At 68.3% G+C, this 57,671-nt stretch carries 51 protein-coding genes (1 of these 51 running past the window's edge); 26 read left to right on the top strand and 25 right to left on the bottom strand.

All coding sequences use genetic code 11. From position 1 onward, the window contains the following. The 3 genes in view from AB0I34_RS37120 to AB0I34_RS37110 are tightly spaced (at most 8 nt apart) and all read right to left on the bottom strand, a layout consistent with a single transcriptional unit that may run on beyond the window. Positions 1 to 592 carry the 5' portion of a sugar ABC transporter permease gene (locus AB0I34_RS37120; protein WP_360454813.1) on the bottom strand. 455 nt of this gene lie to the left of the window's left edge, so only the first 592 of its 1,047 coding nucleotides appear in the window; the start codon lies at positions 590 to 592; its stop codon lies off the left edge, out of view. A gap of 8 nt (positions 593 to 600) precedes the next feature. Further along, the gene (locus tag AB0I34_RS37115; RefSeq protein WP_360454810.1) at positions 601 to 1,860 is read right to left on the bottom strand and encodes a hypothetical protein; all 1,260 of its coding nucleotides are present in this window, start codon (positions 1,858 to 1,860) and stop codon (positions 601 to 603) included. Beyond that, the gene (locus AB0I34_RS37110; protein ID WP_360454807.1) at positions 1,857 to 3,095 is read right to left on the bottom strand and encodes a hypothetical protein; all 1,239 of its coding nucleotides are present in this window, start codon (positions 3,093 to 3,095) and stop codon (positions 1,857 to 1,859) included. The genes AB0I34_RS37115 and AB0I34_RS37110 overlap by 4 nt, the downstream gene beginning before the upstream one ends. Before the next feature lie 102 nt (positions 3,096 to 3,197). Between AB0I34_RS37110 and AB0I34_RS37105 the strand changes: the two genes are divergently transcribed. Both AB0I34_RS37105 and AB0I34_RS37100 read left to right on the top strand, forming a co-directional pair. Next, a complete protein-coding gene (locus tag AB0I34_RS37105; RefSeq protein WP_360454804.1) occupies positions 3,198 to 4,916 on the top strand; it encodes a glycoside hydrolase family 36 protein in 1,719 nt (572 codons plus the stop codon). A gap of 14 nt (positions 4,917 to 4,930) precedes the next feature. Continuing rightward, positions 4,931 to 5,935, top strand: coding sequence for a LacI family DNA-binding transcriptional regulator (locus AB0I34_RS37100; protein WP_360454801.1), 1,005 nt, complete (start codon positions 4,931 to 4,933; stop codon positions 5,933 to 5,935). Here the strand turns inward: AB0I34_RS37100 and AB0I34_RS37095 are convergent. After that, positions 5,884 to 7,110 (bottom strand): MFS transporter, encoded by a 1,227-nt coding sequence (locus AB0I34_RS37095; RefSeq protein WP_360454798.1) that lies wholly within the window; start codon positions 7,108 to 7,110, stop codon positions 5,884 to 5,886. The two genes, AB0I34_RS37100 and AB0I34_RS37095, sit on opposite strands and share 52 nt — an antisense overlap. A 67-nt stretch (positions 7,111 to 7,177) precedes the next feature. On the opposite strand from AB0I34_RS37095, the gene AB0I34_RS37090 reads away from it, so the two are divergent. The 3 genes from AB0I34_RS37090 (at position 7,178) to AB0I34_RS37080 (ending at position 9,904) form a co-directional block, all read left to right on the top strand. After that, entirely contained in the window at positions 7,178 to 8,155 is a 978-nt protein-coding gene (locus AB0I34_RS37090; RefSeq protein ID WP_360454795.1) for a DUF5937 family protein, read from the top strand. 26 nt (positions 8,156 to 8,181) lie between these two features. After that, positions 8,182 to 8,853: a hypothetical protein gene (locus AB0I34_RS37085; RefSeq protein ID WP_360454792.1), complete on the top strand. Its 672-nt coding sequence runs from the start codon at positions 8,182 to 8,184 to the stop codon at positions 8,851 to 8,853. A gap of 70 nt (positions 8,854 to 8,923) precedes the next feature. Then, positions 8,924 to 9,904 carry an EamA family transporter gene (locus AB0I34_RS37080; protein ID WP_360454789.1) on the top strand — a complete coding sequence of 327 codons (981 nt, stop codon included), beginning with the start codon at positions 8,924 to 8,926 and terminating at the stop codon, positions 9,902 to 9,904. A 108-nt stretch (positions 9,905 to 10,012) separates the two neighbouring features. On the opposite strand, the gene AB0I34_RS37075 is transcribed toward AB0I34_RS37080, so the two are convergent. The 8 genes from AB0I34_RS37075 to AB0I34_RS37040 all read right to left on the bottom strand — a co-directional run bounded on the left by AB0I34_RS37075 (position 10,013) and on the right by AB0I34_RS37040 (position 18,344). Beyond that, positions 10,013 to 11,164: an alanine--tRNA ligase-related protein gene (locus tag AB0I34_RS37075; RefSeq protein WP_360454786.1), complete on the bottom strand. Its 1,152-nt coding sequence runs from the start codon at positions 11,162 to 11,164 to the stop codon at positions 10,013 to 10,015. Between the two features lie 232 nt (positions 11,165 to 11,396). Continuing rightward, positions 11,397 to 12,515: a glycosyltransferase family 4 protein gene (locus tag AB0I34_RS37070; RefSeq protein WP_360454783.1), complete on the bottom strand. Its 1,119-nt coding sequence runs from the start codon at positions 12,513 to 12,515 to the stop codon at positions 11,397 to 11,399. Then, complete coding sequence (locus AB0I34_RS37065) at positions 12,512 to 13,756, bottom strand: M48 family metallopeptidase (protein ID WP_360454781.1); 1,245 nt, start codon at positions 13,754 to 13,756, stop codon at positions 12,512 to 12,514. The genes AB0I34_RS37070 and AB0I34_RS37065 overlap by 4 nt, the downstream gene beginning before the upstream one ends. Beyond that, on the bottom strand, positions 13,749 to 15,206 hold the full coding sequence (locus AB0I34_RS37060) for a hypothetical protein (protein WP_360454778.1): 1,458 nt from the start codon (positions 15,204 to 15,206) through the stop codon (positions 13,749 to 13,751). The genes AB0I34_RS37065 and AB0I34_RS37060 overlap by 8 nt, the downstream gene beginning before the upstream one ends. 98 nt (positions 15,207 to 15,304) lie before the next feature. Continuing rightward, positions 15,305 to 16,357, bottom strand: a complete 1,053-nt coding sequence (locus AB0I34_RS37055) for an NlpC/P60 family protein (RefSeq protein ID WP_360454775.1) — start codon at positions 16,355 to 16,357, stop codon at positions 15,305 to 15,307. A 216-nt stretch (positions 16,358 to 16,573) separates the two neighbouring features. Then, positions 16,574 to 16,813: a hypothetical protein gene (locus AB0I34_RS37050; protein WP_360454772.1), complete on the bottom strand. Its 240-nt coding sequence runs from the start codon at positions 16,811 to 16,813 to the stop codon at positions 16,574 to 16,576. Between the two features lie 108 nt (positions 16,814 to 16,921). Next, positions 16,922 to 18,229, bottom strand: coding sequence for an NYN domain-containing protein (locus AB0I34_RS37045; RefSeq protein WP_360454770.1), 1,308 nt, complete (start codon positions 18,227 to 18,229; stop codon positions 16,922 to 16,924). Further along, entirely contained in the window at positions 18,222 to 18,344 is a 123-nt protein-coding gene (locus tag AB0I34_RS37040; protein ID WP_360454767.1) for a hypothetical protein, read from the bottom strand. The genes AB0I34_RS37045 and AB0I34_RS37040 overlap by 8 nt, the downstream gene beginning before the upstream one ends. 71 nt (positions 18,345 to 18,415) lie before the next feature. On the opposite strand from AB0I34_RS37040, the gene AB0I34_RS37035 reads away from it, so the two are divergent. Then, positions 18,416 to 20,212 (top strand): DEDD exonuclease domain-containing protein, encoded by a 1,797-nt coding sequence (locus AB0I34_RS37035; RefSeq protein ID WP_360454764.1) that lies wholly within the window; start codon positions 18,416 to 18,418, stop codon positions 20,210 to 20,212. Here AB0I34_RS37035 and AB0I34_RS37030 read toward each other — a convergent pair. Beyond that, complete coding sequence (locus tag AB0I34_RS37030; RefSeq protein WP_360454872.1) at positions 20,199 to 20,615, bottom strand: hypothetical protein; 417 nt, start codon at positions 20,613 to 20,615, stop codon at positions 20,199 to 20,201. The genes AB0I34_RS37035 and AB0I34_RS37030 overlap by 14 nt on opposite strands. A gap of 138 nt (positions 20,616 to 20,753) precedes the next feature. On the opposite strand from AB0I34_RS37030, the gene AB0I34_RS37025 reads away from it, so the two are divergent. Further along, on the top strand, positions 20,754 to 21,545 hold the full coding sequence (locus tag AB0I34_RS37025) for a helix-turn-helix transcriptional regulator (protein ID WP_360454761.1): 792 nt from the start codon (positions 20,754 to 20,756) through the stop codon (positions 21,543 to 21,545). An 89-nt stretch (positions 21,546 to 21,634) separates the two neighbouring features. Next, complete coding sequence (locus AB0I34_RS37020; protein WP_360454758.1) at positions 21,635 to 21,922, top strand: Lrp/AsnC ligand binding domain-containing protein; 288 nt, start codon at positions 21,635 to 21,637, stop codon at positions 21,920 to 21,922. A 962-nt stretch (positions 21,923 to 22,884) separates the two neighbouring features. Here the strand turns inward: AB0I34_RS37020 and AB0I34_RS37015 are convergent. Beyond that, positions 22,885 to 24,057: a hypothetical protein gene (locus AB0I34_RS37015; RefSeq protein WP_360454755.1), complete on the bottom strand. Its 1,173-nt coding sequence runs from the start codon at positions 24,055 to 24,057 to the stop codon at positions 22,885 to 22,887. Positions 24,058 to 24,681: 624 nt separating this feature from the next. Between AB0I34_RS37015 and AB0I34_RS37010 the strand changes: the two genes are divergently transcribed. Next, complete coding sequence (locus AB0I34_RS37010; RefSeq protein WP_360454753.1) at positions 24,682 to 25,386, top strand: PT domain-containing protein; 705 nt, start codon at positions 24,682 to 24,684, stop codon at positions 25,384 to 25,386. On the opposite strand, the gene AB0I34_RS37005 is transcribed toward AB0I34_RS37010, so the two are convergent. After that, entirely contained in the window at positions 25,362 to 25,703 is a 342-nt protein-coding gene (locus AB0I34_RS37005; RefSeq protein WP_360454751.1) for a DUF4573 domain-containing protein, read from the bottom strand. The two genes, AB0I34_RS37010 and AB0I34_RS37005, sit on opposite strands and share 25 nt — an antisense overlap. A gap of 122 nt (positions 25,704 to 25,825) precedes the next feature. Here AB0I34_RS37005 and AB0I34_RS37000 point away from each other — a divergent pair, with 122 nt between their 5' ends. Next, positions 25,826 to 27,688, top strand: coding sequence for a hypothetical protein (locus AB0I34_RS37000; RefSeq protein WP_360454748.1), 1,863 nt, complete (start codon positions 25,826 to 25,828; stop codon positions 27,686 to 27,688). A 61-nt stretch (positions 27,689 to 27,749) separates the two neighbouring features. Here the strand turns inward: AB0I34_RS37000 and trpD are convergent, their stop codons facing one another. Genes trpD through AB0I34_RS36985 form a run of 3 tightly spaced genes read right to left on the bottom strand, consistent with a single transcriptional unit; the run spans position 27,750 to position 30,180 of the window. Beyond that, the gene (gene trpD, locus AB0I34_RS36995; protein WP_360454745.1) at positions 27,750 to 28,790 is read right to left on the bottom strand and encodes an anthranilate phosphoribosyltransferase; all 1,041 of its coding nucleotides are present in this window, start codon (positions 28,788 to 28,790) and stop codon (positions 27,750 to 27,752) included. A 6-nt stretch (positions 28,791 to 28,796) separates the two neighbouring features. After that, positions 28,797 to 29,216, bottom strand: coding sequence for a hypothetical protein (locus AB0I34_RS36990; protein ID WP_360454742.1), 420 nt, complete (start codon positions 29,214 to 29,216; stop codon positions 28,797 to 28,799). A 46-nt stretch (positions 29,217 to 29,262) separates the two neighbouring features. Further along, positions 29,263 to 30,180: a cytochrome c oxidase assembly protein gene (locus AB0I34_RS36985; RefSeq protein ID WP_360454740.1), complete on the bottom strand. Its 918-nt coding sequence runs from the start codon at positions 30,178 to 30,180 to the stop codon at positions 29,263 to 29,265. Positions 30,181 to 30,262: 82 nt separating this feature from the next. Here AB0I34_RS36985 and AB0I34_RS36980 point away from each other — a divergent pair, with 82 nt between their 5' ends. Genes AB0I34_RS36980 through AB0I34_RS36965 form a run of 4 tightly spaced genes read left to right on the top strand, consistent with a single transcriptional unit; the run spans position 30,263 to position 34,501 of the window. Then, positions 30,263 to 30,925, top strand: coding sequence for a heme-copper oxidase subunit III (locus AB0I34_RS36980; RefSeq protein ID WP_360454737.1), 663 nt, complete (start codon positions 30,263 to 30,265; stop codon positions 30,923 to 30,925). Then, positions 30,922 to 31,788: a cytochrome c gene (locus AB0I34_RS36975; protein WP_360454735.1), complete on the top strand. Its 867-nt coding sequence runs from the start codon at positions 30,922 to 30,924 to the stop codon at positions 31,786 to 31,788. The genes AB0I34_RS36980 and AB0I34_RS36975 overlap by 4 nt, the downstream gene beginning before the upstream one ends. Then, on the top strand, positions 31,785 to 32,837 hold the full coding sequence (locus AB0I34_RS36970; protein WP_360454732.1) for a Rieske 2Fe-2S domain-containing protein: 1,053 nt from the start codon (positions 31,785 to 31,787) through the stop codon (positions 32,835 to 32,837). The genes AB0I34_RS36975 and AB0I34_RS36970 overlap by 4 nt, the downstream gene beginning before the upstream one ends. A 5-nt stretch (positions 32,838 to 32,842) precedes the next feature. Further along, entirely contained in the window at positions 32,843 to 34,501 is a 1,659-nt protein-coding gene (locus AB0I34_RS36965; RefSeq protein WP_360454729.1) for a cytochrome bc complex cytochrome b subunit, read from the top strand. A 47-nt stretch (positions 34,502 to 34,548) separates the two neighbouring features. Here AB0I34_RS36965 and AB0I34_RS36960 read toward each other — a convergent pair whose 3' ends face one another. Then, positions 34,549 to 35,013: a MarR family transcriptional regulator gene (locus AB0I34_RS36960; RefSeq protein WP_360454726.1), complete on the bottom strand. Its 465-nt coding sequence runs from the start codon at positions 35,011 to 35,013 to the stop codon at positions 34,549 to 34,551. A 40-nt stretch (positions 35,014 to 35,053) separates the two neighbouring features. Here AB0I34_RS36960 and AB0I34_RS36955 point away from each other — a divergent pair, with 40 nt between their 5' ends. After that, positions 35,054 to 35,857, top strand: coding sequence for an alpha/beta fold hydrolase (locus AB0I34_RS36955; protein WP_360454723.1), 804 nt, complete (start codon positions 35,054 to 35,056; stop codon positions 35,855 to 35,857). A 207-nt stretch (positions 35,858 to 36,064) separates the two neighbouring features. After that, on the top strand, positions 36,065 to 36,772 hold the full coding sequence (locus tag AB0I34_RS36950) for a hypothetical protein (protein ID WP_360454720.1): 708 nt from the start codon (positions 36,065 to 36,067) through the stop codon (positions 36,770 to 36,772). Here AB0I34_RS36950 and AB0I34_RS36945 read toward each other — a convergent pair. From AB0I34_RS36945 to coxB, 4 genes are all read right to left on the bottom strand, one after another. Next, positions 36,745 to 37,974, bottom strand: a complete 1,230-nt coding sequence (locus AB0I34_RS36945) for an Ig-like domain-containing protein (RefSeq protein WP_360454718.1) — start codon at positions 37,972 to 37,974, stop codon at positions 36,745 to 36,747. The genes AB0I34_RS36950 and AB0I34_RS36945 overlap by 28 nt on opposite strands. Before the next feature lie 199 nt (positions 37,975 to 38,173). Then, a complete protein-coding gene (locus AB0I34_RS36940) occupies positions 38,174 to 38,569 on the bottom strand; it encodes a cytochrome c oxidase subunit 4 (RefSeq protein ID WP_360454715.1) in 396 nt (131 codons plus the stop codon). Then, the gene (gene ctaD / locus AB0I34_RS36935; protein ID WP_360454712.1) at positions 38,566 to 40,347 is read right to left on the bottom strand and encodes a cytochrome c oxidase subunit I; all 1,782 of its coding nucleotides are present in this window, start codon (positions 40,345 to 40,347) and stop codon (positions 38,566 to 38,568) included. The genes AB0I34_RS36940 and ctaD overlap by 4 nt, the downstream gene beginning before the upstream one ends. After that, complete coding sequence (gene coxB, locus AB0I34_RS36930) at positions 40,344 to 41,237, bottom strand: cytochrome c oxidase subunit II (protein ID WP_360454709.1); 894 nt, start codon at positions 41,235 to 41,237, stop codon at positions 40,344 to 40,346. Before coxB ends, ctaD begins: the two co-directional genes overlap by 4 nt. Positions 41,238 to 41,495: 258 nt before the next feature. Between coxB and AB0I34_RS36925 the strand changes: the two genes are divergently transcribed. The 6 genes from AB0I34_RS36925 to pulA all read left to right on the top strand — a co-directional run bounded on the left by AB0I34_RS36925 (position 41,496) and on the right by pulA (position 50,441). After that, positions 41,496 to 42,611, top strand: coding sequence for an aminotransferase class V-fold PLP-dependent enzyme (locus AB0I34_RS36925; RefSeq protein WP_360454706.1), 1,116 nt, complete (start codon positions 41,496 to 41,498; stop codon positions 42,609 to 42,611). Beyond that, positions 42,608 to 42,820, top strand: a complete 213-nt coding sequence (locus tag AB0I34_RS36920; protein ID WP_360454701.1) for a sulfurtransferase TusA family protein — start codon at positions 42,608 to 42,610, stop codon at positions 42,818 to 42,820. Before AB0I34_RS36925 ends, AB0I34_RS36920 begins: the two co-directional genes overlap by 4 nt. 13 nt (positions 42,821 to 42,833) lie before the next feature. Then, the gene (locus AB0I34_RS36915) at positions 42,834 to 43,403 is read left to right on the top strand and encodes a GNAT family protein (protein WP_360454699.1); all 570 of its coding nucleotides are present in this window, start codon (positions 42,834 to 42,836) and stop codon (positions 43,401 to 43,403) included. Further along, positions 43,400 to 43,960: a GNAT family protein gene (locus AB0I34_RS36910; RefSeq protein ID WP_360454696.1), complete on the top strand. Its 561-nt coding sequence runs from the start codon at positions 43,400 to 43,402 to the stop codon at positions 43,958 to 43,960. The genes AB0I34_RS36915 and AB0I34_RS36910 overlap by 4 nt, the downstream gene beginning before the upstream one ends. Further along, on the top strand, positions 43,957 to 44,679 hold the full coding sequence (locus AB0I34_RS36905; protein WP_360454693.1) for a Sir2 family NAD-dependent protein deacetylase: 723 nt from the start codon (positions 43,957 to 43,959) through the stop codon (positions 44,677 to 44,679). The genes AB0I34_RS36910 and AB0I34_RS36905 overlap by 4 nt, the downstream gene beginning before the upstream one ends. A gap of 74 nt (positions 44,680 to 44,753) precedes the next feature. Further along, complete coding sequence (gene pulA / locus AB0I34_RS36900) at positions 44,754 to 50,441, top strand: pullulanase-type alpha-1,6-glucosidase (RefSeq protein ID WP_360454690.1); 5,688 nt, start codon at positions 44,754 to 44,756, stop codon at positions 50,439 to 50,441. 8 nt (positions 50,442 to 50,449) lie between these two features. Here the strand turns inward: pulA and AB0I34_RS36895 are convergent, their stop codons facing one another. Next, complete coding sequence (locus AB0I34_RS36895; protein ID WP_360454687.1) at positions 50,450 to 50,821, bottom strand: DoxX family protein; 372 nt, start codon at positions 50,819 to 50,821, stop codon at positions 50,450 to 50,452. Between the two features lie 77 nt (positions 50,822 to 50,898). Between AB0I34_RS36895 and AB0I34_RS36890 the strand changes: the two genes are divergently transcribed. Continuing rightward, positions 50,899 to 51,753: an RNA polymerase sigma-70 factor gene (locus AB0I34_RS36890; RefSeq protein ID WP_360454684.1), complete on the top strand. Its 855-nt coding sequence runs from the start codon at positions 50,899 to 50,901 to the stop codon at positions 51,751 to 51,753. Positions 51,754 to 51,847: 94 nt separating this feature from the next. Next, positions 51,848 to 53,248: a serine hydrolase gene (locus tag AB0I34_RS36885; RefSeq protein WP_360454681.1), complete on the top strand. Its 1,401-nt coding sequence runs from the start codon at positions 51,848 to 51,850 to the stop codon at positions 53,246 to 53,248. A 6-nt stretch (positions 53,249 to 53,254) separates the two neighbouring features. Here the strand turns inward: AB0I34_RS36885 and AB0I34_RS36880 are convergent, their stop codons facing one another. Next, entirely contained in the window at positions 53,255 to 54,256 is a 1,002-nt protein-coding gene (locus AB0I34_RS36880; protein WP_360454678.1) for a LacI family DNA-binding transcriptional regulator, read from the bottom strand. Positions 54,257 to 54,433: 177 nt separating this feature from the next. Here AB0I34_RS36880 and AB0I34_RS36875 point away from each other — a divergent pair, with 177 nt between their 5' ends. Both AB0I34_RS36875 and AB0I34_RS36870 read left to right on the top strand, forming a co-directional pair. After that, positions 54,434 to 55,954 (top strand): hypothetical protein, encoded by a 1,521-nt coding sequence (locus AB0I34_RS36875; protein WP_360454675.1) that lies wholly within the window; start codon positions 54,434 to 54,436, stop codon positions 55,952 to 55,954. Between the two features lie 13 nt (positions 55,955 to 55,967). After that, positions 55,968 to 57,542 (top strand): hypothetical protein, encoded by a 1,575-nt coding sequence (locus AB0I34_RS36870; RefSeq protein WP_360454672.1) that lies wholly within the window; start codon positions 55,968 to 55,970, stop codon positions 57,540 to 57,542. The last annotated feature ends 129 nt before the right edge of the window (positions 57,543 to 57,671 follow it).

Here is a 57,671-nt window from a genome sequence, read left to right as displayed (position 1 = left end):
CATCGCTGAACCATCCAGGCCCGGTGATCCCGAACTTCCCCAGTACGTCGTTCGCCAGGCCGTACTGCGGGTTGAACACCCACAGGAACAGCACCATCTGCGCCACTCCGGACACCAGACTGGGCAGGTACCAGACGGTCCGGAAGAACCGCATCCCGGGCAACTCGGCGTTCAGCAGCATCGCCACCAGGAACGCCAGAGCGGTCTGCAGCGGCACGCTGATCAATCCGTACAGCAGCGTCACCTTCAGCGCCTGTCCGACCCGCGGATCCTGGAGCGCCTCGCTGTAGTTGGCCAGGCCAACGAACTTCGGCGGCGTGATCAGGTCCCACGAGGTCAGGCTGACGTAGATCGAGGACGCCATCGGGCCGACCGTGAAGATGGCGAAGCCGATCAGCCACGGCGAGACGAACAGCCAGAACGCGATCGTCTTGTCGGCCCGCGGCCACTTCCGCTTCGCCCCGTACGCCGCCAGTCCGATGACGGCGTACAGGACGATCAGCAGGAGCAGGAACGGGACCAGCGGCACGAGTACGGCGGGGACGCCCAGGGACGCCGCGAGTTCGCGGATCCAGCCGATGGTCGGGTTCATGGACTACCTCACTGCTGCTTCAGCGCGTCGGTGCACTTGGCGGCGAGCTGCGGCAGCACCTTGGCGACGTCGTCCTTGCCGCTGCCGAGCGGGGTGTAGCTGGTCATCCCCTTGTCCGCGTCGCCGGAGATCTGCGCCTCGCGAGCGACCGAGACACCGACCTGGCCGTTCTTCAGCGCGGTGGTGAACGCGGCCAGGTTGCGGTCGGCCGGCAGCACCTTCTCCAGCGTCGGCGTCGAGGCGGCGATGATCGGTACGCCGAGGGCCGTGTTGCCCTGGATCAGCTGGTCCTGGGCAACCTGCTGGGTGCTGGCGAACTCGACGAACTTCTTCGCCGTCTCGAGTTGCTTGCCGGTCGCCTTCTTGCTGATCGCGAGCCCGTCGACCTCCATCGGGAATCCCTTGCCGGGAACCGGGACCAGCGTCCACGCGGGCTTGCTGATCTTGGCGAAGTCCGCGACCGTCCACGGCCCGAAGTCGCTGAAGGTGGCCAGCCGGCCGGCCGCGAACCACTGCGCCTGGTCCTGCCCCTCGATGTCCAGCGAGGTCGGCGCGTACCGCTCCTTCTGCATGTCGACGACGTACTGCGCGGTCTTCACGCCGGTCTCGTCGCCGAAGGTGCACTGGCTCGCGTCGGCGTTGTAGTAGCCGCCGCCGGCCGCGGTCAGCCAGCCGCGGTACCAGAGATTGCTCGACCCGAAGACGCGAGCCTTGCCGTCACCGTGCGACAGCTTGGCCGCGATCGTCTTGAACTCGTCCAGCGTCAGCGGAGTCGTTGTGCTGGGCAACGGTACGCCGGCAGCCTTGAACGCGTCGACGTTGATCGCCATCACCTTGGGCTTGGCCGCGAACGGCGTCGCGTAGTACTTGCCCTGGAACTGCAGCGCCGAGGAGATGTTCGGCTGCACGTACTTGCCCGGGTCGACCTGCTGCTCGGCGAAGCTGGGCGCGAACCCGGCCAGGCTGGTGTTGCTGATCTCCATCACGGTCGACTGGGTGCCGCCGGCGATCGAGGTCTGGATCTTCTGCTCGTAGTCGGACTGGATCCAGTTCGTGGTCACCTTCGTGCCCTGGTTGGCCTGCTCGAACTTGGCCGCGATCGCCTTCAGCGACGCGGCTTCGGAGTTCGTGCCCCAGAACGAGAAGGTGATGTCGGCGGAGCCGCCGTCGTCCTTGGAGTTGTTGGCGGCGGGCTGGCTGCCGGTGGCGCACCCTGCGGCCAGCAGGAGTGCCGTCGCAGCGGGCAGCAAACGATAGGGAAGCTTCATGAGGGGTCCTTCGTCGGTGTGCTGACCCGGGCGGTCCGACCGGGCTCGATCGTGCGGGGACCGGTGCGGCCGACCGTCACCGTGAGCGGCCCGGGTCCGCTGTGCACGGTGACTTCGGTCGTACGCCGGCCTTCTTGGTGAATGCGGAGATCCCAGTCGCCGACCCGGACGTGATCGGCGGTCAGCCAGTCGATCTCGGCCGGCAGGTGGGACTCGATCGTCAGGGCCGCGTTCGGGGCGTCCGGGCGCAGCCCGAGCAGTCCGGCGACCAGGTGTTCGATGACGGTGAAGGAGATCTCCGGGTAGTCGTCCCGGCTGTCGATCAGGTGCTTCGTCCAGCGCCAGGCCGACTCGCCGCGACCGTTCCGGAACAGCAGCTCGGGCAGGTAGCTGAACGACTCGATGTTCAGCGGAGGGTGGGTCTCCAGCTGGGCTTCGACATAGTCCAGGAGCCGCTCGTTGCGTTCGCCGGTCCCACTCAGTCCGAACAGCGCGACCAGATCGTGCGACTCCAGTCCCCAGCCGTAGTCGAACCCGTCCTTGGTCCGCCCACGCGCGAACTGTTCCCCGTTCCACCAGTCGTCGAGGAAGGTCGCCTGGATCCGGTCGGCCTCGGCATGGTGCCCGAGTTTGCGGAGTACGGCGTACTGGAGGGCCAGGCCGTCGCCCGCGACGATGAGCGGCGCCTCCCGCTCGTTGTAGGTGGCGGTGCCGAGGAAGATGTCCCCGGTCCCGCCCGCCTCGGGGATGCCGTCGCCGTCGCTGTCGTGTGCCGCGACGAATTCGCCGATGCTGTGCCGGTAGTACGCCGCCAGGTCGGGATCGTCCAGCCATCGGCGGTCGCCGGTCCAGTCGTACTGTTCCAGCGCCCGGTAGGTCAGATCGAACACCGCGGGGATCTCCCGGACGAAGTGCTCGTCGTGGTGGTAGTCGAGTGCGGCGATGCGCCCGTCGAAGTGGAACGCCCAGATCGGGAACCACTTCCGGGCCGGTGTCGCCGAGGCGGCGAAATGCCGGAACATCGCGAAGTTCTCCGCGTCCAGGCCGAGCAGATGCGCGCCGGCCGCCTGATGGCAGACGTCGCGCGAGTAGAACATCGGCCGGGACGGATAACCGGCCCAGTACGACGGCAGATTGCCCGGCGCGGCGTCGGTCCGGACCCAGTCCAGGGCCCGCTTCCGGGCCCAGGCGAAGGCGTCCTCGACGTAGCTGTTGCCGGAGGTCAGAGCCAGCACGGCCACTCCTCGGAACATCGGATATTAGCGCTAAAACTAGAGAGGTGGACCAATTCCGTCAATACCTTCTGAGGTCTTGGTTTTACCGCTATAGTCCACGGCGTGACGACTTTCGAGATCCGCTCCCCCGGCGGCCTGTGCCGGACCGGCACAGCGAGCGGCGCGGCGTCGGTGACCGAGCTGCCGACGACCGAGCCGGGCGTACTGCGGTACGAGGTGGTGGCCGCCGGTCCGGTCACCCTGCGCTTCGCCTGGCCGGCCGAGTCGGCGGTGTCACTGTGGCGGGCGACGCAATCGTCGCGGCGAGAGCTGCCGACCGACTGGGGCTCTCGTCGTGAGATCCGGTCGGTCCGCTCCGCGCCGGTCGGCACCCTGGTCGACGCGCAGGACCGGAACCTGCTGACCGTGTCGCTGTCGTCGGACGTCCGCGGCTGCGACTTCGCCATCGGGGTTCACGAGGAGACCGCCGAGCAACTGGTCGAGTTGATCGTCGACGACGTCGAAGGCCAGAGCTTCGTCCTGCGGATCGACGTCCGCGACCTGCACTTCGCCGAGGCGCTCGACGGTGTCACCGCCGACTGGACCGCCGAGCTCGGCGACCGGATCGTGCCGGTGCCTGAGCTGGCCCGGCAGCCGATGTACTCGACCTGGTACAGCGACCATCAGCACGTGTCCGCCGAGTCGGTCGAGCGTCACGCCCGCGACGGGGCGGCGTACGGCTGTGCGGCCGTGATCGTCGACGACGGCTGGCAGACGGACGACACCGCGCGCGGCTACGCGTACTGCGGTGACTGGGAGCCGACCAGCCGGACATTCCCCGACATGTCCGAGCATGTACGACGCGTGCACGATCTCGGACTGAGCTACGTGCTCTGGCTCGCGCCGCCGCTGATCGGTGTGCACTCCAAGGCGTGGGACCGCTTGAAGGACCGCACCCTCGGGTTCGCCGACGGACAGGTCACCGCGGTGCTGGACCCGCGCTATACCGAGGTGCGCGAGCATCTGGTCGAGTGCTGCATCCGGCCGGTGCGTGATTGGGGAGTCGACGGCCTGAAGCTCGACTTCATCGACTCGTGGGCCTGGGACAATCCTCCTCCGGCGCCTGACGGCGACTGCACGTCCGTCGACGAGGGCGTCGAGCTGTTCCTACAGGCGGTCACCACTGAGCTGAAGCGGTTGCGGCCGGACGTGCTGATCGAGTTCCGGCAGGACTACGTGAACCCACGGCTGTGGCAGTTCGGCACGTTCCTGCGGGCCGGCGACTGCGCGATGGACCCGGTGGAGAACCGGGTTCGCACCATCGACAGCCGACTGCTGGCCGGCGGTCGCGCGGTCCACTCGGACATGCTGATGTGGCATCCCGACGCGTCGGCGGAGACCGTGGCCCAGCAGTTCATCGGCGCGATGTTCAGTACGCCGCAGGTGTCGATGGAGCTCAACGCGTTGTCCGCCGAGCACGAGCGGGTCGTGCGGTACTGGCTCGGGTTCCTCCGCGATCACGCCGGCGTACTGCTGGACGGCGTACTGGTTCCGTCGCGGCCGGACGCGCGGTATCCGCAGGTGCGGGCTGTCGGCTCGACGACCGTGGTGGCCGCTTTCACCAATCCTGTGGTGCGATTGGCCGACTCGCATCTGCCGGTGGTGCTGGTGAACGGTGGCAGCTCGGGCCGGCTCATCGTCGAGGGTGCCGGGCCTGGACCGGTCGACCTCGTAGTGTCGGACTGCTCGGGCACGGAGGTGTATCGCAGTACGACGACACCGCCGGAGCTGTGGGCGATCGACGTACCAGTGGCTGGGGTGGCCAGGATCGTGCGGAACTGACTGAGGGGGCTGGATTGGCGGAGCAGAGGAAACCACGCCGGACGACGGTCGCGGACGTGGCCCGGTTGGCCGGGGTGTCGGCGATGACGGTGTCGAACGTGCTGAACGCGCCGCATCGGGTGAGCGAGCCGACGGTCCAGACCGTCCGCGCCGCGATCGAGGAGCTCGGGTACATGCCGAACCACGCGGCCCGGGCGCTGTCGTCCGGCCGCAGTCAGGTGATCGGGCTGCCGCTGTACCTCGAGGACGACACGTTCAGCGAGCAGAACCCCGGCCTGGGTGGCTTCCTGCACGGTCTCCTCGGCGGTCTGGTGAAGGCGGCAGCGATCTCCGGGTACGGCGTTCACGTCACCACGCCGACCGAGGGCGCGACCGAGATCGCCCTCTACGAGAGGCTGATCGCGGCCCGGCAGGTCGATGCGATCGTCGTACTCGAGACGATGCCGAAGGACGAACGGATCGAGTTCCTCAGCCAGCGGCGGTTCCCGTTCGTGGCGTTCGGGCGGACCGGGCCGCAGCATCGGCAGTGCTGGGTCGACGTGGACAACGAGACCTCGATGGTGGGGATCGCGCAGCATCTGCGGTCGACCGGCCGCGAGCGGGCCGTGTACCTCGCGACGGACAGTGCGCTGCCGTGGGTGCATCAGCGGCAGGCCGGGTTCCTGCGGGAGTTCCCGTCCGCCGTCGTACGGTCGTTCGGTTCGCTGGAGGCAGTCGCGGCGTACGTCGCCGAGGCCGATCGGCCGGATGTGTTCGTGGCGGACAACGATGCTTATGCCGTGGTCGCGATGCGCGCGTTGCAGCGGCGCGGGATCACGGTCGGCGAGGATGTCGCGGTCACCGGGTTCAACGACTTTCCGTTCGCGAGCATGCTCGACACTCCGCTGACGACGGCACGGATTCCGTTGCGTGACATCGCGCGTTGCCTGTTCGAGCGCGCGCTGCGCGAGATCAGTGGCGACACCGATCAGCCGGGACGGCTCGTCACCGCGCCCTTGGTGGTGCGGTCGAGCGCCTGACGGGCGATCAGCAGGGTGGCCGCCGTACCGAGGACTCCGGCGGCGGCGATGGTGAGGTTCGGTGCGAGGAAGGTGCCGACGACGCCGGCCAGCGCGATGCTGACGCCCTGGATCGCCATCAGGCCGCTGGTCTGGACGGTGAACAGGCGGCCGCGGTACGACGGGTCGACCGCCTGAAGGATCAGCGGGTCGATCCCCTGGTTGAAGGCGTACCCGGCGCCGGCGATCGCCAGCAGGACGGCCGCGATCGGGACGTTCGGCGTGGCCACGAAGGCGACTGCGGGGATCTGACTGGCAAGAAGCAAGGGGACGACGAGCCGTCGCCGCGTGGAAGGGGTAAACCGCGCGACGACGAGCTCGCCGAGTACTGTGCCGGCCGCGTAGCCGGTGAAGAGGACGCCCGCCTTCGCGGCCACTGAACCCGCCTGGGCGGTGTAGGCGACCGCGAGTCCGTCCGGGACCGAGGAGAAGGCCGGCGCGACCCAGGTCAGCATGATCAGGTGGCGGAGCCGGGCGTTGGCGAACAGGTAACGCAGACCCGTCCAGGAGTCGGCGATCGTGGTGCTCGTACGGCTGCCCGCCGGGGTGTACGGCGTACCGAGGCCGATGAGCAGCGCGGACGCGAGGAAGGTCGCCGAGTCGGGCGCGAGCAGCCAGGTAGAGCCGATCGCGGCGACCGCTGTCGCACCCAGCGCGAACCCCGTCAGCACGGTCACCTGGCTGATTGCCCGAAGCAACGAGCGTCCGATCGGGAACAGGTCCTGCGGCAGCAACTGCGCCAGACTCGCCGCTCGCGCCCCGGCGAAGACGGGCGCGATGATCCCGCTCACCAGCAACAACCCGAGCAACGCCGCGACCGGCATACCCGGGATCACCATCACCCCGATGCACACCGCGCTCAACACGTCGCAAACCACCAACACCCGTCGCGCCGGGAAGCGGTCCGCTACCGACGACAACAGCACCCCACCCAGCGCATAAGGCAGGAACGAACACACCAGCACCAGCGCCGACAGCAACGCGGACCCGGTCCGCTCGAACACCACGATCGACAGGGCGACCTGAGCCGCGACCGTCCCCACCATCGACACTGCGTGCGCGAGGAACACGCTCCGCATGCCAGGAACCTGCAGGACAGATCGATAGCCGTAGGTCGCCGGGGTACTCACACTCACGCCGCGAGCGTGCACGACGGGGAACGGCCGGGCGTAGAGTTTTGGGTGTGGCCGAAAGTTCTGTGCGATGACGGTGTTGCGGTTCACGCAGAAGGACGCGCTGCGGTGCCGGTTCGGGGCCTCGCAACTGTGGGAGACGATGTCCGCGGTGCGGGTGCTGCACGGGTTGAAGCACCGGCAGTTGTACCTGCCGTGGGTCGCGGCGAAACGGGAGGCCGCGGCTCAGCTGGATCTACGCGGATTGAAGGCACTGCAGCCTCGCGTCGGGTTCACACCTGACTTCCTGACGCCGCCGCCGAAGGCGTCCCGGGCGAAGTTCGCGACCGAGATCGCGCGCGTCCGCAGTACGCCGCTCGATCGGGTCCGGGCCGAGTTGACCCGGTCCCGCGACGAACTGAACAACCCCGCCGCACCGGAGATCAACCGGATGCTCGAGGACCCGGCCGGAGCGCGGGAACGGCTCGCGGACGAGATCGAGACCGCGTGGACCACGCTGATCCGGCCCGACTGGCCGCTGATCAGCCGCGTCCTCGAGGACGACATCGCCTATCGCGGGCGGCAACTCACCGACGGCGGACTGGCCGGATTGTTCGACGACCTGCACCCCACGCTCACCTGGGAGGACGACCGTCTCATCGCGGCCCGCTACCGCGATCAGGATCGAGAGCTCACCGGCCAGGGACTCCTCCTCGTTCCAGGCGTCTTCCAGTGGCCGTACCTTGTGATGGTCGTCGACCCGACGTACCAACCGACTGTCGTCTACCCAGCCCGCGGAGCCGCCCGGCTCTGGTCCGACGCGCCCGCTCCCCCGGACCCACTCGCCCGTCTGCTCGGTCGCACGCGCGCCACCCTGCTCGTCGCATTGGACCCGCCGTCCACGACCAGTGCGCTCGCCGCGGAGTACGGACTGGCACTGGCCACGGTCGCCGAGCATCTGGCCGCGCTCCACGACGCCGGTCTGGCGTCACGGCGTCGTACAGGTCATCAGGTGCACTACCGACGTACCGAAGTAGGACAGGCAGTCGTCGACGCTTCCGTTGGTTGAGGGCGGTCCCGGGTCAGAATGCTGGAGTGAACAAGGATCCGAAGACTGCGGAACCCAGCATGCGTCACATCCGGCGCTGGCCGGCTTCGCTGGCGGTGATCGCGGCACTGGTCCTGCAACTGCTCGTGCCGACCGAGATCAGCACCCTGCCGCGCTGGCTGATGCCCGCCATCGGCGGGGCCCTCCTGATCCCGCTGGTCTGGGCGAACCCGTTCCACCTGACCCGCGACGAGCCGTGGCTGCGCTGGGTCGAGATCGTGCTGCTCGCGGTGCTCGTGCTGGTGAACGCCTTCTATCTGACCGGACTGATCTTCTTCCTCGGCTCCGGTGAGGTGGACAACGGCAGGGTGCTGGTCAAGGCGGCGCTCCTGATCTGGGTGACGAACGTCGTCGCCTTCGCCGTCTGGTACTGGGAGATCGATCGCGGCGGGCCGTTCGCCCGGGCGCCCGAGCACGAGCGCGAGGCGGAACGGGCGGACCTGCTGTTCCCGCAGATGACGGTCGACCTGCCGGGCTGGGATCGCTGGCTGCCCGGATTCACCGACTATCTGTTCGTCGCGTTCACCGCCGCGACCGCGTTCAGCCCGACCGACACGATGCCGCTGACGGCCCGGGTGAAGACTCTGATGACGATCCAGTCGGCGATCGCACTGCTGACCGTCGGGATCGTCGCGGCGCGCGCGATCAACGTGCTCTGACCACCAAGGCGTCTCTCTGGCCGAGAATCGCGCTCGACAGCCATGTAATGGGCATGAGACTGTTATGCCCATGTACAGCACGAAGTCGGTGGGGTTGGGGTTCGCGGTCTTCTCCGCGGTCACTTTCGGTGGGTCGGGGCCGTTCGCCAAGGCCCTGATCGGTGCCGGCTTCTCACCGGAACAGGCGGCCTGGTTACGGATCCTCGGCGCCGCCGCCCTCCTCGTGCCGCTCGCGCTGGCGTTCCGCGGCTCCGCGGGTCTGCGCGCCGCCCGCGCGTCGTGGAAGGCCCTCGTCCTCTACGGCCTGACCGGGATCGCCGGCTGCCAGACGCTGTTCTTCATCGCGGCCAGCCGGCTGCCGGTGGGCGTCGCGCTGATGCTGGAGTTCTCCGGGCCGGTGCTCGTGGTCGCGTGGCTCAAGTTCGGACAGAAGGTCGCCGTACCGCGGACCGCCGCGGTCGGGGTCGGCATCGCGCTGATCGGCCTGGCCACGGTGGTGGAGATCTGGTCCGGCGTACAGATCGACGCGGTCGGCCTGATCGCGGGTCTCGCCGCGGCCGCGTGCCAGGCGACGTACTTCATCCTGATCGAGAAGCTGACCGGTGCCGCGGATCCGCTGGTGATGACCGCGGCCGGCAGTGTGGTCGGAGCGGTTGTGCTGACCGCGATCGCGTCACCGTGGGGCGTCCCGTGGCACACGCTGGCTGACACGATCGCGATCGGCCACCGGCACGCGCCGGGCTGGGTCCTGGCCGGCTGGCTGATCGTCGTCAGCACCGTCGTCGCCTACCTGGCCGGCGCGGCCGCGGTGCAGCGGCTCTCTGCGGCCATCGGCGGCGCGGTCGCGTACGTCGAGGTGGTTGCCGCCAGCATCTTCGCCTGGATCCTTCTCAACGAGACACTGCGCACCAACCAGATCATCGGCGGCGTGATCGTGCTGGCCGGCGCGTTCGTGGCCCAGTCGTCGGTCGGGAAGGTCGCACCTCCGGAGATCCCGGATTCGGACATGACTCCGGATCCCCAGCACCCGGAGGTCCTGGATCCGGTCTGACCGTTCCGAAGAACGGGTAGTAGTTCGCCGGGCCGCCGCGAGGCCCGCTCGGCGAGGTCCGGCAGGAGCCGAATCCGGCGAGTACTACCCGTTCGTCGGTACACCTCGTCACCGCAACGAGTCGACCAGTTCCCGCGGCAGACCGTGGGTTTCGTGCAGGTACTCGTAGTCGGTGTCGTCGAGCGACTTGTGAAAACGCTCGTGGCTGAGCACCTTCCGGCCGCGGTCGAGCAGGTTGCTGAACCGGATCTCCTCGTCGATCAGGATCCGCCGCACCAGCGTGACGGTCTCGCCCTGGTGGAAGTGGTTCAGCGTGTGCTCGAACAACTCCAGCGGCAGGTCGGACAGCGTCCGCGACTCGTCGTCGCGCCACAGAATCGTGAGCACCCGGCGGATCAGCCGGCGCAGCACGTAGCCGCGGCCGGTGTTCGACGGGTGCACGCCGTCGCCGACGATCACCATGCTGGAGCGCAGGTGGTCGATGACGATCCGCTGGGACTGCTCGTCGAGCCGCCACAGCGTCGGCACGATCCGCATCCACGGCTCGAACAGCGAGGTCTCGTAGACCGAGTCCTTGCCCTCGAGCAGCATCGTGAGCCGCTCGAGGCCGAGCCCGGTGTCGATGTTCTGCTGCTTCAGGCCCTCGAGCGATCCGTCGTCGAGGCGGCGATAGCGCATCATCACGTGGTTCCACACCTCGACCCAGCGCTTGTCGGTGCTCGGCGTACCCTCCGGGCTGCCCTCGCCGGTCCAGACGAACATCTCCGAGTCGGGCCCGCATGGACCGGTCGGGCCGTTCGACCACCAGTTGTCCTCGGTGGTCAGCTCGATCGGCACGCCGAGCTCCTGCCAGGTGTGCAGTGACTCCTGGTCGAGCGGGACCTCGTCGTCACCGCCGAACACGGTCACGTACAGCCGGCCCGGGTCGATCTTGAAGCCCTCGGTCAGCAGCTCGTAGCCCCAGCGCAGGGTCTGGCTGCTGCCGTAGTCCCCGAGCGACCACGAGCCGAGCATCTCGAACACGGTGAGGTGGGTCGGGTCCCCCACCTCGTCGAGGTCGGTGGTGCGCAGGCATCGCTGCACACCGGTGAGTCTGCGCCCCAGTGGATGGGGTTCCCCTTCCAGATAAGGCGTCAGCGGATGCATCCCGGAGGTCGTGAACAGCACGGGATCACCCAGCCGCGGGATGAGCGTGGACCCCGTGGTCGGAACGTGGTCCCGGTCGAGGAAGAAGTCGATGAAAGTCCTGGTGATGGTCATGATTGTGGTTCCTTGTCTGTACTGACCGGAACCAGACCACCGGGCTACGGAAACAACAACACCGGCGAACCGTTTCCGGTCGCCGGTGGAAGTTTCAGGATGTCAGGCCGCGGCAGCCGGAGAGCATTGAGCTCGTACGGCTGCGGCAAGTCGGGACATCTGATGCATATCCGCAGAGTACACGAACCGACCACAGGTTCGTCCACCACGTTCTGGTCACACGTCGTCCTGATCACATGTCCAGGAGCTCCCGGAGCATGGCGCCACTGCGGTCCCACGACCACTCGCGTCGTACCCAGTCCCGGCCCGCCGAGCCCATGGCCCGGGCGTGGGCGGGATCGGAGAGGAGCTCGGCGATGCGTACGCCGACCGGGACGGGGTTGTACGGGTCGACGAGGTAGCCGGTCTCGCCGTGGCGGACTGTGTCGCCGGCGCCACCGGAGTCTCCGACCACGACCGGCTTCCCGGTGGCGGACGCCTCGAGCGTGACGATCCCGAGCGCCTCGGGCTCGAACCCGAGCCGCCGGGTCCGGCACGGCATCGCGAACACGTCCGCAGCATCGACGTACGGCGGGATGTCGGCCCACGGAACCGGGCCGGTGAACACCACCGACGACCGGACACCGACCGCCGACGCAAGTCCTTCGAGCCGCTCGCGGTCGGGACCGCCGCCGACCAGGAGGAGCATCGCCGACGGTACGGCGGCCAGGACGCGAGGCCAGGCGCGGATCAAAGTGTCCTGACCTTTGCGTGGAATCAGCCGCGACACGCACGCGACCAGCGGGACGCCCTCGAGCCCGAGTCCTTTGCGGACCTGCTCTCCCCCGCAGTCCGGGAAGAATCGCTCCGTGTCGACCCCGGGCGTCAACCGGCGCATCCGCCGTACCGCGGCCGGCGACAGTGCCGGGGCGATCTGATCCGCGCACCACGACGAGACGGTCGTCACCGTGTCCGCGGCGTCGCCGATGCGCCGCAACGCCTGCCGCGTTCCGGGGACGCCGGCCCACCACGTCTCGTGCCCGTGGGTCATCGCCACGATCCGCCGTGCGCCGGCCCGTCGGAGCGCCGGGCCCATCAGGCCGAGTGGAGCGGCCGCGCCGAACAGCACCCGGTCGGCGTCGTACTCGCGCATCAGGCGGACGGCGTACTTCGTGACTCGGGCCGTCGGCAACAACATCGTGCTCCGGTCCCGCACGACCGGGAACGGGAGTCCGGCATCGTACGCCGCGGCGCCGGGTGAACGGGAGGTGTAGACGACGACCTCGTCGAGCTGATCGCACAATGACCGGACGAACGTCTCGATCCCGCCTTGCCGTGGCGGGAAGTCATTGGTGACGACGAGCACGGTCACCGGTCGACCAGCGGCGGTACGGTCTCGCCGTGTGCGGTGGCCCAGGCCCGGCCCATCGCGATCCGCTCAGGCGCGGTCGGGTGGGTGGCGAACATCCAGTACCGCCAGCGGCTCGGGTCGAGACCGGAGATGTTCGTGACCGCCAGGTCGTGCTGCATCGCGACGAAGTCCTGCGGGTCCTTCGTCAACTGGAGCGAGTGATAGTCCGCGCGGGCCTCGATCTTGCGGCTGACCAGGTTCTGCACCGGGGAGGCGAGCGTCGTACCGGCGACGATCAGGGCCAGCAGCATCGCAGTACGGCGCGGGTCTGCCATCCGGGTCCCGAGCAACAACTTGAGCAGCGTCACGGCGAAGGCGGCGCCGAGGACACCGATCAACGTGCCGTGCAGTACGTCGTCCTCCGCGGCGTGCCCGAGTTCGTGCGCGACCACCAGCCGGATCTGCGCCGGCGGGGTGTCCTTCAGGAGTGTGTCGTAGACGACCAGCCGGCGGGTCGATCCGAAGCCGGAAACGTAGGCATTCAAGGCGGTTGTGCGCTTCGACGCGTCCGCGACCAGCACGTCCTTGACCGGTACGCCGTCGTCCGCGGCCAGCTTCATGAGGTCGTCGCGCAGGGCGCCGGCCGGCATCGAGGTGAACGAGTTGAACCGCGGCTCCACCAGCACCGGGTAGGCGAACGAGACCCCGAGCACCAGCACCGCCGCCGCGATTGCCGCAGGCAACCACCAGCCCTGCCGCCAGCGCTTCGCCAGTCCGATCAGCCCGAGGGCGACGACCGCCAGCGCGAACGACATCAGCAGCCAGTTGACGGCGCGGTCGCGGGTCCACAGGCCCCAGTCCTGCACTGAGAGACCGTACTTCCGGGAGACCCGCTCGGCCATCACGTCGGTCGGGACGGTGATCAGGCTGGTGAGCAGCCCGAGCCCCGCGACCAGCAGCGGTACGACGATCCACCAGCGGCGAAGGCGGATCGCGTCGTACAGGCGGCGGCCGAGCGGGCTGAAACCGATCACCAGCGGGACCAGGATCGCGAGCACCCAGGAGGTCGTTGACCACGGCAACAGCTCGTGCCGGAACGCGTTCTGGCGGGCGATCTCGGCCGGGGTGAAGTCCAGTGCCGTCTCGGGCTTGGGCAGGTCGATCAGATGCCAGGGCGTCGTGATGACGATCGCCAGGACCAGGGCGACGGCGAGGACCAGGGCGGACGCACGGGGTATCCACCGTGCGGCCGACTCAGACACCGGCGAGCCTCTTGAGGTACTTCTGCCACTCGACGACGAACTCGGCCTCGGTCATGTCCAGGACCGACTTGAACGCGTCCGCCGAACCCGTCGAACTCTTCGACGCGTGCACCGCGCGGTAGAACTTCACCAACTTGCTCTGCCCCTCGCGCTCGGCGATCAGCCGGCACGCGAGCCAGGCCGACTCATACGCCTGCGGCAGGTCCTTCGACGACGCCGCGAACGACTGCGTGGTGGGCAGCGTGGCCGGTACATCGCCCGCCCGGATCGCCTTGAACAACTCCTTCGCCGCCGACTCGTCCTGGACAGGGACGGCGGTGAAAGCGACGTAGTCCGCGAACCCTTCGGCCAGCCACAGCGGCACCGGCGACGCGGTGGCGGTCGACGCGACGTGCGTGGTCTCGTGGGTCAGCACGATCCGCCGGCCCTGCTTGCCGAGCTCCTCGAACAGCTTCGGGTTCGCCACGATCCGCACCGGCGCACCGACCTGTGGCGTGTCCAGCTCTGCCATCGTGACTGCCGCGATCTGGGTATAGGTGTTCGGCGCGGCGCCGAGGACGGCCTCCATCTGGGCCTGCTTGGCGGGCAGGTAGACGATCACCTTCTGCCGCCATTTGCTCTTGCCCCAGACCTCGCTGACCGACTCGACCGCACGATCCGCGACCGCGACGTAGGCCCTCGCATCCGACTCCGAACCCAGACTGATGACCAGGCTGTGGTCGCTCTTGGCCACGTCGATCGGGCCGAGCGTCCAGATCGGCCGCCGCTGCCCGGCCGCGAACCGCTCCGAGAACGAGGCCGCGTACGTCGTCCCGTCGCGGGAGACGAAGGTGACCGGGAGCATCTCGCGGGCCGGCTTGGTGTCGTAGCCGGCGAGCTGCCAGGAAACCTCGACCTGAGCCAGCCAGGACTCGGAACCGCCGAGCTCGGCCTGCCGGTCCGGAGTGAGCGCGCCGGTGTCGTCACTCACGTAGCGCAGCGTGAACGCGCCGATCGGGAGGTTGGTCAGGTTGGCGAAGATCGTCCGGGCGGTGGCCCGGAACTCGGCCGCCCGCGGGTCGATGGTGGCCAGAAACTCGGTGCGGTTGTCGTTCTCGACCGCGTCGGCCATCTTCTGCAGCACCGCTTCGCCGGCGACGGCTCGCCGTACCCCTTTGGCCGCCTCGTCGGGCGTCGTGGAGGTCTGCGGCGGCTGGGCGACGGGCGAGTTCGGATCGGCCGGAGCGTCGGCGATCTGCCGGAGTCCGGCGTACCCGGCGCCTGCGACCAGGCAGATGGCGAGGCCGAGTGCCACCTTCTTCACGATCGGACCGACCGTCGGTGGCAGCTTGCGCATGAACGGCTGCGGTCCGTCATCGTCCGGGGGAACCACCGGGAGAGGCACCGTGTCGCCCTGCTCGTCGATCACCTCGGCCCCTCGCTGCTCACCTGCCCCAGTCAGGCGGGACACTACGTGCCTCCTCCGACAGTAGAGCACTCGGACGATCGTGAAACGACTCGGCTCCGGGGGAAGTGCCCCGGAGCCGAAGAGTATGTCAAGGGTGCAGGTCAGCCCGGACGGACTGCGGTGTTGTACGGCATCAGGTCGATCGGGTCGGTCTTCACCGGCTTGCCCGGGCGGCTCGCGTGCACGATCCGGCCGTTGCCGATGTACATCGCGACGTGGCTGATCGGCGAGTAGTAGAAGACCAGGTCGCCCGGCATCAGCTGGCTCTTGCTGACCCGGCGGCCCTCGCTCGCCTGCGCCTTCGAGGAGTGCGACAGCGAGACGCCGGCCTTGCCCCAGGCGTACATCATCAGGCCGGAGCAGTCGAAGGAGTCAGGCCCGTCGGCACCCCACACGTAGGAGTCTCCGAGCTGGGCCATCGCCGCCTTGACCGCCGTCCCGGCGCGGCCGCTGACCGGCACCGGAAGACTGTCGTCCATCCGGTCCTCGTCACGGCTCGGGCGCTCGTCCCGGGCGTCCTCGGCTTCCTTCTCGTTCTCCGCCTGGATCTTCGCCCGCTCCTCGTCGCTGAGCTTGTCGAGGACCTTCTCGGCGGCGTCCAGGTTGGTCTGGATCTGCTTCTTCAGCGTGTCCTGCTGGGTCTGCACGGCCTTCAGCGAGGCCAGCTCGGACTGCTCGCTGGCCTGCAGGTCGCCGAGCTTGCCCTGGGCCAGCTGGAACCGGCGGAGGGCCGAGTTCTGCTGGCCGGCGAACGCCTGCGCGGTGGAGGCCTGGCTGAGGAACTGGTCGGGGTTCGTCGACAGCAGCAACTGGGCCGTCGTCGTCATCCCGGACGTCTGGTACCCGGCGACCGCCAGGGAGCCGATCTGCCGCTTCACCGCGTCCACCTGGGCCTGCTGCTTCGCGATCCCGGCCTGCAGCGCCTTCACCCGGACGGACGAGGCGCTGATCTGCCCGCGCAGATCGTTGGCCGACTCACCGGCCTCCTCAGCCTTGTGCTGCAGCGTGGCGACCTGCTTCTTGGCCTGGTCCAGGGTGGGCTTCGGATCCGCGTCCGCTCCCGTCTGGATGAAGATCACGCCCGCAGCGACAGCCGTGCTGGTGATGGCGGCGAGGGCGATTCCCTTGGTGCGGTTGATGCGTCCGATGGACACAGCCCGGTCGGTCCCTTCCTCTGCTCGACGCCGTCCCCGTCGACCACGCCGGCCGCGGGTTTTCACCCACGTCCGCCGACGGGTCACTCCCTCGGCATTGCCGCTGCCCGGCCGGCCTGATCAGCCGGCACCCTGAGGCAACGAGACGTAACAGTAGTGACCGTTTCGTGACCAGTGCAATTCGCCCCTCGGGTTTGATCCAAAATTAACGAAGGATCATCCCGACCCAACGGCCGTTTCACCTTCTCCGTCAGGGGTCTGGGCAGCAGCGTCCGGCTCGATGCTGCTGACGGCGTGCACGAGGCGTAACGGCGGCACGAGCCCGGACTCGGCCAGCGCGTCCAGGGCGGCCCGCTCGTCGTCGTCGATCCGCAGGGTGCCGGACCGTTCGGACCGTTCGGGCGAGAAGCCCAGGACCACGGTGACCACACAGTCCTGGCAGCCCGGGCCCTTCATCACACAAGCGTCGCAGTCGATCAGCACAACGTCCTCCAAAGTGGGGAAGCACCCGGACTTGCATCCGGCTGAGAAGGACGCTAGAGAGCCCCGCCGACAGTTTGTGCGTCAGGCGCGGGCGATGCGCGAAATGAGACTGGTGGCGGAGAGTGAGCGCGCACCGAGCTTGATGATGCTTTCGGCAACTTCGCGATCGGTCGAGACGACAACGATCGGGCGTCCCGGCGGTTCGGCCCGGACCAGTTGCCGGATCACCTCATCCGCGATCACTCCGGCCGGGCTGAACCGCACGCGCACACCTCGCGGTGGGTTCAACTGGACCGGTCCGGACAGCTCGGCCCCGTCGAACACCACCGTCACTTCGATCCGGCGCTGCGCCACCAGCGCACCCAACGCCGTCACCAGCCGCTGACGCTGCGAATGCAGCGGTGAGTTCGGCCATGCGGTCTTCGTCACGTTGTAGCCGTCGATGATCAGATGCACCTGCGGCAACGCCAGCAGTTCGTCGAACAAGGCCGGATCGTCGTCCGGAGCCGTCCGCCCCATCGGAGCGGCCTCAGGCTCTGTCCCCGCGACTGTGTCGGCCGGTCTGAGGTCTCCCCCGGGCGGCAGCGCCAGTTCACGCCGCAGCCCACTCGCTGCCTCCAGCACCGTGTCCAGGAGCAGTCTGGTCCGCGTCGACGCCATTTCCCGTTCCTGTCCCGCCGTACGACGGGCCGCGTAGTCGACCGCTTCCAGTTCGGTGATGCGGGCGCGGAGCTTGCGCAGCTCACGCTCCACTTCGGCGCGGGCGGCGTCGACGCGTTCGTCGGCCGTCTCGGCTTCCGTGGTTCGCAGTTCGAGATCGCTCTGCAGGCCGCTGATCCGCTGCCGCGCCTCGTTCAGCTTGCGCCGGAGCGTGACGTTCTCGGCCTTGAGCTCGTTGACCTGTTCGCGGAGCCGTTCGCGGACCTGCCGCGTCTCGGTCCGAGCGTGGTCGAGCTGGTCGGACAGTCTGGTGACGGCTTCCTCGTCGGCGCGCGGCGACTCGACCGGGACCTGCGCGGCCGCGGCGATGTGCTGCTCCCAGTCGTCAGGACGCAGGAGGTACGCCAGCGCCGCGACCTCGACCGGGTCTGCGGCCGGCACCGGCACACCGTCTGCCACCGCATCGCCCAGCTCCGGGTGCTCCCGGCGTACCTGGAAGGCCGCGAGCCGGCGGAAGTGGTCGTCGGTCTCCAGGATCGGGCCGAGCACGGACGCCGACAGCTTCGCCCGTTTGGCCGGCGCGAAACTCGCGAACCGGCGCAGCGGTGCCGGGATGTCGGACGCGGGCAACTGGCCGAGAGCGTGCGCGGCGAGGGCAAGGACCCGTTGCCGGACCGGTTCGGGCAAGGAGGTAGCGGCGGAGCTCGCGGCGGTGCCTGTCTCAGTCACCGGTCCGCAGTCCGGCCCGGACGATGGCCCGGCGGCACGAAGACCGCGGCCAGTGATGCAGACCACAACGGCCCGGCGCCTCGGCCGGTTTCGCGGTGATCGCCTGTGTACGCATACAGAGAGCGTAGTCGACTCTCTCGCGTGTCACCTGCGGAATTGTCGGTGGGGGCTCTTAGCGTCTTGGACATGACCAGCCCAGTGCGCGCGCCGGAACCGGAACCGCTGATGCCGATCCGTGGCGTCCAGCCGAGTTTCGACGACCTGGGTACGCCGCTGCGCGACATCACGTTCTGCATCGTCGACCTGGAGACCACCGGTGGCGCGCCGGGCGAATCCGGGATCACCGAGATCGGCGCGGTGAAGGTGCGTGGCGGCGAGGTGCTGGGCGAGTTCCAGACGCTGGTGAACCCGGCCGATCCGATCCCGCCGTTCATCGCCGTGCTGACCGGTATCACGAACCTGATGGTTGCCTCGTCACCCCGGATCGATTCGGTGCTGCCGGCGTTCCTCGAGTTCGCCAGGGGCTGCGTGATGGTGGCGCACAACGCGCCGTTCGACATGGGCTTCCTCAAGCACGACAGCCTCGTGCACGGGTACGACTGGCCCGATTTCGCCGTCGTTGACACGGCACTGCTCGCGCGCCGGGTGATCACCCCCGACGAGGCTCCGAACTGCAAGCTCGGCACGTTGGCCAAGCTGTTCCGCGCGACCACGGCGCCCAACCACCGCGCGTTGTCGGATGCCCGCGCGACAGTCGACGTACTGCACGGGCTGTTCGAACGTGTCGGCTCGCTGGGCGTGCAGACGCTGGAGGACCTGCAGACGTTCTCGTCCCGCGTCGCGCCGGCCGTGCGAGCCAAGCGCCATCTGTCCGAAACGTTGCCCCACGCACCGGGTGTGTACCTGTTCACCGACGACCGCGGCGAAGTGCTGTACGTCGGCAAGTCGAAGGACCTGCGGAACCGGGTGCGGTCGTACTTCACCGCGTCCGAGACCCGCACCAGGATCGGCGAGATGATCGGCATCGCGACCGGCGTCCGCGGGATCGAGTGCGGGACGTCGCTCGAGGCGGAGATTCGCGAACTGCGGCTGATCGCGGAGCACAAGCCGCGGTACAACCGCAGGTCGAAGTTCCCGGAGCGGCAACACTGGCTGAAGGTCACTGTCGAACCGTTTCCGCGACTGTCGCTGGTGAAACAGGTGCGTGACGACGACGCCGGCTATCTCGGGCCGTTCAGCTCGCGGAAGACGGCCGAGCGGGCGATGGCGGCGCTGCACGAGGCGTTCCCGATCCGGCAGTGCACGGCGCGGATGTCGCGCACGCCACAGCTGTCTCCGTGTGTGCTGGCGGAGATGGGCCGCTGCGTGGCGCCGTGCGACGGGCGGATCTCCGCCGATTCGTACGGCGAATTCGTGACGGCGCTGCGGACGGCGCTGACCGCGGACCCGACGCCGGTGGTCGAGGCGCTGGACCGGCGGATCGACCTGCTGTCGGCGGACGAACGGTTCGAGGACGCCGCCGTACAGCGGGATCGGTTGAGTGCGTTCGTGCGGAGTTCGGCGCGGATGCAGCGGATGGCGTCGGTGACCGGCTGCGCGGAGATCTGCGCGGCCCGGCGTACTGACGACGGCGGCTGGGAGTTCCACGTGATCCGCCGCGGCCGGCTCGCGGCCGCCGGGATCAGCCCGCGGGGCACGGATCCCCGCAAGTACCTCGACATGCTCCGGGCGTCTGCCGAGACGGTGCTTCCGGGTATCGGCCCGGTCGCCTCGGCTTCGCCCGAGGAGATCGACCTCGTGCTCCGCTGGCTGGACCAGCCCGGCATTCGCCTGGTCGAGATGGACGGCACCTGGACCTGCCCCATCTCCGGCGCCGCCCGCCACCTGACCCGCCTCGACAACTCACATTCCGATCAACACCAACACCCCACTGAGCGCCGCCGCCGAATGCGCCCGGTCGGCCCCGCGCTCACGCCTCGATGAACTGATAATCCTTCTGGATCCGGCCGTCCGCGCCGAGCACCAACAGATCGATGCCCACGGCAAGCACGTCTCCCCCGCCGGCCGGCACCATCTCCCAGCGCAGCTTCACCATGTCGCTCAGTGCCGCGGCCTCACCCCGCCGCCGGAACACGAACTCCCCCGGCGCCACGAACTCGTCGTACGCCCGCGTCACCCGTCGGCTCAGCGCATCATGACCGCGAGCCTCCAAGGCCGCGACCACCCCGATCTCCGCCGCCCGCGTCACCATCTCCTCCGGCGGCTCGAGCAGGTGCACACCGTCCTCGGTCCACAGCTCTTCGACCGCCTTCCGGCGTACGCCGGGATCGGGCTCGTTCCACACCGCGACGTACCGATCGGCCAGTTCCTCGGCCGGGTTCTTCACATCGGACAAGACATTCCTCCTCGCGACCAGGCGACCGGCGGCCGCCCTTGCTATGACCTTGCCGAGGAGCCCAGCCGCGAACAATTCCCTGCCAGGTATCGCGCCGGAACTGTCGGTGCCATCGGCTAGACAGGACGCGTGCTGATCTCCACCAGTCCTTCCCAGCTGTCCGCCGGCCTCCGCCGCTGGCGGACGCGCCGACGAGTCAGCCAGCTGGAGCTCGCCGTACGCGCCGGCACCACCCAACGCCACGTCAGCTTCATCGAGAGCGGCCGCTCGATCCCCGGCCGCGAGATGGTCATCCGGCTCGCCGAATCGCTCCAACTCCCGTTGCGCGACCGCAACGCGTTGCTGCTGGCCGGCGGGTACGCCCCTGCGTACGACGAGACGCCGTACGACGGAGCGGGCCTCGGCGCGATCCGGACGGCGCTGACCGAGATCCTCGAGGGCCACCGCCCGTACCCAGCGGTCGCCGTCGACCGGCGCGGCGACCTGGTGCTCGCGAACCGGACCTTCCACGTCCTCACGGCCGGGATCTCGGATGGCCTGCTGAGCCCGCCGACCAACATCCCGCGCCTGCTCCTCCACCCCGACGGCCTCGCTCCTCGGATCCTCAACTTCCCCGAGTGGTCGTGGCATGTCATCGACGCTCTGACGCGCGAGGCCGTGCAGAACCCAGCTCCCCAGTCCGATGCCCTCATCGAGGAACTCACCGGGCTGATCCCGCCTCGGCCAGACCTCACCCCGGACCACCTCGGGTTCGCCGTACCGCTGCACCTTCGATCCGCGCAGGGCGACCTGCGCCTCATCACGACCCTCACCCGCTTCGGCACGGCTCTTGACGTCACCCTGTCCGAGCTGCGCATGGAGGCTTTCCTTCCCGCCGATCCCTCGACCGCCGCTGCCCTCCGGCGTCTGGATCCGGTCTGATCCCGTTTCGTCGTCGTGCTGGCAGCGGGTCAGGGGTGGGCCGCACTATGCTTCAGCGGGTTGGGATGTGAGCTCGAGGAGAGGACGGCATGGTCACCGCGATCGTGTTCATCAAGGCCGACGTCGCACGGATCCCGGAGGTCGCCGAGCAGGTGGCGGCGATCGAGGGTGTCAGCGAGGTGTACTCCGTCACCGGCGGGCTCGACCTGATCGCGATGGTCCGGGTCGCCCACCATGACGACCTCGCCACCGTCATCCCGGACCACGTCAACCGCGTGCCCGGCGTCGTCAGCACGGAGACCCACATCGCGTTCCGGGCGTACTCCTCGCACGACCTCGAGGCAGCCTTCAGCCTCGGCGAAGAGGACGGCAGCTGACCCAGTAAAACGACCGTTCCATTGACACGCGGCGAAGTTACCGTGACTTCATGAGCACCCCTCCCGCAGGCTGGTACCCGGACCCCACCGGCCAGCCCAACACCGTCCGCTGGTGGAACGGGACGCAATGGACCAACCGCACCGAACACGAAGGCCTCCCCGACCACCCCGCCGAAACCAACCCGGCACCGGCGGTCGGCGGGACGAGTTCGGCACCGGCCGCGCGCGAGTCCACCGCCAACCCCGCACAGCCTGCGGGCGAGGCACCAACTGTCAACGAGCCGGCTGACCACACGCCACCCGTCGAGCAGCACACGCCACAAGCCAACCTGGATCCAGCAGATCGCACCCGCGCCACCTGGAACCCCCAGCTCGTCACGCCCACGACCCCAGACCAGTGGGCACCCCACAACCCGCAGGACCCCTCACAAGACCACCCCAACATCCAAACCCTCAAGCCGCAGAACCCGGCGAACCAGCCCGACGAGAACGCGGACCAACCCAACGCCGAGCACGACGCTTCCGGACAGCCGCCCGACTGGGCTACCCACCAGGCCAGCCAAACCTGGGGAGTCCAACAAGCCGACGCCAACGAAGCCCAGCGCCTCTGGGGCGTCCAGCAACCCCCCACCTCGGACGGCAACCAGAACCCCGGCGCCCCCACCCACGAGCCGGCTCCGCCCGACCCACCCGACGCGCAGCCGTCGCGCCAGGCGACCGCGAAAGAGACAGCCGCTGAGAGATGGGGCGAAACCCCACAGATCACCGGCCGCACCTCAACCGGCAACACGAACACCAACCCGTCGGTTCAGCAGCCCCCAGCGACCGACCCGCGCGCCGCGCAGACCGGTGACGAGGGCCATACCAACGCTGACCCTCGCGGCAGTGCACAGCCGACAGCGAGCGCACCTCCGACAAGCGGCGGACAGGCAACCGCCGACGCCGAGCCGACAGGCGCCGGATCAACAACCCAGCACGCGACCAGCGACGACCCCCAGCTGGAGAACAGCAACCCGTGGGTTCGTGCGGCCGGCACCGACAGCAACCAGCCGAACGCCGGTCCACGCGGGCGGACGACCAGTGACGACGACTCGACCGGCACAGGCGAGGCGGGCGACCAGACCGGGGCTGGTGCACAGCCAACGGCCGCCGAGACTTCGGGCGCTCGTGCGGGACAGGCAGCCGACGGGACCTCGAGCAGTCGTCCGGAACCGGCAGCCGACGATCGGCAGCACACGAACGTTGTGCCGCTGGGCGTAGCGCGACCTGGGAACGCGACGACGGATCCCGGCGACCCGGCGGGCGCGGACGACCCGCGCACCAGCGCTGGCCCATCGGCTGGCGACGTACAGCAACAACCGGGCGACGGTGATCCGGCGACTGCCAGGCCGTGGGGTGGTGAAAAGACCGAGAACGGCGAGCAGTCTCCGCCCCACCACCCACCACCAACAACGCAACAACCACCTGATCGCCACCATCAGCCACACCTCACCCCAACCAGCCCACTCCCCGGAAACAAGTCGTCCCCCAGCGGCGATCTCTTTCCGGAAACCGCAACGGATAACGCAGCCCCCAACAGAGAGCAGGCGGCTGGTGGGTCGCGGGGCGGACAGCCGACCGGCGACGCGGCCTGGGAACGCGGGGAGCAGCCGGACGACAGCGGCACGCCGAGCAGCACTGTGGCGTGGGAACGGGGACAGCAGGCCGGTGGCCAGGCGAACGCCGGGCCGGCGAGTGGCGGCGAGGCGACCGGTGGTGACGGCCGGGGCGGTGGAACGCAGGCCGGCGGTCAGGCCGCGGCGTGGGCTGGTGAGCGGCGGGCCGGTGGTGGCCAGGGCAAGGTCGGGCCTGCGAGTGGCGGCGAAGCCACCGGTGCTGACGGCCGGGGTGGTGGAACCCAGGCCGGCGGTCAGGCCGCGGCGTGGGCTGGTGAGCAGCGGGCCGGTGGTGGCCAGGCCAAGGCCGGGCCGGCGAGTGGCGGCGAGGCGACCGGTGGTGACGGCCGGAGTGGTGGAACGCAGGCCGGCGGTCAGGCCGCGGCGTGGGCTGGTGAGCAGCGGACCGGCGGTGGTCAGGGGGACGCCGGTGCATGGGGTGGCGGCGGGCAGGCGGGTGGTGGCGGTTCGGGTCGTCAACCGCAGGCCGATAACCAGGCTGGAGCCGGTGCTGACGGCTGGGGTCGTGGATCGCAGGCCGGCGAGCAGGCGGTTGCTGGAACGCGGGGTCGCGGGCAGGCGGGTGGTAGGTCGACTACGAGTGGCGAGCCGGCGGCGAGCGGTGGGTCGGCGGCGGGTGGCGAGCCGGCGGCGAGTGGTGGGTCGGTGACTACTGGGCCGTGGGGTCGTACGCCGGCGGGTGACGGGGAGCTGGGGGCTAGTGGCGGGCAGGCGTGGGGTGGGCAGGCTGCTGGCGCGGGTTGGGGGCGGCGGGAGCAAGAGGGTGCTGACGCCGGGGCGGCTGGTGGTCGGGCATGGGGTGGCGGCGGGCAGGCGGCGGGTGATGCCTGGGGTGGGGGCGGACAGGCGGGCGGTGACGCCCCGGGTGGGCAGCACAGTGGGGCTGACGGATGGGGCCGTCAGCAACAGGGTGGTGGAGCTGATGGGTGGGGCCGGCGGCAGCGTGGAGCTGACGGATCGGCTGGTGGGCAGCAGGGTGGGGCTGGTGGGTGGAGTGAGGGGCAGAGTTGGGGGGTTCGGGCTGGGGGTGGGGCTCGTGGGGGGAAGGGGAAGTCTGGTGGGGCTGGGGGCAGGGTTTGGTTGATGGTGGGCGGGGCTGTGGCGTGCGTGATGTTGGTGATCGCTGGGTTCTTCGTGATCACTTCGGGGAACGACGAGGAGGCGGGGCCGGAGAACCAGCCGACCAGTCAGCCGACCGGCGAGCCGAGTGCGAGTCAGCCGACGGGTCAGCCGAGCGCCTCGGGGACAACTACGCCAGGGCAGTCGAAGAATCCGAAGTTGCATGAGGGTGAGCGGATCTCGTCGGACGCGATCTCGTTCCCGCGCCGGAGTTCGCCGTGGTCGGACCGGAAGCGGCTCGTCGCGCAACTGCAGAACTCCAGCGGCCAGTACATGCTCCTGCAGGAGAACTTCGACGGCCAGAACGACTGGTACGCCGACATCTTCGTCGGCGCGCTGGGTACCACCTCGGGCTTCAACGGCGACCCGAAGGCGACTGCGGCGTGGCTGTCGCGCGAGGTGCAGACGTCGATGTACGGCGGCGTACCGGTCACGTTCAAGACCGCCCGGAGCGGTGCGGTGACGCGGTCCGGCAAGTCGGGGTGGTTCATCCAGCAGACGGTGACCGCGAAGTCGACGCAGTTGACCGCCCGGGTGCTTACGCTAACGGTGGCCGTCTTCGACCTCGGTGACGGAACCGCCGTCGCGTACATCAGCGACATACCGATCAACCGGCCGGATCTGAGGACCGCCGAGAGCCAGGCCTACAAGGGAATCAACGTTGGCTGAGAACGAAGACCAGACCCCGCAACCACCCCAGCGCCCTCCGGCGCGGCACAGCGCACCACCGCAACCGCCCGCCGGGTACAACCGGCTGGACGGCGACCCGCGCGATCCCTCGTCGAGGGATCCGCTCCGGCCGTACGACGCGGGTGAGTCGCTCGGGCAGTCCGGGGCGAGTGGGTCGCTCGGGCAGTCCGGGGCAGGTGGGTCGCTCGGGCAGTCCGGGGCGGGTGGGTCTCTTGGGCAGTCCGGGGCGGGTGGATCGCTTGGGCAGTCTGGAGCGGGTGACTCGTTGTCCGGTACGTCGCCTGCGCCGCCCGCACCGGACGCGTGGTTCACGTCCGCACCGCCGTCGGCCGCGGACCGGCGTCGCTCGGTTCCGGATCCGCTGGATCATGAGCCGCTGAGTGGGTCGTCCGGTGGGCTGGGTGGGTCGTCTGATCCGTTGTTCGGTCAGTCCCCGGCTCCGGCGCCGCCACCTCCTCCCCCGCCGCCACGTTCGTCCAGTACGTCGCACGGACAGCCGCCGGCACAGCAGTACAGCCAGCCGCAACAGCCCAGTCAGCAGTACGGCGGGCAGTCGCAGGCGCGGCAGCACGGCGGGCAGCCGCAGGCGCAGCACTACGGCGGACAGCCGCAGAGCCGGCCGAACAGCGGACAGTTGGCGGCCGGGCAGCGGACTCAGCGGGGTGCTAACCAGCAGCCGGGGTATCAGCAGTCCCAGCAGCCGGGCCGGCCGCAGCACGCGGCTCAGCCGCCGGCCTCACCTCAGCAAGGTCAGCAGCCATACGGCGCTCAGCCGCAACGGCCGGCGGCCGCACCGCCGGGACCGACGCAGCAGCCGGGTCAACCGACATACGGACAGCCGCCACAGGCTCAGCACTCCGGGCAGCCCCCGGTGCAGCCGCCGCACGCGCAGCCCCCGGTGCAGCCGCCGCACGCGCAGCGCCCGGGGCAGCAGGCATACGGGCAGCAGCAACAGGCACAGCACTCGGGGCAGGGCCCGGTGCAGCCGCCGCAAGCGCAGCACCCAGGGCAGCACGGGTACGGGCAGCAGCCGGGGCAGCAGGGGCACGGAGCGGCCGCGCAGGGTCCTGGGCGTCCGGGTCCGGGCCAGCACGCCGGGCAGGCGTCCGACGGACAGCAGCCCGGGCAGGCACCGTTCGGACAGCAGCCCGGGCAGGCACACGGGCAGGCACCGTTCGGACAGCAGCCCGGGCAGGCACACGGGCAGGCACCGTTCGGACAGCAGCCCGGGCAGGCACACGGGCAGGCACCGTTCGGACAGCAGCCCGGGCAGGCACACGGGCAGGCACCGTATGGACAGCAGCCCGGGCAGGCATATGGGCAGCACTCGGGGCACGCGTCCTACGGGCAACCGGGGTCGGGCCAGCACGCGGGACAGCCGTCGCACGGACAGCAGCCCGGACAGGCGAATGGGCAGCAGCCCGGGCAATCGCCGTACGGGCAGCACGCAGGACAGGCGCCGTACGGGCAGAAGGGCTCTGGCTCGGAGGGTGGCGACGAGGAGTATGGGATCACGACCGCGCGGCGCCGGCGGAGTCGTGGCAAGGCGTCGCTGGATACGGCTGCCAGGGCTCGGCTGATCGGGGCTCTGGTGCTGGTGGTCGCCGCCCTGGCGACGACCGGGCTCAGCGTCGGCTGGATCTGGACCAAGGCGGACGCAGTCACCCCGGTCGCCTTGCCGACAGGGATCTCGAAGCCGTTGCAAACGGTGTCCCCGTCCGTGAAGCCGTCGGAGACGCCACCACCGATCGGCAAGGTGCTAGGGACCGAACTGGTTGCCGCCAACAACGACACGATGCCGATCATGAGCGCGGCCTGGCAGAACCAGGACGCGCAGCGTTCCGGTGTGCACGGCGGCGCCGCGATCTTCTTCGTCGTCCACAAGGACTACACCGGCCAGAAGGGGGTCGACTGGGGCAACTATGTCTCGTTCGGCCAGCTCGCCCCGGACATCAAGTTCAGTACGACGCCGGCCGGCCTGAAGCAGGCCGCGGTCCAGGCGGGTACGCGGGCGATCGTCGGCCTGTACTCGAAGGACGCGAAGCTGTCCGGCACCACGCACAAGGCGATCACGATCAACGGCCACAAGGGACACGAGATCACCACCAAGGTGGCGGTCAGCGTGCCCAAGCTGAAGGAGACGTTCTCCACGATCATGATCGTCGTGATCGACCGCGGCGACGGGACCGCGATGGTGTCGATCGCCGACATCGCAGGCAGCACCCCGGCCTGGCAGCAGATCTGGCGCAACAAGGTCAAGCAGATCAAGATCAACGGCTAGTCGGCAGACGATAAGCAGAAAGGCCGGCCGGGGAGCTCCCGGCCGGCCTGAGCCAGATCAGTCAGCGCACCTCGGCACAGGCCGCGATCCACCGATCCAGAGTCTCCTTCGCCGCACCCGAGTCGATCGCCTCGGCGGCCCGGTCCATCCCGGCCCGGATCCGCGCGGTGATCGGACCCTCGGTCGGCTCGTACGCCGCCAGTGCGGCACCCGCGTTCAGCAGTACGACGTCCCGCACCGCCCCCGGTTCGCCCTCGAGCAGCGCCCGCACAACCTTCGCGTTGAACGCCGCATCCGCGCCTCGCAGCGCCTCCGCGGTCACCGGCTCGATCCCCAACTCCCGCGGGTCGACCGTGAACGGCCCTTCGACCGTTCCTCCACCGACGATCCACACCTGCGACGTGGTCCGGGTGGTCAACTCGTCCAGCCCGTCATCACCGTGGAACACCAACGCGTCGATCCCCCGTCGCGCAAGCACCCCGGCCATCAGCCCGGCGATCCGCGCGTCCCCGACCCCGACAGCCTGCGCGGACGGATCACCCGGGTTCGCCAGCGGACCGAGGAAGTTGAACGTCGTCGGTACGCCGAGCTCCCGCCGAGGTACGGCGGCATGCCGCAGCGCCGGGTGGAACGCGGGCGCGAAGCAAAACGTGATCCCGGCCCGCTCCCCCACCTCCGCCACCTGCGCCGCGGTGAGGTCGAGCGGAATCCCGAGCTCTTCGAGTACGTCGGCCGCACCGCAAGCCGATGAGGCCGCCCGGTTGCCGTGCTTGACCACCTTCGCGCCGGCGCCCGCGGCAACGATCGCCGACATCGTGCTGATGTTCACGGTGTGGGCTTGGTCACCACCGGTGCCGACCACGTCCAGGGTCCGGCCCGGGACCGAGACCCGGGTGGCGAAGTCGCGCATCGTCGCGACCAGGCCCTCCACCTCGGACACTGTCTCGCCCTTGGACCGCAGCGCGATCACGAACCCCGCGAGCTGGGCCGGCGACGCCGCGCCGGACAGGATCTGCTCCATCGCCCACGCGGTGGCGGACGCCTCCAGGTCCTCGCGCCGCAGCAGCGGATTGAGCACCTGGGGCCAGGTGTAGGCAGGCATAGTGCGTCAGGCGGTGGTGGCGGGGAGAGTGGCCAGCCGCTGCCGGAGCAGGTCCGCGGTGACCTCGGCCATCCGCACCGGGTCGATCGGGTGCGAGACCGCGCCCTCGGCCCGCGACCAGGTCGCCAGCCAGGCGTCCTGCGGACGACCGGTGATGACGAGGACCGGCGGGCACTGGAAGATCTCGTCCTTCAGCTGCCGGGCAATGCCCATGCCGCCGGCCGGAACCGCTTCACCGTCCAGGATGGCCAGGTCGATCCCGCCCTTGTCCATGGACTTGATCACGGCCGGCTCGGTCGCACACTCGACGTACTCGAGCTCGGGCAGATCTGCGGCGGGCCGCTTGCCCAACGCCAGCCGGACGGACTCCCGCGTCGTGCGGTCGTCGCTGTAGACCAGCACCTTCAGCGGACGCTCTGAACTCATCGATCCATCCCAAGCTGTGTTCTAAGAAGACTGGACACGGCGAATGCTACCGGGGTGCCTGTCCGGCCCTGCGAGCCTGTTCCTCCAACCGGTCCAGCCGGCGGTCCTCGCGGCGGGCTTCGCGCTGCGACTCACGCACCCATTGGACGAACAGCACGGCGAAGAACACCACCCCGACGAGGTCGCCGGACCCCCAGAGCAGGCCGCCGGCGATGTACTGATCGTGCAGCGGTGACGGCGGCCAGGACCGGCCGAAGCTGGTGTACCAGTCCTCGGCGATCAGCTTGTTCGCGGACATGATCGTGATGCCGAGGAAGGCGTGGAACGGCAGCGTGAGGAACACCAGCATCAGCCGGAACGGGTAGATCACCCGGCCGGGTACCGGGTCGAGGCCCAGCAGCGGCCAGAAGAACAGCGAACCGACCAGGATGAAGTGCAGATGGAGCAGGTCGTGCAACACGGCCGAATGCAGCGTGGCGTCGTACCAGCCGCTGAAGTACAGCGCCCACGGGCTCAGCACGAACAGAGCGAAGCCGATCAGCGGGAAGCAGAGCACCTTCGCGAACCGCGAGTGCAACACGGAGAGCAACCATTTCCGCGGACGCCGCGGCAGGGTCCGCAGGGCCAGCGTGATCGGCGCACCGAGTGCGAGCATCAGCGGCGTCAGCATCGACAGGATCATGTGCTGGGCCATGTGCACGCTGAGCAGCACCGTGTCATAGGTGCCGAGCGCCGACTGGGTGGCGATCACAGCACTTCCCAGACCCAGTCCGACGAAGGCGAAAGTGCGCCACCGGGACCACTTGTCGCCTCGTTTGTGCAGCCGGTGGACGCCGTACAGGTAGAGCGCGCCGAGGGCAATGATCACGCCGAGTAACACCGGCTCGAAGGTCCAGCCCGTCAGCAACCGGAGCGCGGTGAACGGCTCGATCTGGTCGCCGGGCCCGGCGTGGAGAGGAAGCACGGTTCCACAGTAAGAACAACGAGTTGACGACATGCATGGGGGTGGTCGTGGCAGTCGATCCCTGGAACGACATAATGACCGCGTGGCCACTGCAACCGCGCTCCCAGCGTCTCGTGAACACGGACACCACGACCGTCCCAGCATGGTCAGTGTCGGCACGATCGTCTGGCTCTCGAGCGAGCTGATGTTCTTCGCCGCCTTGTTCGCGGCCTACTTCACCATCCGGTCAGTCACGACCGCTGCCGCCGCTCCGGGTACGGAGACGCTGTGGCAGACGTCCACCGAGCTGCTGAACGTCCCGTTCGCCTCGGTGAACACGTTCGTCCTGGTCGCGTCGTCGTTCACCTGCCAGGCGGGTGTGTTCGCCGCCGAGCACGGCAAGGTGGGCCGGTCCGGCGCACTGGCGAACATCCGGTCCTGGGGTATGCGTGAGTGGTTCATCCTCACGTACGTGATGGGCGCGATCTTCATCGCCGGCCAGGTGACGGAGTACGCCAAGCTGGTCCACGAGGGCCTGACGATCTCGTCGTCGCCGTACGGGTCGGTCTTCTACCTGGCCACCGGGTTCCACGGTCTGCACGTGACCGGTGGCCTCATCGCCTTCGTGTTCGTCCTCGCCAGGACGTACATGGCTCGAAAGTTCACCCACGAACAGGCCGTCTCGGCGATCGTCGTGTCGTACTACTGGCACTTCGTCGACGTGGTCTGGATCGCCCTGTTCGCGACCATCTACCTGCTCAAATGAGTGAGAAGAGACCTTCCTTGTCACCGGCGCGTTTTCTCTCCGCGCGACGACGGCACCGGTCCGCCGGCCTCGTCGTGCTTCTTTTCGGCCTCCTGGCAGTGGGCTCGGCGTACGCCGCGTTCGCCCCTGACGACGCGGTGGCGGACAACTCGGCCCAGTCCCAGCAGATCGAAGAGGGCAAGAAGCTCTTCGCGGTCGGCTGCGCCAGCTGCCACGGCCTGAACGCCGAGGGTGGCGGGAACGGCGAGGGCAAGATGGCCGGACCGTCGCTGATCGGGGTCGGCGCGGCCGCCGTCGACTTCCAGGTCGGCACCGGCCGGATGCCCGCCATGCAGCCCGGCGCCCAGGTGCCGCGCAAGACGCCGTCGTACACGCAGGAGGAGATCGAGGCCCTGGCCGCGTACGTCGCCTCACTCGCCCCAGGCCCGGCGGTTCCGGCCCAGGAGTCGTACGACATCAGCAAGGCCACCGACGAGCAGATCACCCGCGGTGGCGAGCTGTTCCGGACCAACTGCACGGCATGCCACAACTTCGCCGGCCGCGGTGGCGCACTGCCGAACGGCAAGTACGCGCCGTCACTGATGAACGTCGACCCGAAGCACATCTACGAAGCGATGCTCACCGGTCCGCAGCAGATGCCGGTCTTCTCCGACCAGGTGATGCAGCCGGAGGACAAGCGGGACATCATCGCGTACCTGAACGCGCTTCAGCAGCAGAAGGACCCGGGTGGGTTCGGCCTCGGCCGGCTCGGCCCGGTCTCGGAGGGTCTGTGGGGCTGGCTGGTCGGTATCGGCCTGCTGGTCTGTGTAGCGGTGTGGATCGGCGCCAAGGGCGCCAAGGCCAAGGGAGCGAAGGCCGAATGAGTCACGACGACAACCTTCCGGCCGTGAAGGCGGACGAAGAGCACAGTCAGGTGCAGGTGGCGGAGCCGATCCCGGACCCGGGAATCGAGCCGCACGAGTACCGGATCACCGACATCGACCCGAAGGCGGCCGACCGGGTCGAGCGCCAGGTCTCGGCGATGTTCACCCTGGCTGGTCTGCTCGCCCTCGGGTCCTGCGTGGCGTACTTCGCCATCCCGCGCGACGCCAACCTCGTGTTCGGGCCGCTGTCCGGCAACGCCAACAACATGGTCATCGGCCTGTGCATCGGCCTGGCCCTGTTCCTGCTCGGCGCCGGCGCGATCCAGTGGGCCAAGAAGCTGATGGTCGACGAGGAGATCGCCGAGGACCGGCACCCGGCCCACTCCTCGCCGGAGCAGATCGCCGACATCTCCGACGCGTTCCAGCAGGGTGTGGCGGAATCCGGCTTCACCCGGCGCAAGCTGATCCGCCGCGGGCTGTTGACCGGACTGGGCCTGCTCGGCCTGCCGGCGATCATCTTGCTGCGTGACCTCGGTCCGCTGCCGGGCCGCGCGCTCTACAGCACGATCTGGGCGAAGGGCATCCGCGTCGTCAACGACGTCACCGACCGCCCGATCAAGCCGTCCGACATGATCGTCGGCCAGCTGGTCAACGCCGCACCGGCAAACCTGGCCGCGTTGGAGGAGGAGAGCCCGGTCCAGTACCAGAACTCCAAGGCGAAGTCCGCGGTGATCGTGGTCCGGATCAAGCCCAGCGAGATCCAGACGCCTCCCGGCCGGGAGAACTGGGGTGTCGACGGCATCCTGTGCTACTCGAAGATCTGCACCCACGTCGGTTGCCCGATCTCCCTGTACGAGCAGACCACCCACCACGTGCTCTGCCCGTGCCACCAGTCGACGTTCGACCTGGCCGACGGCGCCAAGGTCATTTTCGGACCTGCGGCCCGCCCGCTGCCTCAGCTACCGTTGGCAGTGGACGCAGAGGGCTACCTGGTCGCGCAGAGCGACTTCACCGAGCCGGTCGGCCCGAGCTTCTTCGAACGAGGGTGACAGCAATGTCAAAGACAGAGTTCCCACCACCGGTCAAGTATCTCGACGACCGCCTCGGGATCGCGAAGATCGGCCGGAAGAACCTGCGCAAGGTCTTCCCGGACCACTGGTCCTTCATGCTCGGCGAGATCGCGCTGTACAGCTTCATCATCCTGATCCTCACCGGCATCTTCCTGACCTTCTGGTTCAAGCCGTCGATGGGCGACGTCGAGTACCAGGGTTCGTACAGCCTGCTCAAGGGCCTGCACATGTCCGAGGCCTACGCCTCGACGCTGGACATCACCTTCGACGTCCGCGGCGGCCTGCTGATGCGGCAGATCCACCACTGGGCGGCGGTCCTGTTCATCGCCGCGATGATGGTGCACCTGCTCCGTATCTTCTTCACCGGCGCGTTCCGCAAGCCGCGTGAGCTGAACTGGGTGATCGGCTTCACCATGCTGTTCCTCGGCATCATCGAGGGCTTCATCGGCTACGGCCTCCCCGACGACCTGCTGTCCGGCACCGGTCTACGCATCACCCAGGGGATGATCGGGGCCTCCCCGATCATCGGGACGTACCTGAACTTCTTCATCTTCGGTGGCGAGTTCCCGGGTGACGAATTCGTCTCCCGCTTCTTCACCATCCACGTGCTGCTGATTCCGGGGTTGATCCTTGCCCTGGTCACAGTCCACCTGTTCCTGGTCGTGTACCACAAGCACACGCAGTACGCCGGGCCCGGCCGGACCGAGAAGAACGTGGTCGGCTACCCGCTGTTCCCGGTGTACACCGCCAAGGCCGGCGGCTTCTTCTTCGTCGTGTTCGGCATCACCGCGCTGATGGGCGCGCTGCTGCAGATCAACCCGGTCTGGTTGTACGGCCCGTACAACCCCGCGGAGGTGACGGCGGGATCCCAGCCGGACTGGTACATGGGCTGGCTGGAAGGCTCGGTCCGTATCATGCCCGGATTCGAGTCACACTTCTGGGGCATCACGCTCAGCTGGAACCTGATCATCCCGGCCCTGCTGATACCTCCTGCCTTCGTCACTTTGGTCGCGCTCTATCCGTTCATCGAAAGCTGGATCACCGGTGACAAGCGCGAGCACCACCTGCTCGACCGGCCGCGGAACATGCCCACCCGGACCGGTATCGGTGCGGCGTTCATCACCTTCTACGCGCTGCTGTGGATCGGTGGCGGTAACGACCTGATCGCCACCCACTTCGGATTGTCGCTGAACAACGTCACCTGGTTCCTCCGGTTCGCGGTGTTCATCGGCCCGGTGCTCGCCTTCTGGGTGACCCGGCGGGTCGCGATCTCGCTGCAGCGTGCGGACAACGACCGGCTGATGCACGGTCTGGAGACCGGTGTGATCGTCCGCTCCCCCGAGGGCAAGTACACGGAGAAGCACGAGCCGATCTCGAACTACGAGGCGTACAGCCTCACGGCGCACGACCGGGTCGTGCCGCTCGACATCGGTCCGGAGACCGACGACAACGGCGTCCGCGCCCCGCGCCGGGCCCTGAACAAGCTCCGTGCCCGGCTGTCGCGCTTCTACTACGCCGACGCGATCCAGAAGCCGACGACGCACGAGTTGGAGGCGGCTCACGAGCACGCTCACGACGCGGACGAGATCCACGACCTCAGCGAGACCGAGACGTATCGCGAAGTCACCAGCGACCGCTCCTGATCGCAGCAGCACCCGAAGGCCCCGGCGTCTCGCCGGGGCCTTTTGGTTTATTCGAGAGCGTCAGCGACCGTGGTCAGGTAGTCGCTGACGACCGACCTGTCGCGCTGGTCCAGCTGCTCGGTGATGCCGATCAGGCGCTCGAGGAGCGGCCCGAAGAACCGCCAGCCGAGGTCGACAGCCGTCTCGGACACCTGCAGGCGAGCGCTGCGGCCGTCCGAGCGGCTTCTGAGGCGTTCGACGTGCCCGGCAGCCTCCAGGCGGTGGATGACCGCCGTCGTCGCCTGAGAGGTCATTCCGAGCTGCTGGGCCAGCCATCCCGGAGTCGCCTCCACTCCGGCCCGCTCGGCGTCCAGTAGCCGCGTGAGCGCCCGTACGTCGGTCGCGTGCAAACCGGTCGCGCGGGCGAACTCCCCGACTGCCAGCTCGAGCCGCAATGCGACCTCCCGCAGCCGGTGCACCAGCTCCAGCGCCGCTGCCCGCTCCGGGTCGGCCGGCTTCACTCCTTCACGCATGCCCGACAACTTACCTCACTCAGTGAGCTATTCTCGCGTCATGACCTTCCAGGACGCGTACGACGCTCTCCTCCGCCGCTGGGGTGTCCCGGTGGAACACCTCGACCTCGCCGGCACACACGTGAACGCGTGCGGCCCGTCCGACGCCCCTCCCCTGGTCCTGCTCGCCGGCCACGGCGCCACGTCAGCGGTCTGGTTCACCGTCGCGCCCCGGCTTGCGGAGCAGTACCGCGTCTATGCTCTCGACCTCCCCGGCGACGCGGGCCGCAGCACGGCGACTCCACCGCGCACGGTGGACGACCTGATGGCCTGGCTGACCGGCGTACTGGATGCGTTGGAGATCCGGCAGGCTGCGCTGTGCGGGCACTCCTACGGCACCCGGATCGCACTCACGTACGCCCTCCGGAACCCGGCGCGGGTCAACAGGCTCGCGCTGATCGACCCGACCGACTGCTTCACCGGCCTCAAGCCGAGGTACGTCGCCAGAGCACTCCCCTCGCTCCTCAGGCCCAGCCCCGCCCGCACGGAGTCGTTCCTGCGTTGGGAGACGCAAGGCCTGCCCGTCGACCCGGATTGGTTGCACCTAGCCGGCCTGGCCGCTGTCGAGCCCACCACCCGACCGGTCCTGCCGCGCAGGCCCGACGTCCAGCAACTCCAGACCGAGACCCTGGTCGTCGTCGCGGACCGCAGCAAGGCCCACAACCCCGACCAAGTCGCCCAACGAGCGAGTGCCGCCGGGGCGACCGTCGTACGAATCAAGACCGCCACCCACCACTCCCTGCCAGCCCTGCACGCCAACGAAGTGCTCGCCGCATTGCTACGAGCAGGCTCGAAAGGTTTGTAGCTTCCGCTAGCGTGACACACCGCGACCGCTGCGGCCTATACCGGAACGGTTGATCATGATCGTATGGCGAAGCCGAGGTGCAGAGCAGCAACCGACGACGGGAGTCCCTGTCGGAATAAGGTGAAGGTCGACGGGATGCGCTGCCATCTCAAGGCTCACCGTGGGCAGCCGGCAGTGCCACGAGGGCAACGCGCAAGCAAGCGGACTGTGAGCTCGACCAAGGCGCGGTCGGCGAGGCCTTCGCGGAGTGCGGCCCGGTCCACACCGCGTCGCCGAGGCGCCAACCGGCGTTCGACCGGGCGGTCCCCGAAGGGCGGACGCCCGCGACGGACCCATGCGGTCGGATCTCTCACGGAACCACAACGCGCCAAGGTCGAAGCGGCCGCAGAGTTCTGTGCCGCTGCCCTCACTGAAAGCTGGCGCGAGGCCGTCGCCGAGCGCGCCTGCGACTATGTCACCGGGTCGACATTCCGGAAGCTACTGCGGCGCCGCCGGCGACGGCACTGCCGGTTCCTCGCGGACATCGCGGAGGCGATCCTCGCCGGGAAGAAGAAGGTCCACGACATCGTCGGCGGGGTCGGAGCCGGGATTATGTCGCTGCTCGGCGGTGGTCGCATCGAGCAGCGGTTCGTCCGTGAGCTCGCCAGCCGGCTTCCGCTGCCGGGAGATGCGAAGCTCGTCGCGACGGCTCGAGGCGTTCAGGTCGCCGGAATCCTCCTGTGCGTTCTCAACGGCGACGAACTGAGCCGCTGTCAGTGCTTCGTCGATCTTGCCCTCGAGCAGGCCAAGTCCACCGTGAAACGAATGCTCGTCTCAGCCATGGAGGACTGGACCGTGCTCGAAAACTTCCCGTCGAAGGCGCTGGCGACAGTCCCCAGAGGCGGACCTCAGGACAGGGCTGAGCCGGCCTTGTAGTTGGCCCAGGTGGTGTTCCAGTCGGTCCAGCCGTTGCCTGGCTCCATGCGGCGGGTGGTGCCGGTGACGATGACCGGGTCGCCGCGGAGGGTCTGAGCGAAGTACCACTGGGCGTCCTTGAGGCTCATACCGACGCAGCCGTGGCTGACGTTGGCGCTGCCCTGGCTGCCGGCGGACCACGGCGCGCCGTGGATGAACTCGCCGGAGCTGGTCACTCGCTGGGCCCACTTCACGTTGCTGATGTTGTAGTACTCCGGGTCGCCCGGCTTGATGCCGACCGTCGCGGCGTCCATCCGCTTGGTGGTGAACTTCTCCATGATCACCTTCACCCCGCTGCGGGTGGTGAAGCCGTCCTTGCCGGCGGTGATCGGGATGGTCCGGGCCGGCTTGCCGTTGATCGTCACGACCATCGAGTGCCTCGTGACGTTGACGTTGCTGACGACCGACTTGCCGATGCTGAAGGCAATCGTCCGGCTGGCCGTCCCCCACGTGTTGCTGCCCGCGTTGACGCCCTGGGTGGCGATGCCGACGGTCACCCTGGTGCCGGCCGGCCAGTAGTTCATCGGCCGGTAGTTGACCTGCTTGCTGTTCACCCAGTGCCAGCTGCCGGTGACCGGGACCGAGGTCTTCACCGACAGGCGCTTCTCGACCGCGGCGCGGTCCTTGACCGGGTTGTTCCAGTAGATCTGGATCGGCATCGCGACGCCGACGGTCTCGCCGTTCAGCGGGGCGACCGAGGCCTTCAGACTCCTCGCCGCCTTCAGCGTCTTGAACGTCGAGCTGATCGGGACCGTGGCGCCGTCGGTGCCTTCGGCCGTGCCGCTCAGCTTGTACGACGCGCCCGGCTTGAGCTGCGGTGTGGAGGTCCACTTGGTCCGGTCGGTGTTGAAGCTGCCGGTCACCTTGTCGCCGTCGTCGTCCTTGAGGGTGATCGCCTTCAGGCTGCCGACGGTGGTGCTCACGGTCACCGGCTGATCCGGCTTGACCGAGGCCGCGCCCTTGGCCGGGACAACCGAAATGCTCGCTGCGGCCGGGTTCTCCGACGGGCTGGACGAGGTGCCCGGGCTGCTCGACGCACCCGGCGTACCACCGCTCTGTGTGGCCCCCGCCGACGGCGATCCGCCCGCCTCGGTGTCGCTGCACGCGGTGCCGACCAGCAGCATCGCGCAGATCCCCACCACGGCAAGGCCGTGTTTCCTCACCGAACCGCTCACCATTCCCCAGCTCTCCCCTGTTTGCACCAACCGCCGCAAGGGTAACCCGTAGTACCGGAATACCCGCGCAAGCAACACCGCCACCACAGTGGTACGGACCACAACGGCCCATTGTCCGGTGGCACCCCTTAAGACGCACGAAAGCGCCATCCGGTTGGCTTCCGGATGGCGCCCGTACGAGCTTCAACTAGTGAGCGTGGTCACCGCGGTAGTACTCGAAGATGAACCCCGACAGCGTGATGATGCCGATGCCACAGCCGGCGATGAACAGCCACCAGCCGAACACGATGCCGAGGACGACGACCGCCAGGGTCAGCCCGCACCACAGCGGCCACCACGAGTACGGCGGGAAGAAGCCGAGCTCACCGGCGCCCTCGACGATCTCGGCTTCCTTGCGGTCCTCCGGCCGGGCGTCCATCCGGCGCGCCGTGATGCTCAGGTAGAACGCGACCAGCAGGGACAGGAAGAACGTCATCGTCAGTGCGGTGGTGCCGGTCGGGTCCTCCGACATCAGCCAGTAGATCGGCGTCACGACCAGCACGAACACGCTCAGGATCCCGAAGACCCAGGCTTCGACCTTCACGCCTTGTCCTTCCCCTCAGCGTCGGTATCGGCCACGACCTGCTCCAGGTGCTCGACCCGGCCCTGGTCTTCACCGGCATCCAGCAGGTTGTCCGTGCCGGCCCGGTTGTCCGGGTACTCGGCCAGGGCAAGGTCTGCGTGGTGCAGGTCGAACGCGGGGCTCTCGGACCGGATCCGCGGCAGCCGCTCGAAGTTGTGCCGCGGCGGCGGCGACGACGTGGCCCACTCCAGCGAGCGTCCCCAACCCCACGGGTCGTCGACGCCTACCAGCGGTGCCTTGCGTGACTTGTAGACGTTGTAGAAGAACGGCAGCATCGACAGGCCGAGGATGAAGGCACCAACGCTGGAGACCTCGTTCAGCGTGGTGAAGCCCTCGTTCGCGCCGTACGACGCGTAGCGCCGCGGCATGCCCTCGACACCCAGCCAGTGCTGCACAAGGAACGTGGTGTGGAAGCCGATGAACAGCAACCAGAAGTGCAGCTTCCCGAGCTTCTCGTCGAGCATCCGGCCCGTGAACTTCGGCCACCAGAAGTAGAACCCGGCGAACATCGCGAACACCACGGTCCCGAAGACCACGTAATGGAAGTGCGCGACCACGAAGTACGAGTCGGACAGCTGGTAGTCCAGCGCCGGCGAGGCCAGGATGATGCCGGTCAGACCGCCGAAGAGGAAGGTCGTGAGGAAGCCCACCGACCACAGCATCGGAGTGTCGAACGACACCGAGCCGCCCCAGATCGTGCCGATCCAGTTGAAGAACTTCACCCCGGTAGGCACCGCGATCAGGAACGTCATGAACGAGAAGAACGGCAGGTTGACTGCGCCGGTGACGAACATGTGGTGCGCCCAGACAGCCACCGACAGGACCGCGATACCGAGGGTCGCGGAGACCAGACCGATGTAGCCGAAGACCGGCTTGCGGCTGAACACCGGCAGGATCTCGGTAATGATGCCGAAGAACGGCAACGCGATGATGTACACCTCGGGATGCCCGAAGAACCAGAACAGGTGTTGCCAGAGCAATGGCCCACCGTTCGCGGCATCGAAGACGTGAGCCCCTAGGGCTCGATCCGCCTCCAGCATCAGCAACGCGCCGGCCAGGATCGGGAACGCGATCAGCACGAGGATCGAGGTGACCAGGATGTTCCAGGTGAAGATCGGCATCCGGAACATCGTCATGCCCGGTGCCCGCATGGTGATGATGGTCGTGACGAAGTTGACCGCACCCAGGATCGTGCCCAGACCGGCCATCCACAGACCCATGATCCACAGGTCACCGCCGATACCCGGCGAGCGGACCGCGTTGGACAGCGGGGCGTAGGCGAACCAGCCGAAGTCGGCCGCGCCGCCCGGGGTGAAGAAGCCGCTGATAGTGATCAGACCGCCGAACAGGAACAGCCAGAAGCTGAACATGTTCAGCCGCGGGAACGCGACGTCCGGGGCACCGATCTGGATCGGCATGATCTCGTTCGCGAAGCCGACGAACAGTGGTGTCGCGAACAGCAGCAGCATGATCGTGCCGTGCATCGTGAAGAGCTGGTTGTAGACCTCTTCGTTCACGATCTGCAGGCCCGGCTTGGCCAGCTCGGCGCGGATGAGCAGAGCCATCACACCGCCGATCAGGAAGAACGCGAACGACGTGATCAGGTACATGTGGCCGATCAGCTTGTGGTCGGTGGTGGTCAGCCACTTGACCGCGATCTGGCCCTTGCTGCGCCGCCGCGGCAACGCGGTGATGCTGGTGCTACCGATGGCGCCGGTGCGCTCGGCGAGGTCGGTCACTTCTCCCCCTCCTGCTCCCCGTGACCGGGGATGGTGGTGGCGTCTTGTCCACCGGTGGCGGCGCCGGTCTGGCCCCTGGCGGCCAGATCACGCAGATGCGCGTCGTACTCGTCCTTGGGTACCACCCTGACGGTGAAGACCATCCGGCTGTGGTAGAGCCCGCAGAGCTCTGCGCACTTGCCGGCGAAGGTGCCGGTCTTGGTCGGGGTCAGCTGGAACTTGTTGGTCCGGCCCGGGATGACGTCGAGCTTGAAGTAGAACGACGGCACCCAGAAGGAGTGGATGACGTCCGGCGAGGTCAGGTCGAACTGGACCGACTCGTCCACCGGAAGCCACAGCTCGGCCGGCTTCTGCAGCGTGCCGGTCTCCCAGACGCCTTCCTGTCCGTCGACGGTGTCCTTGTAGTTGAAGGTCCACTGCCACTGCTGGCCGACCACGTTGATCGTGTGCGACGGGTTGTTCGACATCGCCGTGACCTGGTTGCCGTGCTCGACGGTGTAGAAGAACAGCACACCGATGATCGCGAACGGCGCCAGTGTGTAGAGCACCTCGAGCGGCAGGTTGTACCGGACCTGCCTGGGAGCCTCGTCGTTGCGCTTGTAGTAGCGCACGGAGACGTACAGGATCAGGCCCCAGACCAGCACACCGACGATCAGCGCCGCGATCCAGGCACCGATCCAGAGGCTGAGGACAGCCTCGGTCCGATCCGATGCGCCCGGGGGGAGACCGAGTCGTTTCCACTGCTCCTTGGTCGCCGTTGAACAACCGGTCAGCAGCAGGGTGCCGAGCACCACTCCCGCACCAACCAGCAGGCGTCGCTTCGCCGGACGTGTGGCGCCGGCAAGACCTGCCGCGCGCTCGTCCACTCCGGGCGTGCCGTTCGAACCCACGGGGCGCCTTTCCCTTCCCAAGTGAGACTGACGACCAAACACTACTGGACACCTTTCGCACTCCCGCGCATAGGTAGGGCCAAGAGCATGTCGTCCCCTCCGCTGCCTACTGCGGGGCACTCGGTGGGCGTCTCGCTGCACTGGAGCAAAGGCCACGATGCTCCGCATCGAGACCTTCACTCCAGCACACCGAGCCACTCCACCGAGCACCTCCTCGCGACGGCATCGGAGGGGACGACATGCTCTAGCGTTTCCCGTGTGAGTGAGCGTGCGTATCTGGACGCGGCGTCGGCGGAGGCGTTACACCCGGCAGCGCGGGAAATGTTGCTCTCGGCAGTCGATTCCGGCTGGGCCGATCCGGTCCGCCTGCACCACGAGGGCCGGACCGCGCGGCTGCTGCTGGACAACGCCCGGGCGGTCCTCGCCGACGCGGTCGGAGTGCGGCCCGACGAGCTGTTCCTGACCACCTCCGGTACGGCGGCCATCCACGCGGGGCTGACCGCGGTCACGGCTGCCCGCAGGCGCGTTGGCGCTGCCGTTGTCCACAGTGCCGTCGAGCATTCCGCCGTACTGCACACCGCCGGGGACGCGGGAGTGGAGGTCGGCGTGGACATGGTCGGCCGGGTCGACCTGGATGCGTTCAGGGAGGCGGTGCGTGCGCCGGGTGTCGCGGTGGGGGCGCTGCAGTCCGCCAACCATGAGGTCGGTACGCGTCAGCCGATCGAAGCAGCCGCCGCGGCCTGTGGCGACGTACCGCTGTTCGTCGACGCGGCCGCGTCCATCGGACACGACGCCGTACCGACGGGATGGTCGGTGCTGACGGCAAGCGCCCACAAGTGGGGTGGGCCTGCCGGCGTCGGCCTGCTGGCGGTGCGGAAGGGGACCCGGATCGCGCCGGCCTGGCCGATGGACGAGCGCGAGGACGGCCTCTCCCCCGGTTTCCCGGACATTCCGAACACGCTCGCCGCCGCGGCCGCTCTCCAGGCCCGCCTCGCCGAAGCCGCCGATCTGAACAAGAACCACCACGCTTGGATCGACGAGCTCAGGCAACGAGTGGCCGCCGAGATCCCGGATGTCGAAGTGGTCGGCGACCCCGAAGACCGCTTGCCACACGTGCTCACCTTCTCCTGTCTCTACGTGGACGGCGAGGCACTCGTCACCGCCCTCGACGCGGAGGGCTTCTCGGTCTCCAGCGGTTCGGCCTGTACGTCGAGCACCCTGCGACCGTCCCACGTACTGGCAGCCATGGGCGTCCTCACCCACGGGAACGTCCGCGTCTCGCTGGCCAGGACCACGACGTACGACGAGATCGACCGATTCTCCACGGTGTTGCCCGGGATCGTTCGCCGAATCCGCGCGGAGGTGGGGATGTGAACGTCGACCTGGACTGCCGCGGCCTAATCTGCCCACTCCCGGTGATCAAACTGGCCAAGACGCTACCCACCGTCGCGATCGGCGACACCGTAACCGTCCTCGCCGACGACCCAGCGGCCGCCACCGACATCCCAGCCTGGTGCCGGATGCGCGCCCAGGACCTCGTGTCGGCGGACGAAAACAGCTACGTCGTTCGACGGGTCAGCTGACAGACTGCCGACCGTGAGTGACTTCGCGGTGAAACCGACGCTGACGGGTGAGCTGGTCGTATTGCGGCCGTTGGACGAGGGCGACTACGACGCGCTGGTGGCGGCGATGGCCGATCCCGAGGTGACCAGGTTCACCGATCCTCATGACGACGGCAGTGGCGTCGAGGAGGAGATGTACCGCGAATGGCTGCGGACCCGGAAGGAGCAGACCGATCGCCTGGACCTGGCGATCGTCTCGAAGGCGACCGGCCGGACCGTCGGTGAGGCAGTGCTGAACAAGTGGAGTCCGGACGACGAGTCGTGCAACTTCCGGATCATGATCGGCGCGGACGGCCGCGGCCAGGGGCTCGGGACCGAAGCGACCCGGATGATCGTCGACTATGCCTTCGAGCGACTCGGGCTGTACCGGATCTCGCTCACCGTCTTCGCGTTCAACCCGCGCGGGCGGCGGGTGTACGAGAAGGCCGGCTTCGTCGAGGAAGGCCGGCTGCGGCAGGCAGTCGCCCTGGACGGCGAACGCCACGACGACATCATGATGTCGATCCTGGCCCCTGAGTGGCAGACCCTACGGTCGAAAGCATGACCGACTTCGCGACGAAGCCGACTCTGACCGGTGAGCTCGTCGTACTGCGGCCGTTGGACGAGGGCGACTATGAGCCCATGGCTGCGGCGATGGCTGATCCAGAGGTTGCCCGGCTGACCGGAAGTCACGGCGAGATCGGCGAGGAGCGGGCGCGCGAGTGGATGCGGACCCGGAAGGACCAGACCGACCGGCTCGACCTGGCCATCGTGGACAAGGCCACCGGGGCCGTCGTCGGTGAGGCGGTGCTGAACGACTGGGACCCGGACAACCAGTGCTGCAACTTCCGGATCCTGATCGGCCCGGCCGGCCAGGGCCGCGGGCTCGGGACCGAGGCGACCAGGCTGATCGTCGGCTACGGCATCGAGGAGATCGGGCTGCACCGGATCAGCCTCGGTGTGTACGCCTTCAACCCGCGGGCGCAGCGCGCGTACGAGAAGGCCGGCTTCGTGGTCGAGGGCCGGCTGCGGGACTCGCTGCTGTGGGAGGGCCAGTGGGTCGACGAGATCGTGATGTCGGTCTTGGCTCCGGACTGGAAGGCGCTACTTTCGGAGTCGTGATCCATGCCGACCGTATCGCCGTACTGACCGGAGCCGGGATCTCGACCGCGTCCGGGATCCCCGACTTCCGCGGCCCGCAAGGAGTCTGGACGAAGAACCCGGCCGCGCAGGCGATGTTCGACATCGACGAGTACGTCGCCAGCCGCGCGGTCCGCGTGGAGGCGTGGAAGCACCGTCTCGCCGTACCGGTCTGGACGATGGAGCCGAACCCGGGCCACCTGGCGCTGGTGGAGCTCGAACGGCAGGGCCGCCTGACCGGACTGATCACCCAGAACGTCGACGGGCTGCATCAGAAGGCCGGGTCATCACCGGACCTCGTCCACGAGCTGCACGGGACGGTCCGCTTCGTCGACTGCCTGGAGTGCGGGCGGCGGATCCCGATGGCCGACGTACTCGCCCGGCTGGACGCCGGCGACGAAGACCCTGCCTGCGAGATGTGCGGCGGCATCCTCAAGTCGGCAACCGTCTCCTTCGGCCAGTCTCTCGACCGCGGCGTCCTCGACGCAGCCGTCGCCGCCACCGAGGCAGCCGATGTGTTCCTGGCCGTCGGCACATCCCTGCAGGTCTATCCGGCCGCCGGTCTGTGCGACATCGCCCTGAACGCCGGCAAACCCCTGATCATCGTCAACGCCGAGCCAACTCCGTACGACGAGGAGGCGACCAGCACCCTGCGCACGCCGATCGAAAGCACTCTGCCACGCCTCGTGACCCGACCGTGACATTCGAGCCCTCCTCACGGTGAAGGTCGCGGGTTAGCGTCCCGGCAGGCTCAGTCGGCTGGGAGGGGACCGGGATGCGCGGGTTCAGGCGATGGACGGCAGGGTTCACCGCGGTAGCGGTGGTCGTGCTCGGACTCGGTACGGCGGCACCGGCGCCCGCGCAGGTCGCGGCGGATCGGGTGATCACGCTGGCCGGGTCGCTGCAGAACGAGCTCGGCTGCACGGGCGACTGGGATCCGGGCTGCGCGGCGACCAGATTGGGCGCGGCCGCGCCGTACGCGAAGATCTTCGACGTGCCGGCCGGCTCGTACGAATACAAGGTCGCGGTCAACGGAAGCTGGGACGAGAACTACGGCGCCGGCGGTGTGCTGAACGGCCCGAACATCCCACTGCGGATCGAGGGACCGGCCAAGCTCGCCTTCAGCTACGACGACACCAGCCACGTCGTCAGCGTGAAGCCGGTCGACCTGGCCGGGTCGGCAGTGACCCCGGCCGACAAGGCGCTGTCGTCACCGAGCCTGCGCCAGGATCTGACCAAGGAGCGGTTCTACTTCCTGATGGCGGACCGGTTCGCCAACGGGGACAAGTCCAACGACGCCGGTGGGCTGACCGGTGACCGGCTGCAGACCGGCCTGGACCCGACCGACAAGGGCTTCTACCACGGTGGCGACCTGACCGGCGTGATCCAGAAGCTCGACTACATCAAGTCCCTCGGTACGACGTCCCTCTGGCTCACACCGTCGTTCAAGAACCGGCCGGTGCAGGGCGCCGGTGCCGACGTGAGCGCCGGGTACCACGGCTACTGGATCACCGACTTCACCCAGATCGACCCGCACCTGGGCACCAATGCGGACATGAAGCGGCTGATCGACCTGGCCCACCGCAAGGGCATGAAGGTCTTCTTCGACATCATCACCAACCACACCGCGGACGTGATCGCGTACCAGTCCGATCAGTACGGCTACATCTCGAAGTCCACGTCGCCGTACAAGGATGCTGCCGGCACCGAGTTCGACGACAAGACCTACGCCGGTGGCGACGTCTTCCCGCCGCTGGACCGGAACACGTCGTTCCCGAACGTTCCGGTGTTCCGCACCCCGGCCGACGAGACCGTGAAGGTGCCGGCCTGGCTGAACGATCCGACGCTGTACCACAACCGCGGCGACTCCACCTTCGCCGGCGAATCGGCGGAGTACGGCGACTTCGTCGGCCTGGACGACCTGTTCACCGAGCAGCCACGGGTCCGCGACGGGATGATCGACGTCTACAAGAGCTGGGCCGAGTTCGGCATCGACGGGTTCCGGATCGACACGGTCAAGCACGTCAACCTGGAGTTCTGGCAGAAGTTCTCGCCGCAGATCCTGGCCGCGGCCAAGGGTGCCGGCGCGAAGGACTTCTTCATGTTCGGCGAGGTCTTCGACGCCGACCCGAAGTTCATGTCGACGTACACCACGGCCGGCGCGCTACAGGCCACCCTCGACTTCGGCTTCCAGCAGAGCGCGGTGGCGTTCGCGAAGGGCGATCCGAGTACGAAGCTGCGCGACCTCTACGCGAACGACGACTACTACACCGACTCCGACTCGAACGCGTACCAACTGCCGACGTTCCTCGGCAACCACGACATGGGCCGGGTCGGCACATTCCTCAAGCAGGGCGGTGCGAACGGCCAGGAGCTGCTCGCCCGCGACAAGCTGGCGCACTCGCTGATGTTCCTCACCCGTGGTCAGCCGGTCATCTACTACGGCGACGAGCAGGGCTTCACCGGTCCCGGTGGTGACAAGGATGCGCGGCAGGACATGTTCGCCACGAAAACGACCGACTACACCGACGACGAGGTCGTGGACGGCACCGGTACGACGACGATCGGCAGCAAGGACAGGTACGACGCCGACGCGCCGATGTACAAGCACATCGCTGCACTGCAGAAGCTGCGGGCGAAGTACCCGGCGCTGGCGGACGGGCGCCAGGTGCACCGGTACTCGTCGAACTCCAGCGGGCTGTACGCATTCAGCCGGCTCGGCAGCGACAACGTCGAGTACCTGGTGGTCGCGAACAACTCGTCGTCCGCCGCGTCTGCGACGATCCCGACGTACGGGTCGAACGCCTCGTTCAAGCCGGTCTACGGTGGCTCCAAGTCGGTGCGGACCGACCGCGAGGGCCGGGTGCTGCTCAGCCAGGCGCCGCTGTCCGTGACCGTCTATCAGGCCCAGAGCAAGGTGCCGTCGCCGTCCAAGGCACCGGCTGTCTACATGAGCTCGCCGGAGCTCGGTGCGACGGTCGGCGGGCGTGCTGAGATCGCAGCCGCGGTCCCCGCGAACACTCCGGTGACGGTGACCTTCGGCTACCGGCCCGTGGGGACGACTGCGTGGCAGCGGCTCGGATCTGACGACAACGCGCCGTACCGGGTGTTCCAGGACGTGTCCGGGGTGCCGAAGGGGACACTGCTCGAGTACCGCGCGGTGCTGCGGGACGTGTCGGGCCACTACTCGGTGTCCGGGTCGTACGGCGTCGTCGGCGACGCTGCTGCCCCGGGCGGCGGTGGTGGTGGCACCGGTCCGGTCGTGCAGCCCGCCAACGTCAGCGTGCCGGGTGACCACAACAGTGAGATGGGCTGCCAGGCGGACTGGTCGCCGGACTGCGACCAGGCGCAGCTGACGCTCGACCCGAAGGACAAGGTGTGGAAGGGCACCTACACCGCCATCCCGGCTGGTGAGCACGCCTACAAGGCGGCCATCAACAAGGCGTGGGACGAGAACTACGGTGCCGGTGGCAACCAGAACGGTGCCAACATCTCGTACATCGCGCCGGCCGGACCGGTGACGTTCTACTACGAGCACGGCAGGCACTTCGCCACGTCCAGTGCGGAGGGGCCGATCATCACTGTGCCGGGTTCGTTCCAGTCGGAGCTGGGTTGTCCGGCCGACTGGGATCCGGCCTGCATGCGACCGTGGCTGACAGACGAGAACGGCGACGGCACCTACACGTGGTCCACCAGCGAGCTGAAAGCGGGCAGTTATGAGGCGAAGGTCGCACACAACCTGTCCTTCGACGAGAGCTACCCGGCCAACAACGTTCCGATCACTGTGCCGGCCGACGGCCTGGTCGTCACCTTCTCGTACGTGCTCGCGACCCACGCGCTCACTGTGACGACGTCGAAGCCCGGTGCGCAGCCCGACCTGAGCCAGGCCAAGGCCTACTGGCTCGGCCGCGACCTGCTCGCCGTACCTCCGGTTGCGCACCCGGAGCGGTCGCGCTGGCGACTGCACTGGTCGGACGAGGGCTCTCTGAAGGTGGACGCGGACGACATCGGTGGTACGTCGGCCGGACTGCGCTATGACAGCGGTGGGATCCCTGCTGCGGTCCTGGCGAAGTTCCCAGCGCTCAAGGGCTACACAGCGCTCAGACTGGATCACGCTGACGCCCGCAAGATCCTGACCGGGCAACTCGGGCTCGCACAGTACGACGACGCCGGGCGTCTGCTCGACGCGACCGGCGTACAGATCCCTGGAGTCCTTGACGACCTGTACGGCGGGTCGGCGGCCGGGCGATCGTTCGGCGTGACCTGGCAGGGTGGCGCGCCGCGGTTCACGCTGTGGGCGCCGACCGCACAAAAGGTCAATCTGCTGGTCGGATCGCAGACAATCGCCATGAAGCGCGGCGACGACGGATCGTGGTCCGCCAGCGGGCCACGGTCCTGGAAGAACGCCGCCTACCGCTACCAGGTGACCGTGTTCGCACCGTCGACGGGCAAGGTGGAGACCAACGTCGTCACCGATCCGTACTCGGTCGCGCTCACGACCGACTCGGCGTACTCGGTCGCTGTCGATCTGAACGATCCGGCCGGGAAGCCCGCGCTCTGGTCGAGTACGCCGTCGCCGAAGCTCGCGCGTGCGGTCGATTCGACAATCTACGAACTGCATGTCCGCGACTTCTCGATCAGCGACAGCACCGTGCCGGCCGCACACCGTGGCACCTATCTCGCCTTCGCGGACGAGGGCAACGGGACGAAGCATCTGCGTGCGCTCGCGGCAGCCGGGCTCAACACGGTGCACCTCTTGCCGACATTCGACATTGCATCGATCCCGGAGACCGGGCAGCAATCGCCTGCGTGTGATCTGAAGGCGCTGCCGCCGGACTCCGAGCAGCAGCAGGCCTGCGTGACCGCGGTCGCAGCGAAGGACGGCTTCAACTGGGGCTACGACCCGTACCACTGGCTCGCGCCCGAAGGTTCGTACGCGACCCAGCGCGACGGTCTCGCCCGCGTCGCCGAGTTCCGCACGATGGTCGGCGGACTGCACAAGTCCGGGCTGCGCGTCGTACTCGATCAGGTCTACAACCACACCCCGGCGGCCGGTCAGGCGCCGACGTCGGTGCTGGACAAGGTCGTGCCCGGGTACTACCAACGGCTCAACGCGACCGGGAAGGTCGAGACGTCGACGTGCTGCAGCAACATCGCGACCGAGCACGCGATGGCCGAGAAGATCATGGTCGACAGCACGGTCAGCTGGGCCCGGAACTACCGCGTCGACGGGTTCCGGTTCGACCTGATGGGTCACCACAGCAAGGCCAACATGCTGAAGGTCCGGGCCGCGCTCGACCAACTGACCCTCGCCAAGGACGGCGTCGACGGCAAGAAGATCTACCTGTACGGCGAGGGCTGGAACTTCGGCGAGGTAGCGAACGACGCGCTGTTCGTCCAGGCCCGGCAGGGAAACCTCGGCGGCACCGGGATCGGCACGTTCTCCGACCGGCTCCGGGACGCGGTCCGCGGCGGCGGTCCGTTCGACGAGAACCCGCGGATCCAGGGCTTCGGCTCCGGCGCCGCGAGCGACCCGAACGGCGACCCGGTGAACGGCTCGGAAGCGGACCGCGCGAAACGGCTCGCCCACGACACCGACCTCGTCCAACTCGGTCTGGCCGGCAATCTGCGCGCATTCAGCTTCACGTCCGCCGAGACCGGTGCGGTGGTCCGCGGCGACGGGGTCGACTACAACGGTTCACCGGCGGGGTACGCCGACCAGCCGGACGAGGTGATCACGTACGTCGATGCCCACGACAACGAGACGTTGTGGGACTCGCTGACCTACAAGTTGCCGACGGCAATGACGATGCCGGACCGGATCCGGATGAATACGGTGTCGCTGGCAACGACCGCGCTGGCGCAGACCCCGTCGTTCTGGCACGCCGGTGCGGACATGCTGCGGAGCAAGTCGCTGGATCGCAACTCGTACGACTCCGGCGACTGGTTCAACACGCTCGACTGGACCGGCGCCGACAACGGCTTCGGCCACGGCCTGCCGCCGAAGCCGGACAACGAGGCCAAGTGGCAGTACATGCGGCCACTCCTCGCCAACCCAGCCCTGAAGCCGACCGCCGCGGACGTCACGACCGCCTCCGCCGCCGCGGACGACCTCCTGAAGCTCCGCTTCTCCACTCCCCTGTTCCGCCTGGGCTCCGCGGACCTGATCAACCAGAAACTCAGCTTCCCCCTGAGCGGCACAACCCCCGGCGTCGTCACCATGCACATCGACGACACCACCGGCCCCGACGTCGACCCGTCCCTGAAGGGCGTCCTGGTCGTCTTCAACACCACCACCTCGACCGTCACCCAGACAATCCCCGCCCTGGCCGGCCAGTCCCTCTCCCTCTCCTCCATCCAGTCCACCGGCTCTGACCCTGTCGTCAAACAAACAACCTGGACCCCCGGCACCGGCACAGCCACGGTTCCACCCCGGACCGTGGCCGTACTGATCCAGAGCTAGGGCCTGAGTCAGGTCAGGGTGGCGAAGCGGCTGGCGGCTACGAAGGCGGCGAGGGCCAGGAGGGTGGTGTTGGCGGCTACTGGTTTGGGTTCCCGGAGGGAGGCGTGGGAGGTCGCGGCGCCGATCATGACGAAGGCGAGGCCGACCGCGGCCAGCGGCGTGAGGACGCGGGCTGTGTCGGTCAGCCACGGCGCGAAGAGACCGGCGACGGCGAACAACTCGCAGATCGCGACGGCTCGAACGAGGGGCATCGGGAACGGCGCGATGCCGGTCTGACCGGTCGCGATCAGGCGATCGCGGGACATCGTGGACTTGGCGACACCGGAGACCGTGAAGACCACGGCCAGGACGCCGGTGAAGATCCAGGTGACTGTGTTCATGTGGATTGCAGACGATCGGACAATCGATCGTGTGACAGTGTCACTGACAGACCGCCTCGATCGTCTGTGAAGGTGTGATGGAGGAACTCAGGCCACTGCTGCTGTCGATCGCGTACCGGATGCTGGGGAGCTTCGGCGACGCGGAAGACGTCGTCCAGGAGGCCTACCTCCGGCTGCACCGCGAAGAGGACGTCGAGTCGCCGAAGGCGTTCCTCACCACCGTCACGACTCGGCTCGCGATCGACCAACTGCGGTCCGCGCGCCGCAAACGCGAGCTGTACGTCGGGCCCTGGCTGCCTGAGCCCGCCGTCGACGAGTACGTCGACCTCGCCGACCGAGCCGCGCTGTCGGACTCGCTGTCGACCGCGTTCCTCGTCGTCCTCGAGCGGCTCTCCCCCGACCAACGTGCGGTGTTCCTCCTCTGCGACGTCTTCGGCTACCCGTACGACGAGGTCGCGGGCATGATCGGCAAGACCCCGTCAGCCTGCCGCCAACTCGCCGTACGTGCGCGCCGCCGGCTCGCCGACGAGCGCCCGCGCTTCGACGCCTCCCGTCAGGAAAGAGACGAGCTCGTACGGCGCTTCGTCGCGGCTGCGCAACGTGGTGAGCTCGAGGAACTGGTCGAGTTGTTGACACCGGACGCGACGTTCACCGGCGACGGCGGAGGGAAGGGTGGATTCCCCCGGCCGGTGCACGGAGCGCAGAACGTAGCCCGGATGCTGGTCGGTGCCTTCGTCAAACTTCGCGGTCTTGAGCTGACGGTCGAGTCAGTGCACGTCGGCGGTCAGCCCGCACTGCGCATCCGCGACGGCGCGAACCGCACGGCCGCTGTCTGGTCCTTCGTCGTTGCCGAGGGCCAGATCACCACCATCCACGGCGTGGTCAACCCCGACAAGCTCGACCACCTCCAACCGTCAGAGCACCAAAGCTGACGACCCGTCGTCGGCCACGGCGTTCAAGATCACGGTTGCCCGCCTGGTAGAACGCACCTGATATTTGTCCGATCGGGGATATAACGTGCCTGGGGTGAGCAGCCTTCCACGGAGTACCCCAGAGGACCAGGGACTGTCCGGTGCCGCGCTCGACACCTTTGTCGCCGCACTGGACGCGTCCGAGCCGGAGATCCAGACCGTGATGCTGCTGCAGCACGGTCACGTCGTACTGGAGGAGGAGTGGTCGCCGTACCGGCTGACCGATCCGCATCTGCTGTTCTCGGTGTCGAAGAGCTTCACCTCGACCGCGGTCGGGCTCGCGATCGACTCCGGTCTGCTGACGCTGGACGACAAGGTGATCTCGTTCTTCGAGGCCGACGAGCTGCCCGAGACGATCAGCGACAACCTGGCCGCGATGACGGTCCGGCATCTGCTCACCATGACGACCGGCCACAGCGAGGACACCGTCGCGGCGCTCTCTCGGGATCGCCGGATGGTCAAGATCTTCCTCGGTCTCGACGTCGACCACGAGCCGGGCACGGTGTTCGTCTACAACAGCGGCGCGACGTACATGCTGTCCGCGATCCTGCAGCGGCTGACCGGTGAGCGGCTGTTCGACTATCTGAAGCCGCGGCTGTTCGAGCCGGTCGGGATCACCGAGGCGACCTGGCAGGTGTCGAGGGAGGGCATCACCGTCGGCGGCTGGGGGCTGAGCATCAACACCGAGTCACTGGCGAAGTTCGGCCAACTCCTGCTGCAGCACGGCGCCTGGGAGGGCAAGCAACTCGTCCCGGCCGAGTGGTACGAGGCCGCGACCTCCAAGCAGGTGCCCAACGACGACCAGGAGAACCCGGACTGGCAGCAGGGCTACGGTTTCCAGTTCTGGCGCGGGCGCAACAACACCTACCGCGGCGACGGCGCGTTCGGTCAGTTCGTCATGATCCTCCCCGATCACGACGCTGCCCTGATCGTCACCAGCGCGACGGGCGACATGCAGGCCATCGTCGACACGGTCTGGGACCACCTGCTTCCCGCGCTCGAGGGCAAGGAGGTCACGCCGGTGGCCCGGCCCGACCGGCTCGAGCTGCCGCCGCCGACCGGTCCTGCGCCGGCGGGTGGCGACGGGCAGACGTACCGGTTCGCGGAGAACATCGCCGGGCTGACCGCGGTTCGCCTCGACCCCGACGGGACCGGCACGTTCTCGCTGCTCGGTGTCGAGCGGGACTCGGACGGGCCGACCGACATCGTGTGCGCGGTCGGCGATTGGCGTGAGCAGTCGAGTCACGGCGTACTCCTGGACGCGGTTGCTCCCGAGGTGCAGCGCGTCGTGACCAGTGCCTACGGTGACGGCGACGCGTTCGTCGCGACGATCCGCTGGCTCGAGACGCCGTTCGTCGCGAAGCTCGCCTGCCGCACAGCCGACGGGCGGATGACGATCGACGTCAACCTCAACGTGTCCTTCGGCCCGACCGAATTGACGTTCACGTCGGAGTGACGATCGTCAGTCGGCGGGTGCGGCAGTCGAGTGCCGAACGACGAGCGACGCGGGCAGGAGCTCCTCCTGGGGCACCTGCCCGGTCTCCAGTTGCTGATGGAGACCGGCCCAGGCGCGCCGGCCGAGTTCCTCCTTCGGCAGACTGACGGTGGTCAGCGGTGGCCCGAGGAACGCGGCGACCGGGATGTCGTCGAACCCGACAACGGACAGCCGCGACGGCACATCCATCTCGAGCTCCCGCAGCCGGGCCAGCGCACCGATCGCCACCAGGTCGTTGAAGGCGATCACCGCCGTCACGCCCTGAGCGAGCAGCTCGGGAAGCTTGGCGTGACCATCGTCGCTCGTCGACCCCGCCTCCGTCGACGACACCTTGACGCCGAGGTCCGCGGCCGCCGTACTCAGGCCCTCTCGCCGCAGGCCGTCCGACCACGACGTGCCAGGACCTCCGAGGTAGCCGATCTGCCGGTGGCCGAGCTCGGCGAGGTGCGCGACGGCCTGGCGCATACCCGATGCCGAGTCGATTCCCACGGTCCCGAACGGCAGGGCGCCCACCGAGCGGTTCGTGCACACGATCGGTACGCCGAGCGCCGGCAACGTGGCGAGACTGCTCTGCGGCATCCGCGGTGAACACAGGATGATGCCGTCGCAACTGCCCGCCAACTGTGCCACGAGCTGCAGTTCCTGGTCAGCGTCCTCACCGGAGTCCACCACCAGCAAGCGATGATCACCGGCCGACACCTCCTCGGCCAATCCCTTGAGCACGTGCGGGAAGAACGGGTTCGCCAGATCGGGTACGACGACGCCGATCGTGCTGGTCACGCCACGCCGGAAGTCCCGGGCGACCATGTTCGGCCGGTAGCCGAGCTCGGTCGCCGTTTTCCGCACCCGGGTCGCCAGCACCTCGTCGGCGACCGGTCGCCCGTTCAGTACCCGCGACACGGTCGAGATCGACACCTCGGCCTGACGCGCGATATCGACGATCGTCGTGCGCTTCCCGGATCTGGTCACGGTCCTCCCCATACAGGTCTGCGGGCACGAGGCTACCCGCCGCGCGCGGTCAGCGAGCCGCGGGAAGTTCGTCACGCCCGAGGGGTTGACATGGTCAGAATCTCACAGAAGTCTAATCAGACAACGTTTTCTCAGCCACTCCGGTGCCCGCGGCCGGAGCCTCCCAGAGGTTGAATGATGAGCCGACGCCGCCCCAGGCGCCGGGCGGTCGTTGCCGCCCTCGCGCTGTTCGCCCTCCCCCTGACCTTGCTCGCACCCAGCACTCCGCACGCCGGTGCCGCGCCCGCGGCCGACGTACTCCCGGCTGTGCCGAGGGCGGTGGCGCGCGACTTCGTCGGGCTGAGCATCGAGTGGTCGCTGATCGAGCGCTACATGGGTCCGACCGCCCGGCCGGCGTTCGTCCAACTGCTGCGGAACCTCGGCAGCGGCGTACTGCGCATCGGCGGTTCGTCCCAGGATCTGATGCCGTTCGACCCGGCCGCACCGAACACCGACGAGATCATCACGCCCGAGGATCTGCGCAACATCCGGGCGACGCTCGACCAGGCGAGCCACGGCCACGACGCGTGGCGGGTTGTGCTCGGCACGGCGATGTCACCGCCGAAGGAGACGCGGCCGTTCGTCAGCCCTGAGCACGCCAAGGCGTTCGCGACCGCGGTCCGCGAGACCTTCCGGCCCGGCCAGGTGATCGGCATCGAACTCGGCAACGAGCCCGACCTGTCGTACGGCACCTCCGGCCTCGACCGGTACGTCGCGGACCTGCCCGTGTACGCCGCGGCGATCAGCCCGACCAAGGCGATCACACCGAACACGAGCGAGGACATCCTGCCCTGGCAGCAGATCCACGAACGCACAGTCCCGACTCGATGGTTCTGGAACTGGCAGCAGATCCTCGACACCCAGCGTCCGGTCCACAGCAGCGACCACTTCTATCCGCTCGCGCGGACCTGTGTGAACAAGCCGTACCGCTGCCCGTCCATCCCCGCGCTCCTGTCCGCCGAGCACCTCGCGAGCCTCGACTACCAGGTGGCGGTGCACAGCGCCGACGCGGCTCAGCGCGGCCTGACCTACCGCCTCGAGGAGACCAACACGGCCGCAGGTCGTGGCGCGGATGGCGTGAGCAACGTGGCGGCGAGCGCGACGTACGCCGTGGACATGATGTTCCACGTCGCCTGCCCACAGCCGCCGGATCAACCCGGTAGTAACGCCGACTGCCGGATCGGCGGGGTCGGCGTCAACCTGCACAACGCCGAGGTCCGCGCGTTCTTCGAACCCGAGGAAGGCAACGGCTACTACAACGCTGTCAACTACGACCCGTCCCCAGCGATCGGTGCGCCCACCGCACAACCGGAGTACTACGCGCTGCTCCTCTTCTCGCACTTCGTTCAGGGCGCGAAGACGCTGCGGCCGGTCGACACCGGCACCGAGGTCCAGGGGTGGCGCGCCGACGGCCGCCTGGTCCTGATCAACAAGACCGACCAGCCGATCACTGTCGCGACACCACGTGGTTTCGTCGACCGGTTGACGCCGTACGACCCGATCGGTGCCGGACGGATGCTCGACGCGCCACAGGTCCGCATCGACGGGCAGGCGGTCCGGACCGACGGCAGTTGGCCCGGGTTCCGGCCTCGGCTCACCCATCAGACCGCCACCACCCTCGTGCCCGGCGAGGTCGTTGTCATCAGCAATCATCCGTGAGGAGACCGCCCCGATGAGATCCCTGCTCGCCACCACCCTGGCGGTGGCGCTCGCCAGTACCGGAACGCTGGTCGCCGGCGCCGCCCCGCCACCCACCAGCGCCACACCGTCGCCGACCAGCGAGGTCCGGCTGACCGTCACCAGCGACCAGACCAACGCCTCGATCACCGGTGACAACCAAGGCTTCTCGGTCGAGTCCGCTGACTTCGCGCACGGATACCTGACCCGCGAACGCATGGCGCAGCGGCTGAAGACCCTCGGACCGGGCGTACTGCGCCTCGGCGGCTACTCGATGGATCTGGTCTGGCCGGCGTTCGGCGCCGCGAAGGACACTCCGGCACCCGATTGGGCGATCGGTGGCACCGTCGACCAGGGCGACTTCACCCAGCTCCGTTCCCTGCTGCACGAGTCCGGCTGGAAGGTCACTCTGGGAGCGCCGCTGCTCTCGGTGCTCAACGGACAGGTCACTCTCGACCAAGTCATCGAGGAGGTCGCTGCTGCCCACGCGACGCTCGGCGACGACCTGCTCTCGGTTGAACTGGGCAACGAATACGACCACGTCACGACGCTGACGCCGGCGCAGTACTGGGAGACGATGAAGCAGTACGCCGCGGCGATCCGGCAACGGTTGCCACACGCAAGGATCAAGCTGACCGGGCCATCGGCGAACACCGCGAAGACGAACACGAAACTGGACGAGTTCACCGCTGCCGTCGCCGCGGACACCAGCGTCAAGCCGGACCAGGTCATCAGTGAGATCGCCTCGCACTGGTACCCGGGCAGCCATTGCGGCTCGTCCAACCTGACCATCCCGCAGTTGATGTCGGCCACGACACACCTCAACACCGACGCCAAACTGCAGGGCATCATGCAGCTGAGCAGTCGGCTGCCGGGCATCCCGACGACGATCAACGAGTCCAACAGCGCGTCGTGCAGCGGTCAGCCCGGCGTCAGCACCAGCTACGCGACGTCCCTGTGGTCGCTCGACTACCTGCTCCAGACTGCTCAGAGCGGTGTGAGCCGAGTGCAGTTCCACACGAACACGGCCGCCATCTGTGGTGACTTCAAGCCGCGCGACTCGCCGGAGTACCCGATCTCGTACCGGTACTACGGTGCGTTCTGCGCCGCCGATCAGGCCGCGATGGACAAGGGTGAGCTGTCCGCGACACCGCTGTACTACGGCATCTGGGCGTTCCGTCAGGTGCCTCGCGGCCGGTTCGTCGACCTCGGCCTGCCGGACACCGAACTCGGCAAGCTGCGGGCGTACGGCGTCGAGGATCGGCACGGCGACCTGACCGTCGTACTGATCAACGTCCAGGACCCGGCCGCGGCGGACAGCACCGCCTCGCGAATCACGCTCGACCTGCCCTCGCGGTTCCGTCACGGCAAGAGCGTCATGCTGCGATCGAGCGACGCCGCGGGCCTCGCTTCGTCGGACGCCTCGAAGGTCACGCTCGGCGACCGGCAGATCCGTCCGAACGGCACGGCCACCGGCTCACCGGTCGGTCAACGGGTCCCGGTGGACGGCAACACACTCACCGCCACGGTCCAGGCAGGCACCGCACAACTCATCACCTTGACTCGCTGACCCCTCCCCCAGCGTGCGTCGTGCCCCGGCCTGGCGGGCGGCAAGCTGGCCGAGTCGTTCCGGATCGCCCACGCGATCGCCGAGGTGACGAACGTGCCGCCGTCGACCCGGCAGCCGTACGTCGGTGTG

The sequence above is a fragment of the Kribbella sp. NPDC050281 genome (genome assembly GCF_040655855.1).
Taxonomy (GTDB): Bacteria; Actinomycetota; Actinomycetes; order Propionibacteriales; family Kribbellaceae; genus Kribbella.
This window is presented reverse-complemented; position numbering and strand designations above follow the sequence as displayed.

Excerpts from the sequence above, each read along its gene's own strand:
- AB0I34_RS37090 (WP_360454795.1), top strand. The coding sequence starts at position 7,178 with ATGACGGTGTTGCGGTTCACGCAGAAGGACGCGCTGCGGTGCCGGTTC.
- AB0I34_RS36870 (WP_360454672.1), top strand. The coding sequence starts at position 55,968 with ATGAGATCCCTGCTCGCCACCACCCTGGCGGTGGCGCTCGCCAGTACC.
- pulA (WP_360454690.1), top strand. The coding sequence starts at position 44,754 with ATGCGCGGGTTCAGGCGATGGACGGCAGGGTTCACCGCGGTAGCGGTG.
- AB0I34_RS36955 (WP_360454723.1), top strand. The coding sequence starts at position 35,054 with ATGACCTTCCAGGACGCGTACGACGCTCTCCTCCGCCGCTGGGGTGTC.
- AB0I34_RS37075 (WP_360454786.1), bottom strand. The coding sequence starts at position 11,164 with ATGACCATCACCAGGACTTTCATCGACTTCTTCCTCGACCGGGACCAC.
- AB0I34_RS37020 (WP_360454758.1), top strand. The coding sequence starts at position 21,635 with ATGGTCACCGCGATCGTGTTCATCAAGGCCGACGTCGCACGGATCCCG.
- AB0I34_RS36975 (WP_360454735.1), top strand. The coding sequence starts at position 30,922 with ATGAGTGAGAAGAGACCTTCCTTGTCACCGGCGCGTTTTCTCTCCGCG.
- AB0I34_RS36890 (WP_360454684.1), top strand. The coding sequence starts at position 50,899 with ATGGAGGAACTCAGGCCACTGCTGCTGTCGATCGCGTACCGGATGCTG.
- AB0I34_RS36965 (WP_360454729.1), top strand. The coding sequence starts at position 32,843 with ATGTCAAAGACAGAGTTCCCACCACCGGTCAAGTATCTCGACGACCGC.
- AB0I34_RS36990 (WP_360454742.1), bottom strand. The coding sequence starts at position 29,216 with ATGAGTTCAGAGCGTCCGCTGAAGGTGCTGGTCTACAGCGACGACCGC.
- AB0I34_RS36960 (WP_360454726.1), bottom strand. The coding sequence starts at position 35,013 with ATGCGTGAAGGAGTGAAGCCGGCCGACCCGGAGCGGGCAGCGGCGCTG.
- AB0I34_RS36875 (WP_360454675.1), top strand. The coding sequence starts at position 54,434 with ATGAGCCGACGCCGCCCCAGGCGCCGGGCGGTCGTTGCCGCCCTCGCG.
- AB0I34_RS37040 (WP_360454767.1), bottom strand. The coding sequence starts at position 18,344 with ATGCGTACACAGGCGATCACCGCGAAACCGGCCGAGGCGCCGGGCCGT.
- AB0I34_RS37035 (WP_360454764.1), top strand. The coding sequence starts at position 18,416 with ATGACCAGCCCAGTGCGCGCGCCGGAACCGGAACCGCTGATGCCGATC.
- AB0I34_RS37115 (WP_360454810.1), bottom strand. The coding sequence starts at position 1,860 with ATGAAGCTTCCCTATCGTTTGCTGCCCGCTGCGACGGCACTCCTGCTG.
- trpD (WP_360454745.1), bottom strand. The coding sequence starts at position 28,790 with ATGCCTGCCTACACCTGGCCCCAGGTGCTCAATCCGCTGCTGCGGCGC.
- AB0I34_RS37050 (WP_360454772.1), bottom strand. The coding sequence starts at position 16,813 with ATGAAGGGCCCGGGCTGCCAGGACTGTGTGGTCACCGTGGTCCTGGGC.
- AB0I34_RS37010 (WP_360454753.1), top strand. The coding sequence starts at position 24,682 with ATGGTGGGCGGGGCTGTGGCGTGCGTGATGTTGGTGATCGCTGGGTTC.
- AB0I34_RS36910 (WP_360454696.1), top strand. The coding sequence starts at position 43,400 with ATGACCGACTTCGCGACGAAGCCGACTCTGACCGGTGAGCTCGTCGTA.
- AB0I34_RS36970 (WP_360454732.1), top strand. The coding sequence starts at position 31,785 with ATGAGTCACGACGACAACCTTCCGGCCGTGAAGGCGGACGAAGAGCAC.
- AB0I34_RS37080 (WP_360454789.1), top strand. The coding sequence starts at position 8,924 with ATGTACAGCACGAAGTCGGTGGGGTTGGGGTTCGCGGTCTTCTCCGCG.
- AB0I34_RS36895 (WP_360454687.1), bottom strand. The coding sequence starts at position 50,821 with ATGAACACAGTCACCTGGATCTTCACCGGCGTCCTGGCCGTGGTCTTC.